54 protein-coding genes (1 of these 54 running past the window's edge) are annotated in these 56534 nt (G+C 68.8%); 12 read left to right on the forward strand and 42 right to left on the reverse strand.

Annotated elements, in window-relative coordinates; all coding sequences use genetic code 11:
• Positions 1 to 100 precede the first annotated feature (100 nt).
• From pyrE to ACWEPG_RS21875, 4 genes are all read right to left on the reverse strand, one after another.
• A complete protein-coding gene (gene pyrE, locus ACWEPG_RS21860; RefSeq protein ID WP_450117157.1) occupies positions 101 to 631 on the reverse strand; it encodes an orotate phosphoribosyltransferase in 531 nt (176 codons plus the stop codon).
• A gap of 82 nt (positions 632 to 713) precedes the next feature.
• Positions 714 to 1247, reverse strand: a complete 534-nt coding sequence (locus tag ACWEPG_RS21865) for a LemA family protein (RefSeq protein ID WP_450117156.1) — start codon at positions 1245 to 1247, stop codon at positions 714 to 716.
• A gap of 129 nt (positions 1248 to 1376) precedes the next feature.
• The gene (locus tag ACWEPG_RS21870) at positions 1377 to 2069 is read right to left on the reverse strand and encodes a hypothetical protein (RefSeq protein WP_450117155.1); all 693 of its coding nucleotides are present in this window, start codon (positions 2067 to 2069) and stop codon (positions 1377 to 1379) included.
• Between the two features lie 60 nt (positions 2070 to 2129).
• A complete protein-coding gene (locus ACWEPG_RS21875; protein WP_452595300.1) occupies positions 2130 to 3164 on the reverse strand; it encodes a DUF5666 domain-containing protein in 1035 nt (344 codons plus the stop codon).
• A 208-nt stretch (positions 3165 to 3372) separates the two neighbouring features.
• Between ACWEPG_RS21875 and ACWEPG_RS21880 the strand changes: the two genes are divergently transcribed.
• Both ACWEPG_RS21880 and ACWEPG_RS21885 read left to right on the forward strand, forming a co-directional pair.
• Positions 3373 to 4110, forward strand: coding sequence for a FadR/GntR family transcriptional regulator (locus tag ACWEPG_RS21880; protein ID WP_450117153.1), 738 nt, complete (start codon positions 3373 to 3375; stop codon positions 4108 to 4110).
• Positions 4111 to 4289: 179 nt separating this feature from the next.
• Positions 4290 to 5051, forward strand: a complete 762-nt coding sequence (locus ACWEPG_RS21885; RefSeq protein ID WP_450117152.1) for a crotonase/enoyl-CoA hydratase family protein — start codon at positions 4290 to 4292, stop codon at positions 5049 to 5051.
• 66 nt (positions 5052 to 5117) lie between these two features.
• On the opposite strand, the gene ACWEPG_RS21890 is transcribed toward ACWEPG_RS21885, so the two are convergent.
• Genes ACWEPG_RS21890 through ACWEPG_RS21905 form a run of 4 tightly spaced genes read right to left on the reverse strand, consistent with a single transcriptional unit; the run spans position 5118 to position 8731 of the window.
• The gene (locus ACWEPG_RS21890) at positions 5118 to 6314 is read right to left on the reverse strand and encodes an acetyl-CoA C-acetyltransferase (protein ID WP_452595301.1); all 1197 of its coding nucleotides are present in this window, start codon (positions 6312 to 6314) and stop codon (positions 5118 to 5120) included.
• 13 nt (positions 6315 to 6327) lie between these two features.
• Entirely contained in the window at positions 6328 to 6780 is a 453-nt protein-coding gene (locus ACWEPG_RS21895) for a MaoC family dehydratase (RefSeq protein WP_450117150.1), read from the reverse strand.
• A gap of 3 nt (positions 6781 to 6783) precedes the next feature.
• Positions 6784 to 7548 carry a GntR family transcriptional regulator gene (locus tag ACWEPG_RS21900; protein ID WP_450117149.1) on the reverse strand — a complete coding sequence of 255 codons (765 nt, stop codon included), beginning with the start codon at positions 7546 to 7548 and terminating at the stop codon, positions 6784 to 6786.
• Positions 7549 to 7576: 28 nt separating this feature from the next.
• Positions 7577 to 8731 (reverse strand): acyl-CoA dehydrogenase family protein, encoded by a 1155-nt coding sequence (locus ACWEPG_RS21905; RefSeq protein WP_450117148.1) that lies wholly within the window; start codon positions 8729 to 8731, stop codon positions 7577 to 7579.
• Positions 8732 to 8939: 208 nt separating this feature from the next.
• Between ACWEPG_RS21905 and ACWEPG_RS21910 the strand changes: the two genes are divergently transcribed.
• From ACWEPG_RS21910 to ACWEPG_RS21920, 3 genes are read left to right on the forward strand one after another with little or no spacing between them, the layout of a single operon-like run.
• Positions 8940 to 9821, forward strand: a complete 882-nt coding sequence (locus ACWEPG_RS21910) for an HpcH/HpaI aldolase/citrate lyase family protein (RefSeq protein ID WP_452595302.1) — start codon at positions 8940 to 8942, stop codon at positions 9819 to 9821.
• Between the two features lies 1 nt (position 9822).
• On the forward strand, positions 9823 to 10845 hold the full coding sequence (locus ACWEPG_RS21915) for a MaoC family dehydratase (protein WP_450117146.1): 1023 nt from the start codon (positions 9823 to 9825) through the stop codon (positions 10843 to 10845).
• Between the two features lie 28 nt (positions 10846 to 10873).
• A complete protein-coding gene (locus tag ACWEPG_RS21920) occupies positions 10874 to 11665 on the forward strand; it encodes an SDR family NAD(P)-dependent oxidoreductase (protein ID WP_450136404.1) in 792 nt (263 codons plus the stop codon).
• Positions 11666 to 11743: 78 nt separating this feature from the next.
• Here ACWEPG_RS21920 and ACWEPG_RS21925 read toward each other — a convergent pair whose 3' ends face one another.
• The 13 genes from ACWEPG_RS21925 to ACWEPG_RS21985 all read right to left on the reverse strand — a co-directional run bounded on the left by ACWEPG_RS21925 (position 11744) and on the right by ACWEPG_RS21985 (position 25303).
• Positions 11744 to 12505 (reverse strand): SDR family NAD(P)-dependent oxidoreductase, encoded by a 762-nt coding sequence (locus ACWEPG_RS21925; protein WP_450117144.1) that lies wholly within the window; start codon positions 12503 to 12505, stop codon positions 11744 to 11746.
• Positions 12506 to 12532: 27 nt separating this feature from the next.
• Complete coding sequence (locus tag ACWEPG_RS21930; protein WP_452595303.1) at positions 12533 to 13372, reverse strand: mycofactocin-coupled SDR family oxidoreductase; 840 nt, start codon at positions 13370 to 13372, stop codon at positions 12533 to 12535.
• 32 nt (positions 13373 to 13404) lie between these two features.
• The gene (locus tag ACWEPG_RS21935; RefSeq protein ID WP_450117142.1) at positions 13405 to 14289 is read right to left on the reverse strand and encodes a DUF6282 family protein; all 885 of its coding nucleotides are present in this window, start codon (positions 14287 to 14289) and stop codon (positions 13405 to 13407) included.
• Between the two features lie 110 nt (positions 14290 to 14399).
• Positions 14400 to 15686, reverse strand: a complete 1287-nt coding sequence (gene dctP, locus ACWEPG_RS21940) for a TRAP transporter substrate-binding protein DctP (RefSeq protein WP_452595304.1) — start codon at positions 15684 to 15686, stop codon at positions 14400 to 14402.
• 188 nt (positions 15687 to 15874) lie between these two features.
• On the reverse strand, positions 15875 to 16648 hold the full coding sequence (locus tag ACWEPG_RS21945) for an SDR family NAD(P)-dependent oxidoreductase (protein WP_450136406.1): 774 nt from the start codon (positions 16646 to 16648) through the stop codon (positions 15875 to 15877).
• A gap of 104 nt (positions 16649 to 16752) precedes the next feature.
• Positions 16753 to 17856, reverse strand: coding sequence for an acyl-CoA dehydrogenase family protein (locus tag ACWEPG_RS21950; RefSeq protein ID WP_452595305.1), 1104 nt, complete (start codon positions 17854 to 17856; stop codon positions 16753 to 16755).
• A gap of 51 nt (positions 17857 to 17907) precedes the next feature.
• On the reverse strand, positions 17908 to 19167 hold the full coding sequence (locus tag ACWEPG_RS21955) for an acyl-CoA dehydrogenase family protein (protein ID WP_452595306.1): 1260 nt from the start codon (positions 19165 to 19167) through the stop codon (positions 17908 to 17910).
• A gap of 4 nt (positions 19168 to 19171) precedes the next feature.
• On the reverse strand, positions 19172 to 21535 hold the full coding sequence (locus tag ACWEPG_RS21960; protein ID WP_452595307.1) for a CaiB/BaiF CoA transferase family protein: 2364 nt from the start codon (positions 21533 to 21535) through the stop codon (positions 19172 to 19174).
• 88 nt (positions 21536 to 21623) lie between these two features.
• Positions 21624 to 21764: a hypothetical protein gene (locus ACWEPG_RS21965; RefSeq protein WP_450116789.1), complete on the reverse strand. Its 141-nt coding sequence runs from the start codon at positions 21762 to 21764 to the stop codon at positions 21624 to 21626.
• A gap of 47 nt (positions 21765 to 21811) precedes the next feature.
• Positions 21812 to 21961, reverse strand: coding sequence for a hypothetical protein (locus ACWEPG_RS21970; protein WP_450116788.1), 150 nt, complete (start codon positions 21959 to 21961; stop codon positions 21812 to 21814).
• 156 nt (positions 21962 to 22117) lie between these two features.
• Positions 22118 to 22858: a 3-oxoacyl-ACP reductase FabG gene (gene fabG, locus ACWEPG_RS21975; protein ID WP_452595308.1), complete on the reverse strand. Its 741-nt coding sequence runs from the start codon at positions 22856 to 22858 to the stop codon at positions 22118 to 22120.
• A gap of 47 nt (positions 22859 to 22905) precedes the next feature.
• Complete coding sequence (locus ACWEPG_RS21980) at positions 22906 to 24114, reverse strand: CaiB/BaiF CoA transferase family protein (protein ID WP_450116786.1); 1209 nt, start codon at positions 24112 to 24114, stop codon at positions 22906 to 22908.
• 1 nt (position 24115) lies between these two features.
• The gene (locus ACWEPG_RS21985) at positions 24116 to 25303 is read right to left on the reverse strand and encodes an acyl-CoA dehydrogenase family protein (protein WP_450136413.1); all 1188 of its coding nucleotides are present in this window, start codon (positions 25301 to 25303) and stop codon (positions 24116 to 24118) included.
• A 111-nt stretch (positions 25304 to 25414) separates the two neighbouring features.
• On the opposite strand from ACWEPG_RS21985, the gene ACWEPG_RS21990 reads away from it, so the two are divergent.
• Complete coding sequence (locus tag ACWEPG_RS21990) at positions 25415 to 26629, forward strand: CoA transferase (protein ID WP_450116784.1); 1215 nt, start codon at positions 25415 to 25417, stop codon at positions 26627 to 26629.
• Positions 26630 to 26703: 74 nt separating this feature from the next.
• Here the strand turns inward: ACWEPG_RS21990 and ACWEPG_RS21995 are convergent, their stop codons facing one another.
• Positions 26704 to 28215, reverse strand: coding sequence for a TRAP transporter large permease (locus ACWEPG_RS21995; RefSeq protein ID WP_450116783.1), 1512 nt, complete (start codon positions 28213 to 28215; stop codon positions 26704 to 26706).
• Positions 28212 to 28814, reverse strand: coding sequence for a TRAP transporter small permease (locus ACWEPG_RS22000; RefSeq protein ID WP_450136415.1), 603 nt, complete (start codon positions 28812 to 28814; stop codon positions 28212 to 28214). The genes ACWEPG_RS21995 and ACWEPG_RS22000 overlap by 4 nt, the downstream gene beginning before the upstream one ends.
• Before the next feature lie 341 nt (positions 28815 to 29155).
• On the opposite strand from ACWEPG_RS22000, the gene ACWEPG_RS22005 reads away from it, so the two are divergent.
• Positions 29156 to 29602, forward strand: coding sequence for a Zn-ribbon domain-containing OB-fold protein (locus ACWEPG_RS22005; protein ID WP_452595309.1), 447 nt, complete (start codon positions 29156 to 29158; stop codon positions 29600 to 29602).
• Complete coding sequence (locus ACWEPG_RS22010) at positions 29586 to 30773, forward strand: thiolase C-terminal domain-containing protein (protein ID WP_452595310.1); 1188 nt, start codon at positions 29586 to 29588, stop codon at positions 30771 to 30773. The genes ACWEPG_RS22005 and ACWEPG_RS22010 overlap by 17 nt, the downstream gene beginning before the upstream one ends.
• A gap of 165 nt (positions 30774 to 30938) precedes the next feature.
• Here the strand turns inward: ACWEPG_RS22010 and ACWEPG_RS22015 are convergent, their stop codons facing one another.
• From ACWEPG_RS22015 to ACWEPG_RS22040, 6 genes are all read right to left on the reverse strand, one after another.
• Positions 30939 to 32231, reverse strand: coding sequence for an acyl-CoA dehydrogenase family protein (locus tag ACWEPG_RS22015; RefSeq protein ID WP_452595311.1), 1293 nt, complete (start codon positions 32229 to 32231; stop codon positions 30939 to 30941).
• Positions 32232 to 32303: 72 nt separating this feature from the next.
• Positions 32304 to 33068 carry an SDR family NAD(P)-dependent oxidoreductase gene (locus tag ACWEPG_RS22020; protein ID WP_452595312.1) on the reverse strand — a complete coding sequence of 255 codons (765 nt, stop codon included), beginning with the start codon at positions 33066 to 33068 and terminating at the stop codon, positions 32304 to 32306.
• Positions 33065 to 34153, reverse strand: coding sequence for an NADP-dependent oxidoreductase (locus tag ACWEPG_RS22025; RefSeq protein ID WP_452595313.1), 1089 nt, complete (start codon positions 34151 to 34153; stop codon positions 33065 to 33067). Before ACWEPG_RS22025 ends, ACWEPG_RS22020 begins: the two co-directional genes overlap by 4 nt.
• The gene (locus ACWEPG_RS22030; protein WP_452595314.1) at positions 34153 to 34914 is read right to left on the reverse strand and encodes an SDR family NAD(P)-dependent oxidoreductase; all 762 of its coding nucleotides are present in this window, start codon (positions 34912 to 34914) and stop codon (positions 34153 to 34155) included. Before ACWEPG_RS22030 ends, ACWEPG_RS22025 begins: the two co-directional genes overlap by 1 nt.
• A gap of 46 nt (positions 34915 to 34960) precedes the next feature.
• Positions 34961 to 36139 carry a thiolase family protein gene (locus ACWEPG_RS22035; protein ID WP_452595315.1) on the reverse strand — a complete coding sequence of 393 codons (1179 nt, stop codon included), beginning with the start codon at positions 36137 to 36139 and terminating at the stop codon, positions 34961 to 34963.
• Positions 36140 to 36187: 48 nt separating this feature from the next.
• Positions 36188 to 37678: an AMP-binding protein gene (locus tag ACWEPG_RS22040; RefSeq protein WP_452595316.1), complete on the reverse strand. Its 1491-nt coding sequence runs from the start codon at positions 37676 to 37678 to the stop codon at positions 36188 to 36190.
• 221 nt (positions 37679 to 37899) lie between these two features.
• Here ACWEPG_RS22040 and ACWEPG_RS22045 point away from each other — a divergent pair, with 221 nt between their 5' ends.
• A complete protein-coding gene (locus tag ACWEPG_RS22045) occupies positions 37900 to 38940 on the forward strand; it encodes a phosphotransferase family protein (protein ID WP_450116773.1) in 1041 nt (346 codons plus the stop codon).
• Positions 38941 to 38958: 18 nt separating this feature from the next.
• Entirely contained in the window at positions 38959 to 39885 is a 927-nt protein-coding gene (locus ACWEPG_RS22050) for an enoyl-CoA hydratase (RefSeq protein WP_450116772.1), read from the forward strand.
• A 100-nt stretch (positions 39886 to 39985) separates the two neighbouring features.
• Here the strand turns inward: ACWEPG_RS22050 and ACWEPG_RS22055 are convergent, their stop codons facing one another.
• From ACWEPG_RS22055 to ACWEPG_RS22075, 5 genes are all read right to left on the reverse strand, one after another.
• The gene (locus tag ACWEPG_RS22055; RefSeq protein ID WP_452595317.1) at positions 39986 to 40999 is read right to left on the reverse strand and encodes an LLM class flavin-dependent oxidoreductase; all 1014 of its coding nucleotides are present in this window, start codon (positions 40997 to 40999) and stop codon (positions 39986 to 39988) included.
• On the reverse strand, positions 40996 to 41472 hold the full coding sequence (locus ACWEPG_RS22060) for a Zn-ribbon domain-containing OB-fold protein (protein WP_452595318.1): 477 nt from the start codon (positions 41470 to 41472) through the stop codon (positions 40996 to 40998). Before ACWEPG_RS22060 ends, ACWEPG_RS22055 begins: the two co-directional genes overlap by 4 nt.
• Positions 41472 to 42614: a thiolase family protein gene (locus tag ACWEPG_RS22065; protein WP_452595319.1), complete on the reverse strand. Its 1143-nt coding sequence runs from the start codon at positions 42612 to 42614 to the stop codon at positions 41472 to 41474. Before ACWEPG_RS22065 ends, ACWEPG_RS22060 begins: the two co-directional genes overlap by 1 nt.
• Positions 42611 to 43408: an SDR family NAD(P)-dependent oxidoreductase gene (locus tag ACWEPG_RS22070; protein ID WP_452595320.1), complete on the reverse strand. Its 798-nt coding sequence runs from the start codon at positions 43406 to 43408 to the stop codon at positions 42611 to 42613. The genes ACWEPG_RS22065 and ACWEPG_RS22070 overlap by 4 nt, the downstream gene beginning before the upstream one ends.
• Positions 43409 to 43473: 65 nt before the next feature.
• A complete protein-coding gene (locus tag ACWEPG_RS22075; RefSeq protein WP_452595321.1) occupies positions 43474 to 44304 on the reverse strand; it encodes an SDR family oxidoreductase in 831 nt (276 codons plus the stop codon).
• A gap of 114 nt (positions 44305 to 44418) precedes the next feature.
• On the opposite strand from ACWEPG_RS22075, the gene ACWEPG_RS22080 reads away from it, so the two are divergent.
• A complete protein-coding gene (locus tag ACWEPG_RS22080) occupies positions 44419 to 44895 on the forward strand; it encodes a nuclear transport factor 2 family protein (protein ID WP_452595322.1) in 477 nt (158 codons plus the stop codon).
• Positions 44896 to 44938: 43 nt separating this feature from the next.
• On the opposite strand, the gene ACWEPG_RS22085 is transcribed toward ACWEPG_RS22080, so the two are convergent.
• The 7 genes from ACWEPG_RS22085 to ACWEPG_RS22115 all read right to left on the reverse strand — a co-directional run bounded on the left by ACWEPG_RS22085 (position 44939) and on the right by ACWEPG_RS22115 (position 52846).
• Positions 44939 to 45169, reverse strand: a complete 231-nt coding sequence (locus tag ACWEPG_RS22085; protein WP_450116765.1) for a ferredoxin — start codon at positions 45167 to 45169, stop codon at positions 44939 to 44941.
• A gap of 2 nt (positions 45170 to 45171) precedes the next feature.
• The gene (locus ACWEPG_RS22090) at positions 45172 to 46368 is read right to left on the reverse strand and encodes a cytochrome P450 (RefSeq protein ID WP_450116764.1); all 1197 of its coding nucleotides are present in this window, start codon (positions 46366 to 46368) and stop codon (positions 45172 to 45174) included.
• A 24-nt stretch (positions 46369 to 46392) separates the two neighbouring features.
• Positions 46393 to 47667, reverse strand: coding sequence for a C4-dicarboxylate ABC transporter substrate-binding protein (locus tag ACWEPG_RS22095; RefSeq protein WP_450116763.1), 1275 nt, complete (start codon positions 47665 to 47667; stop codon positions 46393 to 46395).
• A 235-nt stretch (positions 47668 to 47902) separates the two neighbouring features.
• Complete coding sequence (locus ACWEPG_RS22100; RefSeq protein WP_450116762.1) at positions 47903 to 48607, reverse strand: FadR/GntR family transcriptional regulator; 705 nt, start codon at positions 48605 to 48607, stop codon at positions 47903 to 47905.
• A gap of 232 nt (positions 48608 to 48839) precedes the next feature.
• Positions 48840 to 49580, reverse strand: a complete 741-nt coding sequence (locus ACWEPG_RS22105) for a FadR/GntR family transcriptional regulator (protein WP_450116761.1) — start codon at positions 49578 to 49580, stop codon at positions 48840 to 48842.
• A gap of 427 nt (positions 49581 to 50007) precedes the next feature.
• On the reverse strand, positions 50008 to 52560 hold the full coding sequence (gene clpB, locus ACWEPG_RS22110) for an ATP-dependent chaperone ClpB (RefSeq protein ID WP_452595323.1): 2553 nt from the start codon (positions 52558 to 52560) through the stop codon (positions 50008 to 50010).
• Positions 52561 to 52657: 97 nt separating this feature from the next.
• Positions 52658 to 52846: a hypothetical protein gene (locus ACWEPG_RS22115; protein ID WP_452595324.1), complete on the reverse strand. Its 189-nt coding sequence runs from the start codon at positions 52844 to 52846 to the stop codon at positions 52658 to 52660.
• A 320-nt stretch (positions 52847 to 53166) separates the two neighbouring features.
• Here ACWEPG_RS22115 and ACWEPG_RS22120 point away from each other — a divergent pair, with 320 nt between their 5' ends.
• Positions 53167 to 55404 carry an NADP-dependent isocitrate dehydrogenase gene (locus ACWEPG_RS22120; protein ID WP_450136192.1) on the forward strand — a complete coding sequence of 746 codons (2238 nt, stop codon included), beginning with the start codon at positions 53167 to 53169 and terminating at the stop codon, positions 55402 to 55404.
• 170 nt (positions 55405 to 55574) lie between these two features.
• Here ACWEPG_RS22120 and ACWEPG_RS22125 read toward each other — a convergent pair whose 3' ends face one another.
• Positions 55575 to 56534, reverse strand: partial view of a hypothetical protein gene (locus tag ACWEPG_RS22125; protein WP_452595377.1) — the 3' portion only. The gene runs 810 nt beyond the window's last position; only the last 960 of its 1770 coding nucleotides appear in the window; its start codon lies off the right edge, out of view — the gene reads right to left on this strand; its stop codon occupies positions 55575 to 55577.

Raw genomic sequence — 56534 nt, forward strand, 5'->3', positions numbered from 1 at the left:
TTCTTCCGGATCGGCACCGGCCCACGATAGGCGCCTCCGGCGCTCGTGCGTGGTTTGCGGGTCCCGGGACCCGCAAACCACGCACGAGCAGCGGAGCTGCCTAGAGCCCCAGGTCCGAAAGTCCGAGCAGGGAGCGGTACTCGACGCCCTCGGCGGCGATCACGTCGTCGGCGCCGGTGGCCCGGTCGACGACGGTCGCGACACCGACGACGATCGCGCCGGCCTCACGCAGCGCCTTGACCGCGGTCAGCGGCGAGTTGCCGGTGGTGGTGGTGTCCTCGACGACGAGCACGCGCTTGCCGGTGACATCGGGTCCCTCGATCTGCCGCTGCATGCCGTGCGCCTTGGCGGCCTTGCGCACCACGAACGCGTCGATCGGCCGGCCGGGGGCGTGCATCACGGCGAGCGCGACCGGGTCGGCGCCCATGGTCAGGCCGCCGACGGCGTCGAACTCCCAGTCCGCGACCATCTCGCGCAGCAGCTTGCCGATCAGCGGTCCGGCGCGGTGGTGCAGCGTCGCGCGGCGAAGGTCCACGTAGTAGTCGGCCTCCTTGCCGGATGACAGGGTGACCTTTCCGTGGACCACAGCCAGCTCCCGTACGAGCCCGGCGAGCTCAGCTTTCTCCGTCATCGACCGCTCCTTCTCACGTGCGTTGTCGGCATGCCAGCCTAGTCGGCTGCGCGGCACGGACGAGGGGCGGGACCGCCGGGTTCTAAACGCCGGCGCCCTCCCCCAGCGGCACCGGCTCGCCGGTGGGGACGTGGAGTTGCATGGCCTCGAACAGCGGAACCGCGCGAGCACCGATGAGCCGGGCGATCGGTCCGGTCGCGATCCCGCGCACCAGCGCGTTAGTCGCGGCAGCGTGATCGTTGTAGACGCGGGCGGCCCCGGCGAGGCGTTGCTCGGTGACCTGCAGGTCCAGGACTGGCCGCTGGACGGTCCAGTCGTTCTTGATCCGCGGGTCGCGGGCGGCCTCGGTCATCACCTGGTGCAGCGCGGCCGACAGTGCGTTCTCCGAACCGGCCTGCTCGCCGAGTGTGAGCCCCTGGGTGCGGACGCCCATCGCGAGCGACCGTGCGCCGGCCAGCGGTGCGACGGTGGCGGAGTCCATTCCTGCCGTGCGGGCGGCGGCGACGAGGAGGTCGGTCTGCTCGTACCGGCGGCTGAGTTCGGCGTCGAGCAGGTTCCTGCTCGCGGTCAGGTTCGCCTCGCAGCGACGCGTCCTACGGACAACCGTCAGCGCCAAGCAGCACAGCACAACGGCAACTACAGCCACTATCGCCACAACAGTCACGAGCGGGAAATCTACTCACTTTGGACATCTCACGCCACACCAGTAACACGCCCTCGTTCCGAGCCCGGCAGACCGGGGAGATCAGTCGTCGGCGCGCAGGTCCAGCGGATGCGGCAACGGCCGCCCCGGGTCGTGGATGGTCTCCGAGGGAAGGCTCGCCGGCTGCGACACCGGGGGCAGCACGTGCAGGATCCCGGACAGACGGGAGACGGCCTCGATGGCGGCGTCCCAGTCCCGGCCGCTGCTCGTGACCGGCAGCGATCCGAGGGTCCACTCCCCCTCGCTCCACAGCATCTGCACCTGCGGCGGCACCGTCTCCGCAAAGGTGACCATCCGCTGGTCGCAGACCCGTCGCGCGATCTCGAGGTCGGTGGCGAACACCACCCGCGGACCGATCGCGCCGAGCAGGTTCAGGTCGGCGTCCTTCGGCGGCGGCGTGGACTTCAACCGGAGGTCGATGTCGACGTCGGAGCCGACCGTCCGCCGCACCGCGACGATGGTCACCGCCTCCGGCAGGTCGAACAGCACGAAGTCCTCGCCGCGTCGGGTGCCCTGGACGACGTCGACCGCGCCGAGGTACTCCTGACGGGCCAGCGCGGCCCGGTGCCAATTGGACGGCAGTTGGTCGTCGGACTCGTTGTAGATGTACCCCTGGGCCTTCGCCCAGATCTGCCGGACGCGTCCGTACTGCTCGCGGCGGCTGCGATCGACGTACAACAACACGATCGCGCCTGCGAGCGCGATCGCCGAGAGTCCGAACCAGATGAGCGTCATCGCTCGTCACCATATCCAGCCGAAGCGCCGTGCGCGTCACTCGGCTCGAAGTCGGTGTCGTCAGTTGCCACCGAAGTCCCCCAGATCCGGGATCGAGGTGCTGATGATGACCCGGGCCGCCACCGTGCCGTCGGCACCGCGATCGCCCTGCACCAGAACGGTCTCACCGACCTTGAGGTCGGCCACGGAACTCGCACCGAGCGCAATCACCCTGGTTGACGCGTCCGTGGTGACGGTGACCTGCGAGCCGCCGATGCCGTCGAGGATCAGGGTGCCTCCGGCGTTCGACTTGACGCTGCCGACCGCCGCGCCCGCCGCGCCGATCGCCTCACCGACACCACCGGGGATCCGCGAGAGGTCCGGGGGCTCGATTTCCGGTTCCGTGGTGCGCGGCGGTGTCGTCGGGCGCGGGGTGACCGGCGGCTGGGTGCGCGTGGTCGTGGGCGCGGACGCAGTGTCGGCGGTGTCGCCGCCGGAGCTCAGCAGCATCGCACCGAGGCCGACGACCGCGGCCAGCAGCAGTCCGGCGACCGCGACCGCGGCGATCACGACACCCTTGCCCGGCCCCTTCTTCTCGTCGTCGGGTCCACCGGCCCCGTCCGGCGCCGGGAAGGACTGCGGCGGGATCGGTGGCTGACCCTGGTACCCGTCGTACGTCGGGTACGCCTGCGTCGCGTTCGGCGGCTGCCCCTGATACGCGTCGTACGTCGGGTACGCCTGCGTCGCGTTCGGCGGCTGCCCCTGATACGCGTCGTACGTCGGGTACGCCTGCGTGGGGTTGGACGCAGCCTGCGCCGGATACCCCGGCGTGGGGTAGGCCTGCGTCGGGTGTGCCTGGGTCGGGTGCACCTGCGTCGGGTACGCCTGGGTCGGGTGCACCTCGGTCGGGTACGCCTGCGTCGGGTACGCCTGGGTGGGACTCTCACCCGCCGCGCCGCCGTACGCCTGATGGGGGTCCGCGGTGAACCCGATCTGTTCGGTCGGCTGGTCGGGGGTCGCCGGCACGGGGCGCTGCGCCCATTCCGACGTCGGGTCGGGATCTACGGGCAAAGCCTCGGTGCCGTCTGGTGTGCGCTGATCGTCCGGGTTGCTCATGATTCGGGCCTGCTCTTTCCGCCGGTTCTGGCCGACCCTCCAGGATAGGAACGCATTCTGAAAGCATCCTGAGATCCCCACCCCGGGCGGGCCGCGCTCGTTCTCGCCGACGCCTGCCCGCCACCCGGCGGGGCATCCCCGACCCCGGGGGGCAGACGCTGTAAGTTCACCACTCGAGTCGAGCGTACGGGGCGCGGAGGTGGTGAGGGTGGCGGGTAGATCCGATCGACCGGAGAAGACCGCGATGATCGTGGCCCGGCGGATCGTGGCCGAGATCGCCCGGAAGAACCTGCGGCCCGGCGATCGCCTGCCCCCCGAGCGGGTGATGCTCGAGGAGTACGAGGTCGGCCGCGGCACGCTGCGGGAGTCCCTCCGATACCTGGAGTTGTCGGGGGCGTTGTCGCTCAAGCCGGGCCCCGGCGGGGGGCCCACCGTCGAGAAGCCGGATGCGTCGAATCTGCTCGACAGCATCGCACTGCTGTTGCAGTTCGAGAAGGCGTCGCTCGACACCCTCCTCGAGGTGCGCATGAGCCTCGAGCCGATGAATGCCCGGCTGGCCGCCGAGCGCATCACCGACGAGCAGCTCACCGCGCTCGACGAGTCGGTGACCCGCATGGGCGAGAGCCTCAAGGACCTGTCGCTTTTCCACGAGACCAGCAAGGACTTCCACGACATCCTGGCGTGGGCGTCGGGCAATGCCCTGTTCGGCTACCTGATCGACGCCCTCGACGGCATCTTCGAGGGCCCGATGTTCGCCGGCTATCCGCTGCAGTACCGGAAGAAGGACCTGGCCGCGCACGAAAAGGTTGTCGCGGCGCTGCGTGCGCGCGATGCGGATCTGGCCGAGGAAGCGATGCTTGCGCACATGAACGAGATGGCGAGGATTCTTCGCAAGCTCGGACCCGAGGTGCTCGCTCGGCCGGTAACCTGGGAGACCGCCCAATAGCGTTGCGCGGGAACACGGCCCCTCCGTAGCAGCCGTCTCCGCATTCGCCGCACCCGGATCTCGACGCCACCGGCACCACGGAACGGCCGATTCGTCACGCACCCGCCGCGACAGACGCCTTCACCTCGCCATGCTTATTATTATCATCATTACTATTCTTCCGGCGAGAGGTGCCCACGATGACGGATGCAGTGCTGCTCGAACGACGTGACCGGACCCTGCTGATCACGATCAACAGACCCGACTCCCGCAACGCCATCAACGCCGAGGTGAGCCGCGGGCTCGCGGCGGCGGTCGACGAACTCGACGGGGATCCCGGACTGTCCGTCGCCGTCCTGACGGGATCGGGCGGAAACTTCTGCGCCGGAATGGATCTCAAGGCATTCCTCGCGGGCGAGACGATCCTGGTGGAGGGGCGTGGCCTCGGCTTCACCCATCGTCCCCCGGCCAAGCCCATCATCTCCGCGGTCGAGGGTTACGCACTCGCGGGCGGAACCGAACTGACCCTCGCGACCGATCTCGTGGTGGCGGCGACGAACGCCCGGTTCGGCCTCCCCGAGGTCAAGCGCGGCCTCGCCGCCGGCGCGGGCGGACTGCTCCGCCTGCCGACCCGGATGCCGTACGCGAAGGCGATGGAACTCGCACTCACGGGTGACACCTTCACCGCCGAGGACGGCTACGAGTACGGGCTGATCAATCGGCTGACCGAGCCGGGCGAGGCCCTCGGGGCCGCACTCGAACTCGCGGACCGGATCACCGCGAACGGGCCGCTCGGAGTCGCCGCGACCAAGAAGATCATCGTCGAGGCGGCCGCGTGGGCCCCCGACGAGGCATTCGACCGTCAGCGCGAGGTCCTGCTGCCGGTGTTCGCGTCGGAGGACGCGAAGGAAGGCGCCAGCGCTTTCGCGGAGAAGCGGGCCCCGGTCTGGCGGGGACGCTGACCACCCGGCCGAGACGTTCGTGGGCCCGGACCGGTGACCGGTCCGGGCCCACGTGCGGGTGGGAGCTCAGGCCGACGTGACGGACGCGGCCATGCCCTGACCACCACCGATGCACATGGTCAGCAGCGCCCGCCCGCCACCGCGGCGCTGCAGTTCGTGCAGCGCGGTGGTCAGCATGCGAACCCCGGTGGCGCCGATCGGGTGCCCGAGCGAGATGCCGGAACCGTTGACGTTCAGCCGTTCCCGGTCGTCCCACCCCCAGCCCTCGAGGACGCCGAGGACCTGGCAGGCGAACGCCTCGTTGAGTTCGACGAGGTCGAAGTCCTCGAAGCGACGTCCGGTGCGCGCGAACAGCTTCTCCACCGCCGCGACCGGGCCGAGGCCCATGAGCGCGGGATCGCATCCCGCAGCCGTCCAGCCTTCCAGGAACCCGATCGGCTCGAGCCCCAGCTCCTCGAGGCGATCCTCGGAGACGACGAGAACCGATGCCGCGGCATCGTTCTGCTGGCTCGCGTTGCCAGCGGTGACCACCCCGCCGGGCGTGACCGCCCGCAGCTTCCCGAGGGACTCCACGGTCGAGTCGGGACGGATCCCCTCGTCGCGCGCGAAAGTCGTCACGTTCCCCTTGCGGTCGGTGATCTCCACCGGAACCACCTCGGCATCGAATCGCCCTGCCTCCCATGCCTCGTGGGCACGGCGATGACTCTCAGCGGCGAGCGCGTCGGAATCCTCCCGGGTGATCCCGTACTTGCCGGCCACGTTCTCGGCGGTTTCGATCATTCCGCTGATCCGCCCGAAGCGCCATTCCGGCTGAGACCGTTCCCGACCTCGGTCGAGCCGGTCGAACAACTGCAGACCGCCGGAGCGGGCACCCCAGCGCGCGCCGGTGGTGTAGTGCTCGATGTTGCTCATCGACTCGACGCCGCCGGCCAGGACGACGTCCGCAGCGCCGGTCTGCACCATCATCGCCGCGGTCACGAGCGCTTGGAGTCCGGTGCCGCAACGACGGTCCGTCTGCAGGCCGGCGACCGAGATCGGCAGGCCCGCATCGAGTGCGGCCCAGCGGCCGATGCACGGGGCCTCGGAACTCGCGTACGACTGCCCCATCGCGACATCGTCGATGAGCTCCGGGTCGATCCCCGACCGCGCCACGGTCTCCTTGATCACCGTGGTGGCCAGGGTGACGGCCTGCACGTCCCTGAGTGCGCCGCCGAATCGTCCGACCGCAGTCCGGACGGGGGCAACCAAAGCTGCGCGTGTCATGTGAAGTTCCCTCTCAGTCGACGAGGACGCGGATGGTCTCGGCGACCAGCGCCGGACGCTCCGCGCCCTCGATCTCGATGGTGTACACGGTGATCAGGTTGGCGCCCTTGGGTGTGCGCTCGAGAGATTCGATGCGGGCACCGCACCGGATCCTCGAACCCACCGGCACGGGTGCCGGGAAGCGGACCTTGTTGGCGCCGTAGTTGATCTTCATGCGGACGCCGTCGACGTCGAAGATCCGGTTCCCGAGTGCCGGGAGGAGCGACAGCGTCAGATAGCCGTGCGCGATCGTTCCGCCGTACGGTCCCGCCGCCGCCCGCTCGGGATCGACGTGAATCCACTGGTGGTCGTCGGTCGCGTCGGCGAAGGCGTCCACGCGTTCCTGGGTGACCTCGATCCAGTCGCTGTAGCCGACGTGATCTCCCACGGCGGCCTCGACCTCGTCGATTCCCCGGAATACCTTCATGATTCACAACTCCTGTCGTCGTTGCGGGGGTCTGTGCCGATCGGACCGCCGCAGGGTCACGCGATACGTGTAGTGCTCCGGCAGAAAGAAGCTCACGGACAACTCGGTCGCCTCGCCGAGTCCGTTCGTGTACAGCCGGTCGACCCGGAGCAACGGATGGCCTACCGCACAGCACAATTCGCCGGCCACGACCTCGGTGGCCGGCGCGACCGTGATCGACTGGGCGGCTTCGGCGATCGGACTCGTCAGATGGGGTTCGAGCAGGCCCATCACGGTGTTGCGACTCCTCGCGCCGACGGCCAGCTCCGGGGCCTCCAGGAGGTGGGCGGCCACCGCGTCGGGCAGGTACACGGTGGTGTACGCGAACGGGACCGTGTCGTGCAACCGGCGCAACACCACCGAATACAGCAGATCGGTGTCCAGCCGGAGCCGGCTGGCGGCGTCGATGTCGACCCCGCGCCGCGGCGGCACGAGGATCTCCATGGTGGTGTCCGAAGCGAGTTCGAGCAGGTCCTCGATCGACCCGAGCTGTCGACGGTAGCGGTGGCCCGTCTCGTCGACGAAGGTCCCGCGCCCCGGTACGCGATAGACGACACCGTCCGCGACGAGGTCGGCGAACGCACGCCGGACGGTCTGCCGGCTGACCCCGTGCTGCCGAACGAGTTCCGCCTCGGTCGGCAGCCGGACACCGTCGGCGTAGGCGCCCGACGCCACCTCGTCGCGAATCCGGCGGACGAGCTGCGCGTAGGCCGGCCCCGTACCGTTCATGTCACAGCGCTGTTCATGTCACAGCCGGTCACAGACCGCCGCGGGCGACGAGCTGCCCGGCAATGACGTTGCGCTGGATCTCGTTGGTGCCCTCGCCGACGATCATCAGCGGCGCGTCCCGGAAGTAGCGCTCCACGTCGTACTCGGTGGAGTAGCCGTAGCCGCCGTGGATGCGCACCGCGTTCAGGGCGATCTCCATCGCCACCTCCGACGCATACAACTTGGCCATGCCCGCCTCCATGTCGCAGCGGTCCCCGGCGTCGTACTTCTCGGCGGCGTGCCGGGTGAGCTGGCGGGCGGCGGTCAGCTTGGTCGCCATGTCCGCGAGGTAGTTGCCGATCGACTGGTGCTTCCAGATCGGCTGCCCGAAGCTCTCCCGCTGCTGCGCGTACGCCAGCGAATCCTCCAGCGCCGCGGCGGCGACACCCAGCGCGCGCGAGGCAACCTGGATGCGGCCCGTCTCGAGACCCTTCATCATCTGCCCGAAGCCCTTGCCCTCGATGCCGCCGAGGATCGCCGTCGCCGGGATCCGGTAGTTGTCGAACGACAACTCGCAGCTCTCCACCCCCTTGTAGCCGAGCTTGGGCAGGTCCCGCGAGACCGTCAGTCCCGGACCGTGTTCGACGAGGACGATCGAGATCCCCCGGTGCCGCGGAGTCGCGGCCGGATCCGTCTTGCACAGCAGCGCGATGACACCCGAGCGTCGTGCGTTGGTGATCCACGTCTTGGCGCCGGTGATCACCAGGTCGTCCCCGTCACGCTTGGCGTTCGTGGTCATCGCCTGCAGGTCCGAGCCGCCACCCGGCTCGGTGAGCGCCATGGTCGCGCGGATCTCTCCGGTCGCCATCTTCGGCAGGTACGTGCGCTTCTGCTCCTCGGTACCGAACAGACCGATCAGCTTCGCGACGACGGTGTGCCCACCCATCGCCCCGGACAACGACATCCAGCCGCGCGCCAACTCCTCGGTGACCTGCACGTAGCACGGCATCGACACCGGCGCACCGCCGTACTCCTCCGAGATCGCCAGACCGTAGATGCCGATCTGCTTCATCTGCTCGATCCACTGCTCGGGGTACTCGTTGGCGTGCTCGACCTCCTGCACCGTCGGCTTCACCTCACGGTCGACGAACTCTCGCACCGTCTTCACCAGGAAGGCTTCTTCGTCGTTCAGGTAGTAGCTCACGCGGGACGTCCTCACCGTGTAGCGGGCTCGCCGAGCCCGGAAAGAATTTGTACGGCCATGGTCGAGCAGCCGGAAGAAAATGTCAATCATGATAAGCATTGACATGGTCTTGTCGTGGCTGGAAGACTCCCGAAAGGGCCCGCCGGACCGCCCCCGACCCGCGCCGGCGGGGAGTCTCCGCCGCATCGCCATGGCCGTACATTTGTGCATGTCACGCACACGATCGAGAAGGAACCGCCACGTGAGAGAAGTACGTCGACGAGCGGCCCTCGTCGCCCCTGGATCCGACGAGCGCAAGGCACGCAAGGCGCTCGGGGCGGCCGCGGACGAGGTGGTTCTCGACCTCGAGGACGCCGTCACCACCGCGCTGAAGGACTCCGCGCGCACGCTCGTGTCGGACCTGATCCGCGAACACGGCGGGCAGCGCACCGTCTCGATCCGCATCAACGGCCCCGACACCCGATGGTTCGCCGACGACCTGCGGGCGTGCGCCGCACTCGGCGACGCACTCACCTCGGTCGTGATCCCGAAGGTGGAGCGCCGCGCCGCATTGGTCGAGGCCGACGCGATCCTCACCAGCGCCGGCGCCGCGGACCTTCCGGTGCAGGCACTCATCGAGACACCGACGGGAATCGGCGCGATCGACGAGATCGTCACCGGCCCCCGCCTGACCGCCGTCATCATCGGATACGCCGACCTGGGCGCCGTCCTCGGCCGTTCCCGCACCGCGACACCGCAGCAGTGGCTGTTCGTCCAGGACCGCGTGCTGCACGCCGCGCGCGCCGCCGGCATCCAGGCCGTCGACGGCCCGTTCCTCGGCATCGCCGACGACGCGACCTTCCGCGAGTCCGCCCGGTGGGTCGCCGACCTCGGATTCGACGGCAAATGGGTCATCCACCCCGCCCAGATCGCCACCGCCCAGGAGACTTTCACCCCGACCGACGATCAGGCCGACCAGGCCCGGCGCGTCCTGGCCGCACTCGAGGAGGCGGAGGCCCGCGGCGCCGGCGCCGCACAGCTCGACGGCCAGATGCTCGACGAGGCCGTCGCCGTCGCCGCCCGCCGCACCCTCTCGCTGATCGGAGCCTGATTTGACCACCACCACCCGCGCGGTCGGCGGACCGTACTTCGACGAACTGGCGGTGGGGCAGGTGTTCGACACCGCCCCCGGCGTGACGCTCACCGACGGGATCGCGGCCACCCACCAGGCGATCCTCGGGGACCGCCTGCGCCTGCCGCTCGACGCACATCTGTCCGCCGTCGTCGCGGGCGGACCGGTGGCGCACGCGGGCCTCGTTGCGGACGTCGCGATCGGCCAGTCCACGCTGGCCACCCACCACGTCAAGGCCAACCTGTTCTACCGCGGCCTGCGCTTCCACCGGCTTCCCCACATCGGTGACACCCTCTACACCACAACCGAAGTCGTCGGTCTGAAGCAGAACTCCGCCAGGCCCGGGCGCCCGGCCACCGGTCTGGCCGCGCTGCGCATCGGCACCACCGATCAGCACGGAGAGGTCGTCCTCGACTTCTACCGCTGCGCCATGTTGCCGCTGCGGCCCGGCATCGATCCCGGGCTCCCCGGACCGGCCGACGACCTGTCCTCGATCGGACCGCAGGACGCGCCGACGTGGACGGTTCCGGCCGGCCTGGATCTGGACGCGTACCGCGCACGGGTGGCCGGCACGCACTTCGATCCGGCACTGGTCGGCACCGTCTTCACCTCGAGCGGCGACGTCGTCACCGGCGCACCGGAACTCGCGCGGCTGACCCTCAACATCGCCGCGACCCACCACGACGAACGGGTCGGCGCCGCAGGTCGGCTCGTGTACGGCGGCCACACCATCGGGCTCGCCCTCGCCCAGGCCTGCCGGGCACTCCCCAACCTCGTGACCGTCCTCGGCTGGCAGTCGTGCGACCACACCGGCCCCGTCCACGAGGGCGACACCCTCACCAGCGAACTGCACGTCGAATCCGCCGAGGCGCTGGCCACCGGCGGTGTGCTGCACCTGCGTTCCCTTGTTCACGCCCACCGCGGTGGCGAGCCACCCAATGCACGCGGCGACGAGGCTCCGGTGCCGGTGCTCGACTGGCGGTTCACCGCCCTGTTCGCGTGATCCACAACCACTCCCGAAAGGCATCTTCATGAGCAGCACCGGACGTCTGGCCGGCAAGATCGCGCTCGTCACCGGCGCGGGTTCGGGCCTCGGCCGCGCCTCGGCCCTCCGATTCGGCGCCGAGGGCGCCGCCGTCGCCGTCGTCGACCTGGATCCGGCTGCGGCCGCCTCGGTTTCCGACGAAATCGCCGCCGCGGGAGGACGCGCACTGCCGGTCACCGCGAACGTGACCTCGGACGCCGATTCGCAGCGCATGGTGGCCGAGACCCTCGCCGAGTTCGGTCAGCTCGACGTGGTGTTCGCGAACGCCGGCGTCAACGGCGCGGGCAATGCGGCCGACACCACCGAGGACGAGTGGGACAAGGTGATCGCGGTCAACCTCAAGGGTGTGTGGCTCACCTCGAAGTACGCGCTACCCCACATGATCGAGCGCCGCACGGGGTCGATCATCAACCAGGCCAGCATGGGTGGACTGATCGGCCTGCCCGGGATCTTCCCGTACACCGCGGCCAAGGGTGGCGTTGTGGCGATGACGAAGCAGATGGCCGTCACGTACGGACCGGACAATGTCCGCGTGAACGCCATCTGCCCCGGCACCATCCCGACGCCGCTGGTCTACCAGTCTCGGGTGGACCGCGGTGCGGCGGCGCCGGACGCGGATCAGATCGCGCTCGACGCCGACGCCGCGTCACGCTTCCCGCTGCGCCGGCTGGGCACCCCCGACGACCTGGCCTCGATCGCTCTGTTCCTGGCCAGCGACGAGGCCGACTGGGTGACCGGCGGCATCTACACGGTCGACGGTGGACGTAGCGCGTTCTGACGATCAGCACAAAGGCTCGGGGAGGGAACGGAATTCCGTTCCCTCCCCGAGCCTTTGTGTCTGATGTTCGAGTGTGCGCTACTGCGTCGTCAGCCCTCCGTCCGCCGTGACCGTCGAGCCGGTCATGTACGAGGACTCGTCGGAGATCAGGAAGGCGATCACCGCGGCCATCTCGTCGACCTCGGCGCGCCGGCCCAGCGGGGTGCGATCCAGCGCGGAGCTGGTGACGCCACCGCTCTCGCGGGCCTTGCGGGCCAGCGGGGTGTCCACGACACCGGGGCACAGGGCGTTGGCGCGCACGCCGCGGTCCGCGTACCCGATCGCGATGGACCGGGTCAGGCCGAGGACACCGGCCTTGGAGGCGTCGTAGCTGCAGGTGTTGGTGTTCGCGGAGATCAGCGAGGCCACCGACCCGATGGTCACCACCGACGACCGAGGCGCCTCGAGCATGTGTGGCAGCGCGGCCCGCACGGCGAGGAAGGAGCCGGTCAGGTTGATCCCGACGACGTCGTTCCAGTCCTCGAGGCTCATCTCGTGCACGAGCGAGGACCGGGCGATACCCGCGCAGGTGACGATGCCGTCGAGGCCACCGAGCTGAGCGGCCGCGTGTTCGACGGCAGGCCCGACGGACTCCGCGTCGGAGACGTCGGCGGCCACGGCCACGGCCGTGCCGCCGGCTGCGACCAGCTCGTCCGCCAGTGCCTGTGCCGCGTCACCATCTCGGTCGAGGATCGCGACCGCGGCGCCCTCGGCCGCGAGCCGCCGGGCCGCCGCGGCGCCGATGCCGCCGGCGCCGCCGGTCAGCAGGACCTTGCGTCCGTCGTTGCGTGCTGAACTCATGCTGTGCTCCTTCAGGTTTCGCGGGTGTCAGCTGATCCGCAGACCGCAGTCGACGGGAATCGAGACGCCGGTGACGTAGCGGGACTCCTCGGATGCCAACCACAGCACCGCGTTGGTGATGTCCTCGGGCTCGACCCAGGCGAGGTCCATGACGTTGCGTCCGCGGGCACGCTCGCGCAGGTCCTCGATCGTCGGGTTCTCGAGGTCCGGGCAGAAGACGCGGAGAGTCGACTCGCTGAAGAGCATGTCGGTGCCGACATTGCCGGGATGCACGGCGTTGACGCGGATTCCCTGCCCGCCGTACTCGGCGGCGAGGGTCTGCATGAGACCGATCACACCGTGCTTCGAGGCGTTGTAGTGCGCGACGTTGCGGGACCCGCTGTACGTGACCACCGAGCTGGTGAGGACCATCGATCCCCCGCCGGTCGCGAGCATCTGTGGAATCGTGGCCTTCGCCGTCTTCCACACCCCGGTGAGGTTGACGTCGATCATGTCCTGCCACTCGTCCTCGGTGAGCTCGACGGTGGGACGGCAGCCGCAGATGCCCGCGTTCGCGCTGACGATGTCGAGGCTGCCGAACTGCTCGACGGCGTCGGCCGCGGCCGCGTCGAGTCCGGCCTGGTCACGGACGTCGACCTTGCGGGTGATGATCCGGCGGCCGGTCTCGGCGACCAGGCGGGCCGTCTCCACGAGATCCTCCTCGGACGCCATCCCGTAGCTGAGCGACTTGATGTCCTCACACGCGTCCGTCGCGTAGATGTCGGCGCCCTCGCGAGCGAGCCGCAGCGCATGCGAACGCCCCTGTCCGCGTGCGGCGCCCGTGATGAAGGCAACCTTGCCTGCGACCCGTCCCTGACCCTGATTCATGACAATTCCTTTCCCGCTGATATCAATTCGAACTACTTCATCCCGAGCAGAAGTGCCGGGTTGTCGCATGCCATCACCCGGAGATCGGCCTCGGTCATGCCCTCGTCCCAGAGGGCGTTGACGTACGTGCCCAGTCCCGCTGCGGGGTGGGGAACCTTCGTGGTCCAGCCGTAGTCCGTTGCGAGGACCGACCTCTCCGGTCCGATACGCCGGATCGCCGCCACCACGGACTCGAACGTCGACGGCTCACCCATGCAGGTGTGCGCGGCAAACTCGATGTAGGCCCCGAGTTCGGCGAGTTCAGCGACCTCCTGCAGGGTCAGACGCGGTCCGGTGGTCGCATGCAACGCATGCGTCACGATCACCCGTCCGCGCCGAGCGTATTCGCGGGCCACCGCGAAGTGTTCGGCCGTGGAGACGTGGCCGGTGGCCAGGACGGCGTCGTATTCGCTGATGAGGTCGAGGATCTGGCGCACCTCGGGCAGCAACTCATCGTTTGCGTCGATGACGCGGATTCCCTCGTCGACACCGAAGAACGTGCGGACCTTCGCCGGGGCGTCGGACACCGCGGACAGTGTCGGCAGCCACACCACCTGCGCGCCGCCCCGGAGGGCGCACTCGACGGCGTGCGGGTTCAGCCCGCCGACGGGGTGGTCGAGGCAGATGCCGGCGATCGACGTCACCTCGGGCACAGCCTGGTTCGCGAAGTACGCGGCGATGGTGGACGGAAACTCGTGCGCCTTGAGCACGATGGCCCGCATGCCGTGCTCGGCGGCCTCCCGGGCGGCCTGGATCGGGTCGACACTGTGCGGCGTCTTGACCACGTGCTCGACGAGGTGCTCCGGGCCGAAGTGGGTGTGCATGTCGATCGCACCGTCGAGTGCTATCTCCACCAACCCCGAGTTGCGCTGTGTCATCGAACTGTTCTCCCGATCGGGACGGAACGCCGGGCGCTCCACCCATGTGAAACGCCCCGGGGCGAGGGGAGCCCTCGCCCCGGGGCGACTTGCCTTGCCCGCCCGGACCGTCAGGCCGGGCGCTTGTCGAGGAGGATCTCCTCGTAGACCCGCTTGACGTACGGGTCGATGTCGATCTTGCCGGGCGTGTACCAGTCGGCGAAGCCGTTGTAGTCGGTCTCGTTCTTGTAGCCGAGCTCCGAGATGATGCTGCTCCACTTCTCGGAGGTCTCACGCACCGAGCTCACGAAGCCCTCGCCGTCGGTCAGCGCCGGCTTGTCGGCGATCGCGTCGACGATCTTGTTGTTCGCGTTCTGCAGTGCCGTGCGCGCGTCCGCCGCGAACGGCACCACCGATCCACCGTACTGCTTGATCTTCTGCACGGATTCGACTGTCACGGGCCAGATCTTGCCCTCGATGCTCCCGGCGATGAACACGTCGAGGCGGTCCCACAGCAGCTGCTGGGCGACGAGCGGCAGGCCCGCCCAGACGTCCTCGTTGATGACCATGTTGCCGGTCGGGACGGCGAGTCCCGCCTCGGGATCGATGACGGTGTTCGGTGCGACCTCGACCAGGCCGCCGATCGCCGCGGCGGCGGGGCTGACCATCGAGCAGTCGATGACCCCACGCTGCAGCGCCTCGTATGCCTCGGTGTATGCCACCGACGTCGGGGTACCGCCGAGCGCGGTGACCTGCTCGTTGCCCGCGGTGCTGCCCACCGAGACGCTCTTGCCCGCGAGTTCGGGCAGGCTGGTCCGCGGCTGCGCGCAGAACAGGGCGTTCATGCCCGCGTTGTATGCCGGCATCAGCAGCTTGAGGCCCTTGTCCTCGAACTCGGACACGATCTCCGGGGTCGAGAATGCGACCTCTGCAGGCCACGCATTGGACTGCAGGACGCCGGTGACCACACTCTGGTCGGACAGCACGCTGGCATCGAGCAGGGCGGAGGACGCGGGGAACTCCTTGGGCTCGTACACGGTGAGCACCTGGCCGATGTCGAGTCGGCCGTCCTGGACCGCGTTGTCGATCTCGGTCGCCTTCGCGATCGCGTCGGAGTACGCGACGTCGAAGGTGATCTTCCCGCCCGACCAGTCCTCGACCGCCGCGATGTACGACTCGATGAACGCGCCGCTGACAGAGCCCTTGGTGCTCGGGGACTGCGTGTGCAGGACGATCGGGTCGACGTCGGCGAAAGCGGCCTGGTAGTCGGCCTTGCTCGCCCCGTACTCGACACCCTCGCCGCCTCCGTTGGCGCCGCCGGAACCGGACTCGGCACAGCCCGCGAGCAGGAGCGCTCCGGCCGCAGCGAATGCACCGACACGGGCGAAAGCGCCTGTGCGGGCGAAGAACTTGGTCACTGGATCTCCCTAAACTGAACCTCGAGCCGAACCGTGGCGTGCGCACGCCATCGGCGTGACTTGGGCCTCAACTGGCGCACCCGGGTGATTCGGCTCACTTGATGATGCTAATCATGCGGCTAGATTGTGGGCTTGTCAAGATCCATGATCCTGAATTCGTGCCGCAGCGGCCGGCCTCGCCCACACCGCTACTCCGCGGTGACACCGCCGTCGACGAGAATCGCCTGACCGGTCACGTATGAGGCGTCCGGAGAGGCGAGAAAGGCGACAACGGAGGCGATTTCGTCGGCCTCCCCGTAGCGGCCCATCGGAACGGACAGCGGCTTCGAGGGGTTGCGCACGGTGCCATCGGTCGGCACGATCGCGGCGGTGTTCGCCGTCAGGTTCGTCCGGACCGCCCCCGGGCACACGCTGTTGACCCGGATTCCCTTGGGCGCGTATTCGACCGCGAGGGTCTGGGTCAGCATCTTCACGCCGCCCTTCGATGCGCGGTACGGCGCCAGGCCGCCCTGGGTGGCCACGAACGACGACGTCGATCCGCATGTGACGACCGAACCGCTGCCGCGCCGCAGCATCGACGGCAGCACCGCCTGGATGGTGAAGAAGGTGCCACTCAGGTTGATGTCGAGCACACCGCGCCAGTCGGTCTCCGTCAACTCGTGACTGTCGAGCCTGGCTCCGCTGACTCCGGCGGCCGTGAACACCACGCCGATCTCGCCGAGGTCCGCCACGACTTCGTCCGCGATCCTCTTCAGTGCGTCCGCGTCCCGGACGTCCGCGGCGAACGAGCGCGCCGTCCCGCCCGCCTCTTCGATCGCGCGGGCGGTCGCCGCCGCCGCGTCGGCGTGGACGTCGACCACCGCCACCGCGGCACCTTCGGCCGCGAGGCGAAGTGCGGAAGCGGCCCCGATGCCGGAACCCCCACCGGTCACCAGCGCGACCTCGCCGTCCATTCTCCGCATGGGAATCATCCGTTTCTCCGTTCGTTGATCAGGTCGCCGCACCGTCGACACGCGGTGCGGCGCACCGTCATCGGCGGCGGACGAGTGGCGCTCGGGCCGGTCGGTCAGATTCCGACCAGGTCCGCGAGCAGTCCGGTGTGGTGAGCGTTGTTGCCGAGAATCGGTTCGATCGCCTTGGCCCGGCGGAAGTACAGGTGCGGGTCCGCCTCCCAGGTGAACCCGATGCCGCCGTGCACCTGGATGTTCTGGGAAGCACAGAACGTCAGGCACTCGGATCCCTGCGCCTTGGCCATCACCGCGACCCGGGGGAACTCGTCATTGTCCTCGTCCGCGCACATCGACGCGTACATGACCGTGGCCTGCGCCGCGTCGATCGAGATGGCCATGTCGGCGCACTTGTGCTTGATCGCCTGGAACGACCCGATCGGCCGGTTGAACTGCACGCGCGCTTTGGCGTACTCGACCGCCATGTCGAGTGCGGCCTCGGCCGCGCCGAGCGCCTCGTTCGCGAGCAAGGTCCGAACGATGTTGGTCACCCGCCCGATGGCGGCCCGGTCGGCCCCCAGGAAGCGGGACGGGGCGGCGGAGAGTTCGACGGTGGCCAGCGGACGCGTCAGGTCCAGGGATGCCTGGCCGTGCACGCTGACGCCGGCGGCGTGCGCGTCGACGACGTACAGGGCCACGTTGTCCTCGCTGGGCACGAGCGCCGGGACCACCAGCAGGTCGGCCACGTGCCCGAACGCGACGTACTCGAGGCGACCGGTGAGCTCGGGTGCGGCCGGGTCACCGGTTGCCCGCACGGTCGCCGAGCCCACCACGGTGTCCCGGGATCCGCTCAGGGCCAGAGCGCCGATCGCGCTGCCGTCGAGAAGGCTCGGCAGGAGCTCGCGCTTCTGCACCTCGCTCCCGAGTCGCAGGACGGCCTCGATGACACCGGTCGTGGCGATCATCGGGACGGGAGTCAGGGCGCGCCCGAGTTCCTGTGCCACGATGGCGGTTTCCAGGAAGCTGAATCCACCGCCTCCGAACTCCTCGGAAACGTGCAGCCCAGGCACTCCCATGTTCGAGGCGAGCAGCTGCCAGGTGTCGGCATCGTGAGTGCCGCGCTCGGCGATCTCGCGGACGCGGGCGATCGGGGCACGTTCGGTCAGGAGCCGGCGCAGCGAGGCGCGGAACTCCTCCTGATCCTCGTCGAATGCGAAGTACACGATGTTCTTCCGTTCTTTCGTTCCGCCGCCACGGCGACGAAAAGCGTTGGGTCAGGCGCTCTTGCGGCGCCCGATCTCCTGGAATGGGCCGCCGTCCAGGCGAGGCTCCTTCGGCAGTCCCAGCAGTTGCTCGCCGATGATGTTGCGCTGGATCTGCGAGCTGCCGCCGTAGATCGTGGCGGCGCGGGCGTACAGCGCGATCTCCGTCCAGCAGCGGGAAGAGTTGTCGGCGCCGGGATTCGGGGTCACCAGCATGCCGTCGTTGCCACCGCCGGTCGGAGTGAGCGCCTCCAGGCCGAGGATGTCCATGCCGACCTCGGTGAGGCGCTGGAAGAACTCGCTCCAGATCACCTTCGAGAACGAGCCGTCGACGCCGTACGACCCGCCGTTGAGCAGCTTGGTCAGTGCACGGTACCCGCGGAATCGCATCGTCTGCACGCGCGACCAGCACCAGGCCAGTTCGCCGCGGATGCGCGGATCCGCCGTCAGCCCACGCTCACGGGCCAGTTCGATCAACCGCTCCACCTCGCGGCCGAAGCGGACGGCGTCGGTGGTGGCCCGGACGCCGCGCTCGAAACCGAGCAGCGTGTTGGCGGTGTTCCAGCCGCCGTTCACGCCGCCGAGGACGTGGGACTTCGGAGTGCGCGCGTCGGTGAAGAACACTTCGCTGAACGCGACGTAGCCGGCCGCGTTGAGGATCGGCCGCACCTCGACACCGGGCTGGTCCATCGGGACCAGCAGGAAGGACAGTCCCTTGTGCTTCGCCACCGTCGGATCCGTTCGCGCGATCACGAAGATCCAGTTGGCCTTGTGCCCCTGCGACGTCCACGTCTTCTGGCCGTTGATGACCCACTCGTCGCCGTCGAGGACGGCACGGGTTCGCATGCCGGCGAGGTCGGAGCCGGCCTCGGGCTCCGAGTAGCCCTGGCACCACACGTGCTCACCGGAGAGCACCCGGGGCAGGAAGTACTCCTTCTGCTCGTCGGTGCCGAGGACCGCGACGGTGTTGCCGAGCAACTTGATGCCGAGGGTGTCGTTCTCGGTGCCGTCCGGCACCCCGAGCCGCATGAGCTCCTCGTTGAGCACCACCTGCTCGATGCTCGACAGTCCGCCGCCGCCGAACTCCTTCGGCCATGACACGGCGAGCAGGTCGTTGTCGGAGAGCACCTTTCGCCAGCTCGTCAGGAACGCGTCCTGTTCGGTCTCGGGGAGGGCACCGATGCCGCGCCAGCCCTCGGGCAGCTTCGATTCGAGCAGCGCGCGAATCTCGGCGCGATACGCCTCCGCTTCTGCGGGATACGTGATGTCCATGGTTCTACGATTCCTTTGCTGCGACCGTGGGCAGCTTGCACACGGTCGCCATCAGTGCGGCGACCTCGTCGGTGCTGTAGCCCAGTCCCTCGAGGATCTCGGCCGAGTGCTGACCGAGCCGAGGACTGCCACCCTTGAAGCTCCCCGGGGTGTCGGACAGATGGATCACCATGCCGACCTCGCGCGACCAGCCGTACTCGGGATGGTGGTGTTCGACGACGCGCTGCGACTCGAGCGCCCACTCCTCCCACAGCAGTTCCGGCATGATCGGGTAGTCGAGCGGGATCTCCGCCGGGACACGGTTGTCGTCGAGCAGTTTGAATGCGTCGGAGCTGTCGAGTTCGGCGAATCGGGCCGCGAGGAGACCGGCGAGCGCATCGGCGTTCGCCGTCCGTCCCGCGGTGGTCACGAAGCGGCTGTCGGCCGCGAGATCGGTCAGGCCGAGGGCCGAGACCAGGCGCCCGAAGGCCGCGTCGCCGAACACCGCGATGGCGATCCAGCCGTCGGACGTGCAGTACAGGCGGTAGAGGGGCGAGAGCCCCATCTGCTCCGAGTCGAGCTGGTGTGCGGGCACCGCGGTGCCGTCGAGCGTGGCCGAGTGCTCGCTGATCACGAACAGGCTCGAATGCAGCTGCGGGCTCTCGACGTACTGTGCCGTACCGGTGTTCAGTCGGTGGTGCAGCGCCAGCAGGACGGTGACGGCGCCGAGGAATCCGTTGTAGAGGTCCTCGTTGCCGATGACACGACGGATGGGGGCGTTGCCCTTGCCTGCCCCCTCGAAGTTCAGGCCGACCAGTCCCGACACCAGCGGAGCGAACGACTTGAGCGTCGACTTCGGCCCGGCGGAGCCGAACCCCGGCAGGTAGGCGTAGATCAGGTCCGGGTTGATGGCCTTGAGCTGCTCGTAACCGAGGCCGATCTTCTCGGCCTTGCCGGGGCGGTAGTTCTGCATCACGACGTCGGCCTCCGCGACCAGCCGGTGCGCGATCTCCTGGCCTTCGGGGGTCCGCATGTCGAGCGCGATGTTCCGCTTGCCTCGGTTGGCGCCCTCGAACAGGTCGCCGAGGGGCCGCATCTGGTCGCCGACGAGCGGCTCCACCTTCACCACGTCCGCACCGAGGTCGGACAGCAGCCGGGCACCGAAACCCGTTGCGAAGTAGGAACTGAAGTCGACGATCTTCACTCCCTGCAACGGAGCCGTCACCGATCCACCGGGGGCGGCCGGCGCCCACACCGCGGAGCGGGCCACCTCGCCGATCCGCTCGTTGTGTTCACCGATGCGGGGAGCCGGCGCGGGGGTCGCGGGTGACGACTTCTCGAAACGGATCACCGGACCGACCTGGCGGAGGGTGCCGTGATCGGCGTCCGGGAGTTCGATGGCGACCTCGGCGAACTTCACCTGATCGTCCTCGAACGTCTCCTCGGGATGCAGCACCGGCAGCGCGGCGATGTCCGCGGCGTGGAACAGCTCCAGCCATTCGTCGCGGGGCCGGGACCGGAAGGCCTCGGGGACCTTGTTCCGGGCGATGTCGAGTTCGACCTCGTCGAGCGGCACCGCCATCTCGGGGCCGTCGATCGTCTGGGTCTGCTCACCGAAGCCGAGGATGTCCATCATCCGCTTGTACGAGCCGGGGCCGCCGGTGTGCGGAATCAGCCACTTGCCGTCCGCGCACTGGAAGGGATCGGTGATCAGTCGTTTGTTGCCGAATCCGGTCTGGGTGCCGCTGCGCGCCAGGTAGGAGATGTCCTTCTCGTTCCACCACCAGTTCATCGACGAGATCGCCAGCATGCCGTCGAGCAGGGAGGTGTCGACCTTCTGCCCGGCCCCGTTGATCTTCCGCGCCCGCAGGGCGGCAAGGATTCCGATCGTGGTGATGAACGCGGTGCCGTACGAGACGGTCGGGTGCCCCATGAAGATCGGGCCGTCGCGGTGGCCACGCTGCTCGGCCATCTGGCCGAGCCGGGCGTTGAGCAGTGCCTCGTAGCCGGGGCGGGACGCGAGCGGGCCCGTGTTGCCGTATCCGGTGACCGAGCAGTACACCAACTCGGGGAACATCTCGTGCAGCCGGTCGTAGCCGAGCCCGAGGGCGTCCGCCTTGCCGGCGCCGAAGGATTCGACGAAGACGTCCGCACCGGCGAGGAGTTGCTCGGCGATCGCACGACCCTCGGCGGTGCCCAGATCGGCCTCGACACTCCACTTTCCGCGGTCGGTGGACTTACGCACCGCCGTGTCCGCGTCGATCGCGCCACCGGGACGTTCGAGCTTGACGACGCGGGCGCCGTAGTCGGCCAGCATCATCGTCGAGATGGCTGCCGGCATACCCCAGCTCGCATCGATCACGACGAGTCCGTCGAGTGAACCAGCCATCTGAGCACTCCTTCTGTTACGCGACGGCCACAGCGACCGTCACGTGTCGGACGGCATTGCGGCACATAGATTTTGGTTGATGCCCTACTCAGTCGGACGACGGCAGGGGCTTGGCGGTGAGCAGTTCCATCGGCGCTCCGTGGCAGGTGAAGGTGCCCGCACCCTTCTTGACGCAGATGACCTGGGTCTCACACGTTGCGCACGTGTAGCGCTTGCCGATCTCGTTCATGTGGATTCTCCTCGATGTGGTGACAGACCAGGGCCGACCGTGGGCGGTCAGCTGCCGGCGAAGGTGACCTCGAGGGCCGCGCCGCAGCAGGTCAGCGCGGAGCCGCCTGCCGTCGTGACGATCGCTTCGGAACCGCACTCGTTGCAGCGCAGCCGGCTTCCGTTGGTGGCCTCCGTGCCGGGGGTGGTGTCGGACATGTCCGCTCCTTTGCCGTTGGGTGCACCGGGCCGACCAGGTGTGGTCCACCTCTCACGTCCGGCGCGAACGTTACCTAGTTCACTATAATGATAGTCATGGATTGAGGCAAGGGGTCCGACCGGTGTGGACGACGCCGCCTCGGGACACTGCGACCGTCACATGAGACGGCCGCCGGTCACCTCGAGCACGGTGCCCGTCATGTAACTCGACATGTCGCTGGCCAGGAACAACACCACCGAGGCGATCTCGCTGGGCTCACCCGCGCGGCCGAGCGGGATCTCCGCCATCTTCTGTTCCCAGATGCGTTCGGGCATGGCCTCGGTCATCGGAGTCCGGACCAGGCCGGGCTGCACCGCGTTGACACGGACGTTCTTGAACGCGACCTCTTTCGCGGCGGCCTTCGTCAGACCCACGATGCCGGCCTTGGCGGCCGAGTAGTTCGTCTGCCCGACCAGCCCGACCTTTCCGGACAGCGAGGAGATGTTGACGATCGCGCCCGCGCCGTACTCGCGCATCCGGTTCGAGGCCGCCCGGGTGCCGTTCCAGGCACCCTTGAGATGGACCGCGATGATGTCGTCGAAGTCCTGCTCGGTCATCTTGCGCATGGTCGCGTCCCGCGTCATGCCCGCGTTGTTGACGAACACCCCGAGCGGCCCGAAGGCGCTCTCGGCTGTGTCGATCACGGCCTCCACCGCAGCGCCGTCACGGACATCGCATCGGACGAAGCGCGCCACCTCGGCGCCGCCGAGCTCGGCCTCCGCCTTCGCGCCCGCCTCGTCGTTGATGTCGGCGATGACGACCTTCGCGCCCTCGGCGATGAAGGTCCGCGCGATCTCCAGACCGATACCCTGCGCGGCCCCCGTGACGACGGCGACCTTTCCTTCCAACAAGCCCATTACCCGCTCCACATTCGTGTCTGTCCGACCCGGCGACCGGGTCCGAACTACTGGACGATTCCGGCGGTCCGCAGTGCGGCCACCTGCTCGGTGCTCAGCCCGAGTTCGGCGAGCACGAGGTCGGTCTGCTCCCCCAGCGCCGGGACCGCGCCCATGCGCATCTCGACGTCCCGGAAGGTCATCGGTGGCAGCACGGCCCGGATCGGACCGGCCTCGGTCTGCACGTCACGCCAGCGATCGCGCGCCTCGAGCTGCGGGTGCGCGATCAGGTCCTTCATGTCGCCGAGCTGCGCCGCCGGGATGCCGGCCTTGGCGAGTCGGTCGTCGAGTTCCCCGGTACCGAATGCGGAGGTCAGCTCGCCGACGAGCGCGTCCACCTCGGCGCGGTTCTGCACGCGCAGGATGTTCGTTGCGAATCGCGGATGGTCCGCGAGATCCGGGCGCTCGAACACGTCCGTGACGAGAGTGCGCCAGCCCCGGTCGTTCTGGACGCCGATGAGAATCTGTCCGTCCCGGGTCGGGTACGCGTCGTAGGGCGCGATGGACGCGTGCGAGAGCCCCATCCGCCTGATCTGCACGTCCTGGTACATCTGCATGTACATCGGGTGGCCGAGCCATTCGACGGTCGCGTCGAACATCGCCACGTCGATGGTGGCGCCCTTGCCGGTCCGTTCCCGGCGGAACAGTGCCGCCTGGATCGCGGTGAGCGCGTACATCCCGGCCGCGATGTCGGACGTGGGAATCCCGGTCTTGGTCGCGGTCTCCGGCGTGCCCGTGATGGAGATCAGTCCGGTCTCGGCCTGGACCAGCATGTCGTAGGCCTTGCGGTCGACGAACGGGCCGGACGTGCCGTACCCGGACATGTTGACCACGATCAGTTCCGGGTGGTCCGCGCGCAGGTCCTCGGCACCGAGCCCGAGCCGGTCGGCGGCGCCGGGCGCGGAGTTCTGGATGAACACGTCGGCCTCTGCCACCAGGGCCTTGACTGCGGCGAGACCCTCCGGGGCCTTGAGGTCGACGCAGATCGACTCCTTGCCGCGGTTGAGCCACACGAAGTGCGACGCGAGGCCGTGCACGGCCGTGTCGTAGTTCCGGGCGAAGTCGCCCTCGCCGATGCGTTCGACCTTGATCACCCGGGCGCCGAGATCGGCGAGGTGCCGGCTGGCGATCGGGGCCGCGACGGCCTGTTCGAGGCTGACGACCGTGATGCCCGCGAGCGGGAGGTCGGTGTCGACGGTGACTGCGTCGGGATCCATCTCAGCGCCCCCCGCCCGCAGCGGCCTTCTTGGCGGCGTTCACCAGGCCGCCACCGATGATCAGGCGCTGGATCTCGCTGGTGCCCTCGTACAGGCGCAGCAGCCGCACGTCGCGGTAGATCCGCTCGACGGGCACCTCCCGCATGTAACCGGTACCGCCGTGGATCTGGACGCCGAGATCGGCTGCCCGACCCGCCATCTCGGTGCAGTAGAGCTTCACGGCGGACGGCCCGATCCGTCGGTCCTCACCCGAGACGTAGCGTTCGGCGACCTCACGCACCATTGCGCGCCCGGCCATGACGCCGGCCGCGATGTCGGCGATCATCGCCTGCACGAGTTGGAAGTCGCCGATCGGCGTGCCGCCCTGGGTTGCGGTGGCGGCGTACGCCACCGACTCGTCCAGCACCCGCTGCGCCGTACCCACCGCGAGCGCCGCGATGTGGACGCGTCCGCGGGCCAGCGAGGTCATCGCGGCGCGGTATCCGACGTCCTCGTTGCCGCCGACCAGCGCTCCGTGCGGAACCCGGACGTCGGAGAAGTGCACGTCGGCCGTCCATGCGCCCTCCTGCCCCATCTTCCGGTCCTTGGGCGAGACCACGACACCCGGCGTGTCGGCGGGCACGAGGAAGACGGCGATTCCGGTGCCGTTCTCGTCGGCGGGCCGGGTGCGGGCGAACACCACGAACAGATCGGCCAGTGGCGCGTTGGTGATGAACCGCTTCTCGCCGTTGATGATCCAGTCGTCGCCCTCCCGGACCGCCTTGGTCCGCAGCCCGGCCGGGTTGGATCCTGCGCCGGGCTCGGTCAGGGCGAACGAGGCGACGATGTCACCGGAGGCGATGCCCTCGAGCCACTGCGCCTTCTGCTCGTCGGTGCCGAAGCCCACGAGCACCTGCCCCGCGATGCCGTTGTTGGTGCCGAACATCGACCGCAGGGACAGGGCCGTGTAGCCGAATTCCATTGCCAGCTGGACATCCTGGGTCAGGTCCAGCCCGAGACCACCCCATTCCTGCGGGATCGCGTAGCCGAACAGCCCCATCGCCGCCGCGTTCTTGCGGACGTCGTCGGGAATGCTGTCGGTGTCTGCGATCTCCTGCTCACGCGGCACGACTTCCTTGCGAATGAACTCGCGGGTCTGCGCCAGGATGTCAGCGAAATCTTCCGGACCTACTGCCGAAACGGATGCCATGGTGGAAGTATTGCGTCCAAGAATCCTGCGTGTCAATACTATGGTGTGAATTATTATCATTGTTTCTGAAATGCCTGATCAGAAGCCATTCAGACCGGAGGATCCACCACAATGACCACACCGACCACCCGGCCCCTCGACGGCCTCCGGATCATCGAGATCTCGAGCTTCGTCGCCTCCCCACTGTGCGGCCTCACGCTGTGCCAACTGGGCGCCGAGGTCATCCGAATCGATCCGATCGGGGGCGCCGCGGACGTCGACCGCTGGCCGCTCACCGCCGAGGGCGAGTCCATCTACTGGACCGGACTCAACCGGGGCAAGAGATCCCTGGCGCTGGACCTGCGCAGCCCCGAGGGCCAGGACATCGTCCGACGCCTCGTGACCGCACCCGGCACCGGCGGCGGGATCCTGGTGACCAATGCCGGCGGTCGACGCTGGATGAGTCACGAGACCCTGTCCGCGCTGCGCCCGGACGTCATCACCCTCGAACTGCTCGGCCGCCACGACGGCCGCCCCGGCGTGGACTACACCGTCAACGCCGCGCTGGGATTCCCCCAGATCACCGGACCCGTGAATCACGCAGGCGCGGTGAACCACGCACTGCCCGCATGGGACGTCGCGGCCGGGCTGCACGCGGCCCTCGCCGTCGCGGCAGCCGTCCACCGGCGCGAGGCCACCGGGGAGGGCTCCCGGATCGTGCTCCCCCTCGAGGACGTTGCCCTCGCGACCGCGGGCGCTCTGGGGTACCTCACCGAGGTGCAGGTCAACGGCACCGGCCGGACCGGCACCGGCAACGACGTGTACGGCACGTACGGCACGGATTTCGTCACCGCCGACAACGAGCGGTTCATGATCGTCGCGCTGACGCCCCGCCACTTCCGGGACCTGGTCGCGGTCACCGGGACCGAGAAGCCCGTCGCGGCACTCGAATCCGCACTCGGGGCAGACTTCGGCCGCGAGAGCGACCGATACGAGCATCGAGAGGTCCTCACCGCGCTGTTCGCCAAGTGGTTCCGGTCGCATCACGCCGACGAGGTCGGGCGGGCACTGGGCGCGTCTTCGGTCCTGCACGAGCGGTACCGCACCTTCGAGCAGGTGGTCCGGTCCGGATCACTCGAGAGCAACCCACTCTTCGCCCCGCTGGCACAGCCACGCATCGGCGACTACCTCGCCGCCGCGATGCCCGCGTCCTTCGACGGCACCCACCTGCACACCGGCCCGGCCGCCCGACTGGGCGAGGACGGCCCGGACATCCTGCGCGAGGTCCTGTCCCTCGACGAGGGCGAGGTCGCTGCTCTCACGAACGCGGGCGTGCTCGCGGTGTAGCCGGCCTGCCCAACCAACGACGTTCGGCCGGAAGGGAACACCCTTCCGGCCGAACGTTTCCGTGGACCCGTCGACTAGCCGCCCGACCGGTCGGGCAGGAAGGTCGAGATCTCCGGGAAGAAGATCAGCACCAGGACCACCACGAGCGCCATCGGCAGGAACCACAGCGACGCGACGAACACGTCCTTGAGCGGAATGTTCTTACCCAGGTTGACCTGGGGGTCCTTCGCGATCGAATGGATGACCATCGCCAGGATTCCGACCGGCGGCGACAGGATCGCAAGCTCACCCATGAAGACGGTGAAGGCGCCGAACCACAGCAGCGAGATGTCGAGCGACTCGAGCGTGGGGATCAGGATCGGGACGGTCAGCACCATCATCGGCAGCGGTTCCATGAACGCGCCGAGGAGCAGGTAAATCAGCGTCATCAGCAGCAGGAACTCGACACGGCCGAGATCCATCTTGGTGATCACGTCGGCGAACCCGTTGCTGATGCCCGTCAGGGTCATCATCCGGGACAGCGCCTCCACACCGATGAGCAGCAGGAACACCGCGCCCACCGTGGAGACGGTGCCGATGGCGCCGTCCGTGATCGCGCGCAGCGCACCACCGGTCTTGCGCTTCCAGATGAACACCACGCCCACCGAGCACAGCGCCGCGACCGCACCGGCCTCCGTCGCGGTGAAGACCCCGGAGAACATGCCGCCGATGATGACGAAGATCAGCACCGGAACCGGCCACGCCGCAACAAGGCTCGCGAAGCGTTCCTTCCAGGACACCTGGGCGGCGGCGACGCGATTCTCCTTCGGGCCGGCCAGATCCTTGCCGAAGATCGCGAACAGGATGATCGCGACGCTGAACAGGATGGCCACAAGGACACCGGGGCCGATGCCGGCGAGGAGCTGCTTGCCGACCGGGACCTCGGCGATGCCCGCGTACAGCACGAGCAGGATGCTCGGCGGAATCAGCTGGCCGGGAAGCCCGGCGACGATGACCGCGCCGATCGCGAGGCGGCGGTCGTAACCGGCCTTGAGCATCTCGGGGATGCCGATGCGCCCGAGGGCATAGGCGGTGCCGGTGGTCGAACCGCTGACCGCGGCGAGGCCGGCGCCGGCGACGTTGGTGCCGACCGCGAGACCACCGGGCATCCAGCCGAGCCAGTGCCGGGCCGCCGTGTAGAGGTTGGCGGTCAGGCCCGACTTCCACATCAGCAGGCCCATCAGGACGAACATCGGCACGACACTGAGGGTCCAGCTGGCGACCTGGTCGTAGGGCAGCGACGACAACGCCGTCACGACGGTCTTCTCACCACGGATCGCATAGAGGCCCGCGAAGGACGGGATGATCATCGTCAGCGCAACCGGCACCCGCAGGAACAGCAGCACCAGCATCATCACCAGTGCTGCGCACCCGATGGCTCCGGGCTTGAGCGGCATGAAGATCGCCGCCGTCGATGCGACGAGCAGCACGACGAGGGTGCCGAAGACCGCCCACGAGCGAACGGTGTGCTTGTTGCTCGGACCGACTGGTGGTGGCTCGATCGGACGGGGGTCCGCATTCTCTGCGGGAGCGGCAGCGGTGGTCATTTCTTCTCCGAATCCGATGTGGTGAGGGCCGGGGCCTCGAGCGCGCGCTCGGCCTCGATCTCGGCGTTGATGCGTTCGACCTCGGCGTCGGTCGCGTCCTCGTCCTCGTAGCCGCGCAGGGCGCGCACGGCGGCGTAGCCGATCTGGACGGTGAGCACACCGAAGGACAGCGGCACGAGGAACTGAACCGGCCACGAGACGACCGTCGACACGCCGGCCGTCTTGCCGATCTCGCGAGCGTGCAACGCATCTTCGAGTCCGTACCAAGCGAATCCGAGCATCACGACGGCGGTCAGGACGTAGCCGACGAAAAGCACCCACCGCCGGACACGGAGCGGGAAGTAGTGGGTCACCAGGTCCGCGACGATGTGCTCGCCCCGGGCCTGCGCGGCCATGAATCCGAGCAGCGCGATGATCGGCAGGTAGATGTACTGGGTGATCTCCAGTGTGTTCTGGATCGGACTCGAGGCGAACGCCCGCAGCAAGGCGTTGGCGGTCACGTGAAGCATCATGACGAACAGCACGATGACGGCCGGGACCTCGATGAAGAGCAGCAGCCGGTTGGGCCGCGTACTCGAAGCGCTCGATGATGCGCTCATGTGAACTCCGCAGGATTGAGGGGATGGGACGCGGTGACACTCGGCGGGGAATCGGGCTCGCGGGCCGACTGCCAGGGGCGGGTTTCGCTGTGCGGCACGGCGATCTCGCACCACCTTCCGTCGTGATCCACGTCACCGTCGATGCGGATATCATTCGCCTGAATTAGATCCAAAGTCAAGCTTTCATGCGAATGATTTGCATTGAACTCGCACGGACCGCATGTCCCGGCCTTCGCCGTGGGCAACTTGACGAAACAGAGACCGGCGTCACAGAATGCCTAATAGATGAATACCATTATCTACATTTGCGGACAACCCGCACGCACCCCCGAGGAGGTCGGATGAGTCGACCGATTCCGCCGCTCAAGCCCCTGCCCCTCGCCGACGAAACCTCGGCACCGTACTGGGCCGCGGCCGGTGAGCACCGGCTGTCACTGCAGTTCTGCGGTGCGTGCGACCGTTTCGTGCACCTGCCGGCCACGTTCTGCCCGCGGTGCACCGGGGACGACCTGACCTGGCGCGACGTCTCCGGCCGCGCGACGCTGTACTCGTACACGGTGATGCACGACTCGCCCGGTCCCGGCTTCGCCGACTCGCTCCCCTATGTCGTGGGCGTCGCGGAAATCGACGAGCAGCCCGGTCTCCTGGTCACGACCAACCTGCTCGACGTCTCCCCCACCGAGCTACGCATCGGCATGCCACTGGAAGTGGCGTTCGAGGAGCTCGCGGCGGACACCGTCGTACCCCACTTCCGCACGAGGAGGGATGACCATGTGGGACTTTCGTGACAAGGTGGCGATCGCCGGGATCGGCTACACCGAACTGGTCCGGCGCAATCCGCGGTCGCTGGCCGACCTGACCGTCGAGGCGACCGACCTGGCCCTGGCCGACGCCGGCCTCGGCCGCAGCGACATCGACGGCCTCGCCACCACGCCGACCATGCCGGTGTACGGCGGCGAGAAGGGCAACCAGGACGGCGTCGACGTCGTGACTCCGGGATTCCTGGCGCAGGCGCTGGGCATTCGCGACGCGATCACCTGGCTGGGCAACACCACCCCGATGGTCACGCACGCCGCGATCGACGCGATCAACGCGCTCGTCGCCGGCGCGTGCACCCATGTCGTTCTCTACCGCGCTCTCCACATGCCCGTGGGCCGCTACTCGAACTACACGGCCACGCACGCCGCGGGCAAGGACCAGTTCTTCGCGCCGTACGGGTTCTCCATGCCTGCCGGATGGGCGGCGACGGTGGCGCGACGGTATCTGGACCTGTCCGGCGCGACCCGGGAATCGCTGGCCAACTTCATCGTCGACAACCGGGAGAACGCACACCGCAACCCGAACGCCTTCTTCCGGGGCAAGACGCTGACCAAGGACGAGTACCTGGCATCGCGGATGATCGCGGACCCGATCACGATGCTGGACTGCGACCTTCCGGTCGACGGGGCGGTCGCGATCGTCCTCACCCGCACCGAACGGGCGCGGGAGCTGCGGAACCCTCCGGCACTGATCACCGGGTACGCAGCGAGCAACCACGTCGGCGCCACCGGCGTGCCGATGGCGTTGGAGGACATCCTCGACGGGTCCGCGCGCACCGGTGAACGTCTCTGGGCCGCAGCCGGAATCGATCGCACGGAGATCGACGTGGCACAGCTCTACGACGGCTTCTCGATCTTCACCTACACGTGGCTCGAGGGCCTCGGATTCGTCAACCGTGGTGAGGCCGCCGGTTTCATCGACGACGGGCACGCCCGGCTCGGCGGATCACTGCCGATCAACACCGGCGGTGGTTGCCTCGCCGAGGGCCGCCTGCACGGCATGACCCAGCTGACCGAGGCCGCCTACCAGGTGACCGACCGCGCGGGCGACCGCCAGGTGCCCGGTGCGTCCCGCTCCGTGGTCACGGTGTCCAACGGGCTCGCAGGCTCCACCGCGTTCGTCGTCAGCCGCGACCGCTGACTCCCAAGTACCCCACCCCCACCCCACCCCCCACCCTCCATTGACCGAATGTGGGATCCGGTCAGTTGAAGTGAACGAATCCCACATTCGGTCAGGGGGTGGCGGGGGCGAGTGGCAGACGAGAAGGGCCCCGGAGCATCGCTCCGGGGCTCTTCTCGTGCGTGCCTAGCCGTCCAGGGCGCTCAGCTCGGCCGCGAACTTGGCGCGGGCCTGATCCTCGAGAGCGGGCAGGTGGTAGCTCGGGAACAGCCCCTCGTGCGGGGTCGCGTCGCGCAGCAGCTGACGGGCGAGGCTGACCTTGTGGATCTCGGTCGCGCCGTCGGCGAGGCCCATGTGGTAGGACTCGAACAGCCACTTGCCCAGGGGCAGTTCCTTGGACACACCGAGCGAACCGTGCAGCTGCACCGCCCGCGAGGACACGTCGAGGAGCACCTTCGGCATCGCAGCCTTGACCGCCGCGATGTCCTTGATGACCTTGCGGTAGTCGTTCTCCTGGTCGATCCGCCACGCGGTGCGCAGCACCAGCAGCCGGAACTGCTCGAGCTGGAGCCACGAGTCGGCGATCATCTCCTGCACCATCTGCTGATCACCGAGACGCTTGCCGCGCGTCGTGCGGGAGACGGCGCGCTCGAGCATCATGTCGAGCGAACGCTTGACCAGGCCGACCGTACGCATCGCGTGGTGGATGCGGCCGCCACCGAGACGGGTCTGCGCCACCTCGAAGCCCTGCCCGACCCCGCCCAGGATGTGGTCCTTGGGGATCCGTACGTCGGTCCAGCGGGTGTAGGCGTGGGTGCCGACCTCGTAGTCGTGGCCCCACACCCCGGTGTTGCGCACGATCTCGACACCCGGGGTCTCGGCCGGGACGATGAACTGCGAGAGGCGCCGGTGCGGCTCCGCCTCCGGGTCGGTCACGGCCATGATGATGTAGAACGATGCGAAGCGGGCGTTCGACCCGAACCACTTCTCGCCGTTGATCACCCACTCGTCACCGTCGAGGACCGCGGTGGTCTCGAACTCGACCGGGTTGGACCCGCCCTGCGGCTCCGTCATCGCGTAGCAGGAGACGATCTCGTTCTCGATCAGCGGCTTGAGGTACCGCTCCTTGAGTTCCGGGGTGCCGTAATGGGCGAGGATCTCGGTGTTGCCCGAGTCCGGCGCCTGGGCGCCGAAGACGATCGGACCGGAGTGGGTACGGCCGACGATCTCGTTGAGCAGGGCGAGCTTCAGCTGGCCGTAGCCCTGCCCGCCCAGTTCGGGACCGAGGTGCGTGGCCCACAGGCCCTTCTCCCGAACCTTGTCCTGCAGCGGCGGGATCAGCTTCTGCCGCAGCGGATCCTTCAGGTCCCACGCGTGGGTGATGACCTGGTCGATCGGCTCGACCTCGGTGGTGACGAACTCGTCGGCCCAGTCGAGCACCTTCTGGTACTCGGGGTCGGTGTCGAATCCCCAGCTCATGTCCTGGTTCCTTTCGTGAGAGTGAGCCGTGAGTCCTTGGCGTCCCGTGGCGGGCCGAAAGGACTCACGGGGTCAGCGCATTGCGGTGCGGCCACCGTCGACGGGGAGGATCGCGCCGGAGGTGTAGGTGGACGAGGGGCCGGCGAGATACAGTGCCGCGCCGATGATCTCGTCCGGGCTTCCGGCCCGGCCCAGCGGCAGCGCGGCCATCTTCTCCGCGACCACGTCCATGTCCCACGCCTTGCTGATGTCGGTGAGGAACGGCCCCGCCATGATGGCGTTCACCCGCACGTTCGGTCCGTACGCCTGCGCGAACCCCTTGGTGAGGATGTTCAGGCCGGCCTTCGCCGCGGCGTAGGGCAGGTCGCCCGGAGTGGGCCGCTCCGACGCGATCGAGCTGATGTTGATGATCGACCCGCCCTCGCCGGCGGCCATCCGCGGCGCGACCAGCGTCGTCAGCCGGAACGCGCCCTTGAGGTTGACGTCGAAGACCTTGTCGAACAGCGCCTCCGAGATCTCCTCGAGACTCGAGTAAAGCGGCGACATCCCGGCGTTGTTGACGAGGATGTCGACCTTGCCGAACGCCTCGTAGGCGCGGGCGACCAACGCGTCCTGGGCGTCCCAGTCGCCGACATGGCAGGCGACGGGCAGCGCGCGCCGGCCGGTGGTCTCGGCCACCTCGGCCGCGAGCGCCTCACAGCTGTCGATCTTGCGGCTGACGATGATCGTGTCCGCACCGGCCTTCGCGAACGCCAGCACCATCTCCCGGCCCAGCCCCCGGCTGCCGCCGGTGACGAGAGCGACCTTGCCCTCCAGGGGAAGTGCAGGTGCCGTCATCGTTGTACCTCCTTGTCGGGCGAGTACGTCCCGCCGAGAACCTGTGAATCGTCGGCACTGTCGGCGATCGGGACAATCGCCTTGCCGGTCGCGCTGCCGTCCAGCATGCCGAGGAACGCGTCCCACGCGCCGGCCACCCCGCCGCCGAACGCGGTGTGCACCGGCCGGACGCGTCCGGACTCGATCCACCCGGTCATCTGGTCCTCGAACTCGTCCCGCGCGTGAAGGTGGTCGCGGTGCAGGAAGCCCTCCATCCGGGCCCGGCGCCAGATCAGTTTGATGAGGTTGCTCGGGCCGGGTTGCGGCGTCGCCGAGTTGTAGATGCTGATCATCCCGCACAGCGCGATCCGCGCGTGGTCGTTGATCACCCGGATCGCCGCCTCGAGATGCTCGCCACCGACATTGTCGAGGTAGACGTCGAGACCGCTCGCACCCACCTCCGCCAGCGCTCCGCGCAGTTGCCCGCTGATCGGGCCGTCGTGATGGTCGAAGGCGGCGTCGGCGCCGAGTTCCCGCGCCAGCGCCACCTTCTCGGGTGATCCGGCGCTGGCGATCACGGTGGCACCGCGCAGCTTCGCGAGCTGGACCGCGGTGGAGCCGACCGCCCCGACCGCCGAGGACACGAACACCACGTCCCCGGCACGCACCCGCGCGATCCGGTCGATGCCGATCCATGCGGTCATCCCGGGGATGCCCAGCACGCCGAGGTACGCGGCCGGATCGACCCGCCCGGCCCCGAGCAGCCGGCACTCGGCGGCGGGGACCGACGAGTACTCCCGCCAGCCGAAGTCGTGCAGGACCAGCGCGCCGACCGGCACCGCCGGGTCGGCGGACTCGGTGACCCGGCCGACTGTCGGCGCGCGCAGCGGTTCGCCGATCGGGTAGGGCTCGGCGTAGGTCGACTCCCCGCCCATCCGGCCGCGCATGTACGGCTCGACGGACATCACGAGGTTGCGCACCCGCACCTCGCCCGCCGAGGGGTTGGGCAGCGTCCGGACGACCAGTTCGACATCCGAGTCGACCGGTCGCCCGGTGGGACGCGCGCGCAGGACCCACTCGTGGCTGTCCACCGGCAGGCCGGTCATCAGCGCGGCGCCATCCGGATCGCGCCGTCGAGCCGGATGACCTCACCGTTGAGCATCGGGTTGGACACGATGTGTGCTGCGAGGGAACCGAATTCGGCCGGGTCGCCGAGCCGGCTCGGGTGCGGGATCTGTGCGCCGAGCGAGGCCTTCGCCTCGTCGCCGAGGCCGCCGAGCAGCGGGGTGTCGAACAGTCCCGGCGCGATGGATACGACGCGGATCGCGAGCGAGGCCAGGTCGCGGGCGAGCGGCAGGGTCATGCCCGCGACGCCGGCCTTCGAGGCCGCGTAGGCGGCCTGCCCGATCTGCCCCTCGTAGGCGGCGACCGAGGCGGTCGTGACGATGACGCCGCGCTCCTCGCCTTCGAGTTCGAGCTTCGACATCCGCTCGGCGGCCAGCCGGATCACGTTGAAGGTGCCGATCAGGTTGATGGTGACAACCTTCGTGAACACGTCGAGCGGGAACACTCCCTTGCGGCCGACCACGCGCAGCGACCGGCCGGTGCCCGCGCAGCTCACGACGGCGCGCAGCTCGCCGAACGCCTCGGCGGCGTCGAGCGCGGCCGCGACGGCGACCTCGTAGGTGATGTCGGCCGGGGCGAAGATCGCGTTCTCCCCCAGTTCGGCGGCGACGGCCGCGCCGTTCGACGTGGGCAGGTCGAGCAGGACGACCTTAGATCCCTGCTCGATCAGCTGACGGGCCGTCGCGAGCCCGAGACCGGAGGCACCTCCGGTCACGACGGTGACCTTGCCATTGATGTTCACGAGTGCGCCTTCCTTGACTGCTGTCGGGAGATACGTTGCCGGGTCGTCAGATACGTTCGACGAGAAGAGCGTTCGCCATGCCGCCGTGCTCGCACATCGTCTGCAGGCCGTACCGGCCACCGGTGCGTTCGAGCTGGCCGACCATGGTCGCGAGCAGCCGCACACCGGAGGCGCCGATCGCGTGGCCGAGGGAGATGGCACCGCCGGCGGGGTTGAGCCGCGCCGGGTCCGCACCGAACTCGCGGGCCCAGGCCAGCGGCACCGAGGCGAAGGCCTCGTTGACCTCGTAGACGTCGATGTCGGCGATGGACAGACCGGTGCGGTCCAACAGTTTCTGCGTCGCCGGGATCGGTGCGGTGAGCATGTACAGCGGGTCGTCACCGGCGACGGTGAAGTCGACGAACCGGGCACGCGGGGTCAGACCGAGCTCGGCGGCCTTCTCCTCGGACATGATCAGCGTCGCGGCGGCCGCGTCGGTCAGCGGCGACGAGTTGCCCGGGGTGATCATCCAGCCCAGCCCCGGGAAGCGCTGCTCGGACTCGTCGGACCGGAAGGAGGCCCACAGACCGCCGAGGCTTTCCAGGGTGGTGGCGGCGCGGATCGTCTCGTCCCGGTCGTGGACGCCGGTGGGGACGGCCACCGGCACGATCTCGCGGTCGAAGTGGCCGGCCGCGGCGGCCGACGCGGCACGCCGGTGGGACTCGAATGCGTAGGCGTCGACGTCGTCCCGGGTCATGCCCCACTTCGTCGCGACCAGTTCCGCGGCCACACCCTGGCTGATCCAGCCTTCCGGGTAGCGCTGCCCGAGCCCGACACCGACCAGGTCCCGGCCCATCGGGGCGGTGCCCATCGGCACCCGGCTCATCGACTCGACACCACAGGCGATCACGACGTCGTAGGCGCCGGAGATCACGCCCTGCGCGGCGAAGTGGACGGCCTGCTGGCTCGATCCGCAGGCCCGGGTGACGGTGGTCGCCGGGGTGGACTCGGGCAGGCCCGCCGCCAGCATCGCGGAGCGGGTGATGTTGCCGGCCTGCTCGGACGCCTGGCTGACGGTGCCGCCGATGACGTCGTCGACGAGAACCGGGTCGATCTCGTTGCGCGCCATCAGGCCACGCAGCACCTCCGCGAGCAGGTCGATCGGGTGCACCTCGGAGAGCGCCCCGCCGGCCTTGCCCCGGCCGGACGCCGATCGGACGACGTCGACGATGACGGCATTACGCATTGGATCCTCCAACGGATGGTGAAAGGTGTTGTGGGGAAGGCTCCCCGGTCAGCCTGCGGCGGGCTCGGTGATCTGCGCGACGAGGTCCCGGCGGACCAGTTTGCCGGTGGCGGTCTTGGGCAGTTCGTCGACGAAGACCACCTCGTCGGGGGTGCGCGAGCCGCGCAGTCGCTCCCGGCACCACGTGCGGATCGACTCGGAGTCGGCGTGCTCGGAGCCGACCGGCACGATCACGGCGCAGATGCGCTCGCCCCACTCGTCGTCCGGCACACCGATGACCGCCAGTTCGCGGACGTCGTCGTGGTGGACGAGCACGTCCTCGATCTCGGCCGGGGCGATGTTCTCGCCGCCGCGGATGATGGTGTCGTCGGCACGGCCACCGATGTACAGGTAGCCGTGCTCGATGCGGGCGCGGTCACGGGTGGGGAACCAGCCGTCGGCGTCGAGCGCGGAGCCCTTGCCCATGTACTCGCCGCTGACCTGGGCGCCCCGCACCCACAGCAGACCGGTGTCGCCGTCGCCGAGGATCTCCTCGTTCTCGCCGCGGATCTGCGCCTCCATGCCGGGGACGATGCGCCCGACCGAGCCGAGCCGTCCGCGCAGCGCCGGATCGGCGAGCGCGTCGCGGTGATCGTCGGGCCCGAGCACCGCGATGGTGGAGCTGGTCTCGGTGAGTCCGTAGGCGTTGACGAATCCGGTGTCCGGGAAGGCGACCAGTGCGCGTTCGAGTACCGGCTGCGGCATCCGTGCGCCGCCGTAGGCGAGCGAGCCCAGCGCCGGGGTGTTCGCGGGCGCGCCGTCGAGGTGCTCGACGACCCGGGCCAGCATGGTCGGCACCACCATCGCACTGGTGATGCCCTCCTCGCGGACCAGGTCCAGCCAGGCCTGCGGGGAGAAGTCGGGCAGGTGCACCATGCGGCGCCCGGCGTAGATGTTGCTCAGGACCGCGCCCATGCCGGCCACGTGGTAGGGCGGCGTGCTGACCAGCGTCGCCTGTTCCTCACCCGCGGAACCGAATTCGACGGTGTTGAACAGGTAGGACAGCAGGTGCTGGTGGCGCAGCAACACGCCCTTCGGAGCCGACGTCGTGCCGCTGGTGAACAGGACGATGGCAGTGGCGTCGTCCGGGACGGGCACCGCGTCCACCGGGGTCGCGGCGCGCGCGAGATCGAGGAACTCCTCGCTGGTGAGCACCGTCTCCGCGGCACCGTCGAGCTTGTCCCGGTAGGCCGGGTCGGTGACGATCAACGGGCGGTCGAGCTGGGCGACCAGGTCACGCAGCTGATCGGTTGCGAGACGATAGTTCAGGGGCGCGAGGGGAACGCCGGCCCGAGCCGCGGCGAAGGTGAGGACGGGGAGCACCGGCCCGTTCACGCCGACGAACACGAGGTGCGCGGCACCGTGCTCGGTCAGGACCGCGGCACCGCCGGAGGCGATGTCGCTGAGCTGCTGGTAGGTCATTCCCGCGCCGCGGCGGCCGACGGCGAGCCTGTCGGGATTGACCGATGCGGCCATGTCCAGAACCATTTCGATACCCATTGCACCACCTGGTGAGAACGCTTGGATTGTTGATGTGCACACGAGGTGCGGGGCCACATGCGGCAGGAACATGCCGGCCATCTGACGCAAACGATAACAACTATGCGCCTGAATGTGAAGTGAATCATGACAATGGTTGCAAGCAATGTGTATGGTGCGGTGAGCGAGTGCCCCAGATCACTCGCCCAGCACGAACCAACGAGAGACACGAGGTGCTTCCGATGCGCGACCCGGTGGACATCACCGCTCTGACGGCCTGGCTGGATCACAGCGGCGTCGGCACCGGACCGGTCGAGAACGTGGTCGCCCTGACCGGCGGCACCCAGAACATCCTGGTCAAGTTCACCCGGGACGGCGTCGACTACGTCTTCCGCCGGCCCCCGCTGCACAAGCGCAGCAACAGCGACGAGACCATGCGCCGGGAGGCCCGCATCCTCGAGGCACTGGCGGACAGCGGTGTGCCCCACCCCCGCCTGGTCACCTCGTGCGAGGACCTCGACGTGATGGGCTGCTTCTTCTTCGTGATGGAGGCGATCGAGGGATTCACCGCGACGACCGAGGTGCCCGAGCCGCACGCCTCCTCCGCCGAGGCGCAGCACGCGATGGGACTGTCGATGGTCGACGCCGCGGCCGCGCTCGGCGCCCTCGACCCGGCCGTCCTCGGGCAGGCCCAGGTGGACCGCGCCGACGGCTGGATCGACCGCCAGGTCGGCCGCTGGCGCCGCCAGCTCGACTCCTACCACGAACTCGACGGCTGGCCCGGACCCGATCTCGACGGCCTCGACGAGATCGGCACCTGGCTCGAAGATCACCGCCCCACCGAGTGGCGGAAGGGAATCATCCACGGCGACTACCACTTCGGCAACGTGATGTTCCGCAGGGACGCAGCCGAGGTGGCCGCGGTGGTGGACTGGGAACTGGCCACGGTCGGCGACCCCCTCCTCGACCTCGGGCACCTGCTGGCCAGCTGGCCGAACCCGGACGAGCCGCGCACCGCGGGCCTGGCCCGCCGGCTCGACGGCCTGCCCCGCCGCGACGAGGTGATCGCCCGCTACGGCGCCGTCAGCGGCCGGGACATGTCCGGCTTCGACTGGTACCAGGTGCTCGCCTGCTACCGGCTCGCCATCCTCCTCGAAGGCACCCACGCCCGCGCCTGCGCGGGCAAGGCCGACGCCGACCTCGGCCGGCGATTCCACGGTGTCTCCCAAGCACTTCTCGACCAGGCACGCACCCTCGTCCAGGCCTCCTCCGCGACGGTCTGACCCGAAAGGACCACCGGCATGAGCACAGTCGGCACCGACCCCACCACCGAGGTGGACTACAAGTACCTCCGCTACGAGACCCACGACGAGGGCACCATCGCCCGGATCGTGCTGAGCCGGCCCAAGTACCGCAACGCGCAGAACCGCGGGCTGCTCGTCGAACTCACCGAGGCGTTCCTGCGGGCCGAGGCCGACGACACCGTCCGCGTGGTGATCCTCGCCGGCGACGGGCCCGTCTTCTCCTCCGGACACGACCTCGGCAGCCCGGACTACAAGGCCGAACGGGATCCGGGACCGGACCAGCACTGGTCGTACGGCTGCACCGGCGGCACGAAGGACGCCGTCGAGTCGCGGCACCACCAGGAGTGGCACTACTTCTTCGAGAACACCCGCCGCTGGCGCAACCTGCGCAAGATCACCATCGCGCAGGTGCACGGCAACGTCTTCTCCGCGGCGCTGATGCTGACCTGGGCGTGCGACCTCATCGTCGCCGCAGAGGGCACCCAGTTCGCCGACGTCGTCGCCACCCGCCTCGGCATGTGCGGCGTCGAATACTTCGGCCACCCCTGGGAGTTCGGTCCGCGCAAGGCCAAGGAGCTCCTCCTCACCGGCGACTGCCTCGACGCCGAGGACGCCCGCGCACTCGGCATGGTGAGCAAGATCTTCCCGGCCGACGACCTCGGCGAGCGCACCCTCGAGTTCGCCCGTCGCATCGCCCAGGTGCCCACCATGGCGGCGCTGCTGGTCAAGGAGTCGGTGAACCAGAGCCAGGACGCGATGGGATTCTCCAACGCGCTCGACGCCTGCTTCACGATCCATCAGCTCAGTCACGCGCAGTGGACGCACCTCTCCGGCGGCAAGAGCCCGGTCGGGACGCCCGAACTCGGCCTGCCGGACTGGAAGACGGCACCGCCGGTGCAGCGGGCGGACCCGTACCGTCCCTAGCCCGCGCCCTGCGAGAACGGCGCCCCCACACGGGTGGGGGCGCCGTTCTCGTGCTCCGGGTTGCCTTGCTCCGGGTTGCCGTCGTACCGGATCGCGCGACCTAGGACACCGCTGCCTGCCGCAGACCGTCCGACTCCAGCCGCGGGAGCACCTTGGATGCGAACAGTTCCAGGCTTTCCCAACCGATCTCGGGAGGCGTGCCACCCATGAGCGGCTGGAACATCAGCTCGGACCGGTCACCGCGGGCAGTGGCGAACTCGACGCACTCGTCCGGGGTGAGCACCTGGAACTCCGGCAGCAGCTTGAGATCCTCGACCGTCTCCGCGAACTTGTAGCCGGTGGTCCCGGTCCCCCGCTCCTTCGCCCACTGCGCATTCATGTTGGTGGTGTACATCAGGTGCGGGGCCAGTCGCTGCCAGTCCCGCTCCGGGTCGTCGGTGACGTGCAGGAACAGCGGTCCGGCCGGGTAGGGCCGCGCCGGGACGGGGCGCCCGAGCCGTTCGCACTCCGCCTCGAAGAGCGAGTACAGCCGATCCTTGTCCGACCCGGCCGGGTAGTAGTTGTCACCCAACCGGGCCGCGCGTGCCGCGGACGGATCCGCCGAGCCACCGATGTAGATCGGCGGCCGTGGCGTGGTGACCGGCGTCGGCCGCACCCGCACGGTCCGGCCTCGGAACTCGAAAGATTCACCGGTCCAGGCCTTGTCGAGCGTCTCGATGATCTCCTCGAGGATCTTCACCCGGCGCTTCATCGGGATGTCGAACATCTCGAACTCGTCGGGCCGGTACCCGATCCCCATCGTCATCTCGACCCGGCCGCGCCCGATCAGGTCCAGCGTCGCCAGGTCCTCGGCCAGTCGCAGCGGGTCGTGCAGGACCGCGACCAGCGCGGAGAAGTGCACCCCGATCCGCTGGGTGCGACCGAGCATCGCCCCGGCAAGGATCATCGGCGAGGCGCAGTAGCCGTCCTCGGCGCCGTGGTGTTCGGCGATGTACACCGTCTCGAAGCCGGCCGAGTCGGCCCAGGCGGCCTGTTCGACGGCGGCCCGGTAGAGATCGGCGGCGGGCGCTCCGACGGCGGGCGCCCGCATGTCGTACCGGAGTGAGAGTTTCATCGCGGGGTCTCCTTCTCGTCGGAATCCACCAGTCGGAAGGTGGGCAGGGTGTGGGTGTCGAAGACCGTGGGGGACAACTCGACCCGGTCACCGATGTGGAGCGTGTCCGCTCCGGGGCCGACCAGGTTCGTCACCAACCGCACGCCGGGTGCGTCGTCGATGTCGACGAGCGCGACGGTGTACGGCGGGGTGGACCCGGACGGCAGGAAGGCCCGTTCGACGCGGGTGAAGGTGTGGATCACGCCGGTGCCGCGGACCGGCACCCACTCGGGGCCGTCGGGGTACCCGCACCGGCATCCCGATGCCGGATACCATTGCCATCGACCGCATCCCGGGCACCGGGGCAGGGCGAGACCACCGGCGGCCGCCGCGTCCCAGAACGGTTCGAGCTCGGGCAGGTCCCGCGGCGGCGGGAACTGCGGGACGTGGTCGGCCTCGGTCACCGCGGTGCCGGCCGGCGCCGAATCGGTCATCAGCGGTCCTCCGTCAGGATCAGGGTGGTGTGCTCGCCACCGGCGAGTGCCGCGACCAGCGCGGTGCGGGCACCGGGTACCTGCGCCGCGCCGCGCCGCCCTCGCAGCTGGCGCACCGCCTCGATCACGTGCACGATCCCCGGGATGTAGGCGTAGGCGAGGTGGCCGCCGTGGGTGTTGACCGGCAGCGACCCCCCGGGAGAGGTGTGCCCGTCCGCGGTGAACGCGAACGCCTCTCCCCTGCCGCAGAATCCGAGATCCTCCAGCTGGATCGCCTGCGAGATGCTGAAGCAGTCGTAGATCTCGGCGACGTCGATGTCGGAGGGCCGCAGACCGGCCTCGGCGAATGCCCGCGGACCGGACCGCGCCGACCCGAAGCTGCACATGTCGTCGGCCTGGGTGAAGAAGGAGGTCATGGCCGGCCCCACCGCGACCGTCGAGGCACCGGCCACCCGAACCGCGGCGACGTCCAGGTCCCGGGCCCGGTCGGCGGTGGTGACCACGACCGCCCCGGCCCCGTCGGTGATCAGGCAGCAGTCGGCGGCACGCAACGGGGACGCGATCATCGGGCTGTCCAGGTAGTCCGCCAGGGTCAGCTCGCGGCTGCGCTGGGCACCCGGGGTCAGCCCCGCCCAGGTGCGGTTCGCGATCGCGATCGCGCCGAGCTGGTCCGGAGCGACCCCGTAGGTGTGCAGGTACCGCTGCGCCCACGCGGCGAAGTAGACCGGCTGCCCGTACCAGCCGAAGGGCATCTCGAGGCCGGCCTTGACCGGGTCGTGGGCGTGGAAGGCGTACGGTCCGCCCGGTTTCGACCCCGCGTACCCGTAGTACACGAGAACCACTGCCGCCCGGCCCGATTCGACGGCGGTGCGGGCGAGGTCGATCGCGGCGAGCGGGCCGGCCCCGGCGGGGATGCCGGGGGCGGCCGTGTAGTCACGCGCGATGCCGAGCGCCTCGGCGACGTCGTCCGGCCCCGGCCACGACCCGGCCGAGATCACCCCGTCCACGTCGGCGGCGGTCAGGCCGGCGTCGTCGAGCGCGGCGCGGCACGCGTCGATCACCAGCCGGTCGATCCGGCGGTCGACCGACCGGCCGAACTCCGACTCGCCGACCCCGGCGAGGACAGCGGATCCGGCGATCACTTGGACCGGTGCCCGCGCCAGGCCGTGGTGCCGCCGTCGACCGGGACGACGATGCCGGTCAGGAACGACGCGTCGTCCGAGGCCAGGAAGGCGACCACCTTGGCGATCTCACCGCTGGTGCCGAAGCGCGGGATCAGGTGCGCACCGGTCATGCCGAGCAGGCGGGCGTCGCGGTCCTCCGGCGCGGCCGCGGCGAGGAAGCCCGCACTCATCGGCGTCTCGATCGAGCCGGGTGCGAACGCGTTGACGCGAACCTCCGGAGCGAGCGCGATCGCGGTGGTGCGGGTCAGCTGGATGACGGCCGCCTTGCTCGCCGGGTACGCGGTGCTGACATAGCCGACCATGCCTGCGACGGAGGCGGCGTTGATGATCGACGGCCCACGCCCGGATGCGCGCAGGTGCGGCGCGGCGAACTTCGAGGCCAGCCACACCGCCTTGACGTTGATGTCGAACACCTTGTCCCACACATCTTCCGGCAGACCCTCGAACGAGGCGTCCTCCGCGAAGGCGCCTTCCATGATGCCGGCGTTGTTGATCAAGGTGTCCAGGCCGCCCGCGGCGGCGACGGTGGAATCGATCATCGTCCGGACCTGCTCGCTGTCGGCGAGGTCCACCTCGATGGCGAGGGCCGCGACACCGAGTGCCTCGACCTGCCCGACGGTCTCCTTGGCGCCGTCCATGTTCCGATCCGCGACGGCGACGAACTCGGCGCCCTGACGGGCCGCTTCCACCGCGATCTCCCGGCCCATACCCTGGGCACCTCCGGTCACCAGGATTCGCTTGCCGGTCAACATGGGACCACCTCTTCCGTTCCGTTGTTCGATGTTGGTTCTGACTGTCTGTGCGGCGATCTCGGCCGTCAGCCGCGCCGCCCGGCCTCGAGCAGGGTGACCGGATCGGCGTACCGGCCGCTGGTGTAGGGCGAGACGCCGATGATCCCGGTCATCCCGGCATCGACCGGCAGCGTGACTCCGGTGACGTAGGCGGCGTCGTCGCCGGCCAGGTAGAGCACGCCCGCGGCGACGTCCTCGGGCACCAGCGCCCGGTCCATCAGTGCGGATCCGTCCAGTGCGGTCGCGGCGCCACCGAGGTCGCCGTCCGCGACGACGGCCGCGGTCATCGGGGACACCACCGCTCCGGGGACGATGGTGTTGACCCGGATCCCGTACGGACGAAGCTCGGCCGCCACGGAATTCGACAGGCCGATCACGGCGGCCTTGGCTGCGCTGTAGACGTGCGGACCGACGCCGCCGAGCAGGCCGCCGGGGCTCGAGGTCGAGATGATCACCCCGGACCGCTGCGCCTTCATCACCCGCGCGGCGTGCTTGCAGCCGCAGATCACCGCACGCAGGTTGATCGCGATCGTGGTGTCCGCCTCGGCCATCGGTGTGCGGTCGATGGGGCCGAGGACGCCCATCACCCCGGCGTTGTTGAACATGATGTCGAGCCGTCCGAAGGTCGTGACCGCGAGGTCGACGGCGGCGGCGACGTCGTCCTCGACGGTGACGTCGGTGGGCACGAACAGCGCCCGGGGACCGAGCTCGGCGGCGAGGGCGGCGCCCGCTTCGTGCTGCAGGTCCGCGATCACCACGGCCGCACCCTCGCGATGCAGGCCCCGCACCACCGCAGCGCCGATGCCGCCCGCTGCGCCGGTGACCACTGCCACCCGACCGTCGAATCTGTTCACCATGGGCACTCCCGCGACGACCATTTACCTGATAACAATATGCATGAAATCTAGATCACATTCCGGCTGTCGGCAATGCCCGCCTCTGGTCGGACCGCCCGCCACCGGAGGACCCCCGTGACACCAGACGAGATGACCATCGCGCTGACCGCCCTCACCGAACGGGTGGCCGGACTGGAGGCCGAGCGCGCCGCACTGAGCCTGATGCACCGCTACGCGGCCGCGCTCGACGATCCGGACCCCGCGGCGCTCTCCCGGCTGTTCACCCCCGACGGAACGCTCGCCACGCCGCGGGCCGAGCACCGCGGCCGCGCCGCGATCGTGGACTTCTTCACGCAGGCCCGACAGCGGGACGCGAGTACCAAGCGGCACTTCGTCTGCCAGCCCGAGGTGACCACGACGGGGCCGGACAGGGCGGCGCTGCAGTGCTACTTCCTCTACACCGCACTGCCCGGAGCCTCGGAGCCTCCATCAGTGCTCGGATGGGGTGCCTACCGCGCCGAGTGCCGAATCGATTCGGGCACGGCACTGTTCGAGTCACTCCGAATCGCGGTGCACGCCACCTCGGAACTCGCTGCCGCACACGCGCTCTGACCAGAAACCGGCGCGGACCCGTGTCGGGTCCGCGCCGGCTCGCTCAGCTCGCCCGGTAGGCGATGGCGCGCTCCGGGCAGGCGTCGGCGGCGTCGCGCGCCTGCGCCAGCAGGTCCGGGCCGATCGGCAGATCCTGACCGGCCTGCGCGACGAAGCCCGCCTCGTCATCGGTGAGCAGGTCCGGCGCCACGGCGTAGCAACGGCCGTGCCCCATGCACTTCCCCTCGGCAACACTCAGCGTGCCGACGGTGTCCTGTGCGGTGTCTCCGGCCATGATCAGACGTCCCATTCCAGTTCGAGGTTCTCCAGGGTCAGCTGCGAGCCCCGCTCCACGAGCGGCGCCTCACCGCGAATCCGGTAGTTCGGAATCCGCTTGTGCCACTCCTCCAGCACCACGGCCAGTTCCAGCCGCGCCAGGTGCATGCCCAGGCAGCGGTGCGGTCCGGCGCCGAACCCGAGGTGGCGGTTGAGTCCGGGCCGGTCGAGCACGAACTCGTCGGGCTCGGGATACATGCGCGGATCCCGGTTCGCGGAGCCGACACCGAGCCAGATCACATCCCCGGTCTTCATGTCGAGGCCGTGGAATTCGGTGTCCTCCTGCACCTCTCGTCCGGCCTGGATGACCAGGGGGTAGAGCCGGATGAACTCCTCGACGGCCTTCTTCGTCAGGTCCGGGTCGTCGATCAGCATCTGCCGGTCCGCGTCGTGCTGCGCGAGGTGCGCGAAGATGTACCCGAGCGCGGAGCGGGTGGTGTCGAGCCCGGCGAGCATGATCGACAGGCAGGTGGTGAGGATGTCGTCCTTGCTCAGCGGCTCGCCGTCGATCTCCGCCTCGAGGAGCCGGGTCACCATGTCCTCGGCGGGGTCGAGCGGGTTGGCACGGCGATCCTCGACGGCCTTGTCGAAGTACTCCAGAATCTTGCCCTGCCACAACTGGGCGTCGTCGACGTCGCCGCGGAGCATCGCCCGGAACATGTTCTCGCTCCACGGCAGGAAGAAGTCACCGTCGGAGACGGGCAGTCCGAGGAGTGCGAGGAACAGGTCCGTCGGGTACCGGATCGCGAACTCCTGCACGAAGTTGCAGTGACCCCGGTCCTTGATCTCCTCGATCAGCTCGATGCAGCGGGAGTAGGCCAGCTCTTCCATCCGCCCGATCGCGGCGGGCGCGAAGAACGGGTTCAGGACGCGACGGAAACGCTGATGGGTGTCACCGTTGAGATCCTGTGGCAGCAGCGGAATCCCGCTCTTGGGGTACAGCGCGGTCCGGACGTCGGTGGTCCAGGTGCGCCAGTTCTGGAAGCCCTCGAGCACGTCGTCGTAACGGGTGAGCATCCAGAAGCCGCGTTCGGTCGTGTCGTTGAAGTGGAAGCGATCCTGCTCCCGCTCGGCGTCGAGCAACGCGTAGTGACCGTAGATTTCGCTCTCGCGCGTGTAGTCGGTGTGGCTGACGGGGCATTTGAGTGGCTGAGCCATGTCTTCTCCTGCTTGATCGATCGGTCAGGACGGGCGATGGGGAAGGAAGATCTGCTCGTAGACCTTGTCCGCGTAGTCGGTGAGATCGACCTTGCCGGGCGCGTACCAGTTGGCGAATCCGTCGTAGTCGACTTCGTCGGTGTAGCCGAGGTCGGCGAGGGTCGCGAGCCACTCTTCGGCCGCGCTCTGCATCCGCGAGACGAACGCGTCGCCGTCGTCGAAGGCCTTGCCCGTGCGAACGCCGTCGAGGAGCTTGTCCTGCTCCGCCTTGATCGCGGCAGCGGCATCGGGAGCGAAGGTGCCGACTCCACCTCCGGCGGCGAGGATCTCGGCCGTGCCCGCGACCGTGTTGGCGAAGACCTTGTCCTCGACGTTCGACTTCATGAAGACCGTCACGCGGTCCCAGATCAACTGCTGCGCAACGAGCGGAAGGGAGTCCCATGCCTGCTGGCTCATGGCGATGCCGCCCCACCCGTTGGCGAAGCTCGCCGAGGAGTCGATGACGGCGTGCGGCGCGGCGCCGAGGAAGCCGCCGATCGTGCCGACGGTGAACGTCGTGACCGAGCAGTCCGCGACCTTGCGCTGCAGCGCCTCGTACAGCTCGGTGTACGGCATGGTCACCGGGCTCGCGCCGAGTGCGGTGACCTCGGCACTGATCGAGCGCCCGCTGGCGGTGACCTGCGCGCCGTGCAGCGACGGCAGGTCGCGCCGCGCGCTGGAACAGAACAATCCGTTCGATCCCGAATTGTATTCGGGAAGAAGGAGCTTCATGCCCTTGTTCTCGTACTCCGCCATGATCTCCGGCGTGTCGAAGGCGACGTCGTTGGCCCAGGCATTGGACTGCAGGACGCCGACCACGGGCGTCTGCTTCGCGAGATAGGCCGAGTCGGTGAGCGCGGCGCTCGCGGGATACTCGGACGGGTCGTACTGGGGGATGATGTGCGCGAGGTCGAGCCGGCCGTCGAGCAACGCATCGTCGATATCCGCCGGTGCGGCAATCGCATTCGCGTACGCGATGTCGAACGTGATCTTGCCGCCCGACCACTCCGTGATCGACTCCAGATACTTCTCGACCGGCTGGCCGGTGGTCGACCCCTTCGAGGACGGGGACTGCGTGTGGAGGACGATGGGTTCGACGTCCTCGAACGCGGCGATGTAGTCCTCCTTCGACGCCCCGTACTCCAGGCCCGAGCCGCCACCGGTGCCGGCCGATGCCGATTCCGCGCATCCCGCGACGGCGGCTGCGGCGAGGCAGGCCGCAATCCCGGCGCCGACCGCCCTGATTCGCACTCTTGTCATGTCCGCTCTCCACCCTTCGTGGCCGCATGCGACAACACACTGTTCCAAGTGACTCAAATCACCACATATGATGCGCATCATATGTGTGGTTGTCAACACATTGCCGCGAAACACGGCGACCTGCCCGCTCGCGAAAGCTGAGTGAAAGTGGCATTGCCTCTTGCCATTACAAAAGAGAGGCGGAGGCAACCACAGGTTGCCTCCGCCTCTCGGGGAGCGTGTGAACGGGCGCGAATCAGCCCCGCACACCCCAGGCGATCGGGGTGTCGAGGACCTGCGGGTAGTGCTTCTCCTCGTAGCGCCAGATACCGGCGATGTGCTCCTCCATGGCCGCCAGCGCGGCCTCGGGATCACCCGCCGCCACAGCGAGATAGATCTTCTCGTGGATGTCACAGGTGGCAACGCGGTGCCGCTCCGGATACTCCATGCCCATCGCCGAACCGTCCAGCATGTCCAGGAGCGCGTGGATGAGATACCCGAAAAGCGCGTTGCCGGACCCCTTCGCGATGGTGTCGTGGAACAGGCGGCTCATCTCGATGAAGATCTCGTCGTCGTCGAGGTTCTCGCGCATGTGGTCGACGGAGTGCTTGAGCGCGGCCAGCTGGTCCTCGTTCATCCGCTCGGCCGCCAGCCTCGCCATCATCGGCTCGAGGGCGGTCCGCGCCTCCACGATCGACCGGAACGGCGCGTTCTCGAACTGCATCAGCAGCGTGATCGCGGTCTCGAGACCGGCACTGTCCGGCTGCTGGACGATCGGGCCGCCACCCGGGCCGGGCTTGAGCGCGATGACGCCCTGCAGTTCGAGGAACCGGAGCGACTCCCGGAGGGTGCCGCGGCCGATGTCGTAGTCCTCGAGCATCACGCGCTCCGGCGGAAGCCGGTCACCGACCTTGTTTCCACGCTTGTTGATGTCCTCGACGATGCGCTGAGCCACCAACATCGCAGTCTTCTGAGGACGAAGGTTTGCCCTTCCCACTGCACGCACCTCCACACGGTAAGGCCTTTCCCCCGCCCACCGGAGTTATAGCCACAGTAATCTATGATTATGTTTACAGCATTGCGTGCGTGGACACCAGAAGGTTCGGTGGACAAATACCGGACGGTCGAGATTCTCGCCGCAGCCGGTCGTGGAATCGGGCGAATCCCCCCTCGAGGCGGAGCCGAACCGCCAACTACTGCATGGCGTCCCAGGTGATGGGCTTGCCCATTGCACCGGAGAACTTCTTCTGCAGGTAGGTCGTCAGCTCGGTCACATGAGCGCGCATCTCGACTTCCGCGGCGGCCGGATCGCCGGCGTCGATCGCGGCGAGGATGCGGACGTGAGCGTCATAGACCTTGGTTCGCCGGGCGGCGGGATACTCGACGCCGAGGGCCACGCCCTCGAATATGCCGTCGACCGCGTCGATGAGGTAGCCGAACAGTACGTTGCCCGACGCCCACGCGATCACCTCGTGGAACGCCTTGTTCGTCTCCAGGAACACGTCGAGATCCTTGAGGTTCTCCCCCATCTTGACCACCGACTCGGCGAGCAGGTCCCGCTGTGCGTCGGTGATGCGTTCGGCCGCGAGCCGTGCCATCAGCGGCTCGAGGCCTGCCCGGGCCTCGACGATCGTGGAGAAGGGCGCGCCGTCGAACTGCAGGACCAGCCCGAGACTGTTCTTCAGGTGCCCGGAGTCGGGCTTCTCGACGGTGGGACCGCCGCCGGGGCCGGGTTTGAGGGAGATGGCGCCCGAGAGTTCGAGGTAGCGCAGCGCCTCGCGCAGGGTTCCGCGGCCGACCTGGTACTCCTCGAGCATCAGCTTCTCGGACGGCAGCCGGTCGCCGCTCGTCAGGCCCCGCCGGTCGATCTCCGAAACTATCCGCCGCGCGATGATCATCGCCGTCTTCTGCGGACGGCCGGACCTACTGCTCACCACCACTGTATTTCCCCCTGGAGTACCCCTCGTTCCGCTACTTACGCGGCGGTAAGGCACTGTACCGTCGCGATCGCGAAATCCGAGTTCAATCCCGAGCATTTGTGGCGCCCGCCTCATCGGCGGAGCACATCCTGGACGATTTGTCCCGTTGGGAAAGCGTGAGATGTGTCTCACGCAAACATCCACCGTTTCGTTGATCCAACCGAATGATGCCGATAGTTTCGGATCGGTGCCCTCGTGGCGCCCGAACGCACCCGGCCGCCAGGCATCGCCCCTCACGAGCCATGGCCGGGCTGCCGAAGAACACAGGCGCACGGTCCGCGACCCCCCTCCCGGACCGTGCGCCTGTGCTGTCTTCTCTTGTCGGGCACGACGTCTCGAACGCGTCGTGGTGCGCGACCGAATGGTCGCGCACCACGATCGATCAGCCGAGCACCAGCCCTTCACCGTCCTCCGAGGCGTTGACCGCGACGGTGTCGCCGTCGTGCACCTCCCCCGCGAGCAGCTTCTTCGCGAGCTGGTCGCCGATCGCCTGCTGGATCAGCCGGCGCAGCGGCCGCGCCCCGTAGAGCGGGTCGTAGCCACGCACCGCCAGCCACATCCGCGCCGCAGGCGACACGTCCATCGTGAGCCGGCGTGCCTGCAGCCGCGTGGACAGCTGGGCCAGCTGGATGTCGACGATCGACTCGAGCTGCTCCTCCGACAGCGGCTCGAAGATCACGACGTCGTCGAGTCGGTTGATGAACTCCGGCTTGAACTTCGACCGCACCGCCGCCATCACCTGGTCCCGGTCACCGCCCGCCCCGAGATTCGAGGTCAGGATCAGGATGGTGTTGCGGAAGTCGACGGTACGGCCCTGCCCGTCGGTCAACCGGCCGTCGTCGAGCACCTGCAGCAGGATGTCGAACACATCCGGGTGCGCCTTCTCGACCTCGTCGAACAGCACGACCGTGTACGGCCGTCGCCGCACCGCCTCGGTCAGCTGGCCACCGGTCTCGTAGCCGACGTACCCGGGAGGCGCGCCGACGAGGCGAGCAACCGAGTGCTTCTCGCTGTACTCGGACATGTCGATCCGGACCATGGCGCGCTCGTCGTCGAACAGGAAGTCCGCCAACGCCTTCGCGAGCTCGGTCTTGCCGACGCCGGTGGGGCCGAGAAACATGAACGAGCCGGTCGGCCGGTTCGGGTCGGCGACCCCGGCCCGCGCCCGGCGCACCGCGTCGGACACGGCCTGCACGGCCTCGGCCTGGCCGACGACGCGCTTGCCGAGTTCGGTCTCCATCCGGAGCAGCTTGGCGGTCTCGCCCTCCATCATCCGGCCGGCCGGGATGCCGGTCCAGGCCGCGACCACGTCCGCGACGTCGTCCGGTCCGACCTCCTCCTTGAGCATCACGTCGCCGTCGGATGCGCCGCCGGATGCCTCGACCGCGGCGTCGAGTTCCTTCTCCAGCGCCGGGATCCGGCCGTACCGCAGCTCGGCGGCCTTGCCGAGATCGCCGTCGCGCTCGGCACGCTCGGACTCGCCGCGCAGCACCTCGAGCTGTTCCTTGATCTCGCGGACGGAGTCGATGGCCTGCTTCTCGTTCTGCCAGCGCGCGTTGAGCTGGCTGAGCTTCTCCCGGTCGTCGGCCAGTTCCTCGCGGAGCTTGGCCAGACGGTCCTGGGAGGCGGCGTCGGTCTCCTTGGTCAGCGCCATCTCCTCGATCTCGAGTTGGCGCACCTTCCGCTCGACCTCGTCGATCTCGACCGGACGGGAGTCGATCTCCATCCGCAGCCGCGACGCGGCCTCGTCGACCAGGTCGATCGCCTTGTCCGGCAGGAACCGGGAGGTGATGTAGCGATCCGAAAGGGTCGCCGCCGCAACGAGAGCCGAGTCGGTGATGCGCACACCGTGGTGCACCTCGTACCGTTCCTTGAGGCCGCGCAGGATGCCGACGGTGTCCTCGACGGACGGCTCGCCGACGAGAACCTGCTGGAAGCGGCGCTCGAGAGCGGCGTCCTTCTCGATGTACTGGCGGTACTCGTCCAGGGTGGTGGCGCCGACCAGCCGCAGCTCACCACGGGCGAGCATCGGCTTGATCATGTTGCCGGCGTCCATCGCCGACTCCCCGGTCGCGCCGGCACCGACAATGGTGTGCAGCTCGTCGATGAACGTGATCACCTGACCGGCCGAGTTCTTGATGTCGTCGAGGACGGCCTTGAGCCGTTCCTCGAACTCACCGCGGTACTTGGCGCCCGCGACCATCGAACCGAGGTCGAGGGAGATGACGGACTTACCGCGCAAAGACTCCGGGACGTCGCCCGCGACGATGCGCTGCGCGAGGCCCTCGACGATGGCGGTCTTGCCGACACCGGGCTCACCGATGAGCACCGGGTTGTTCTTGGTGCGACGGCTCAGCACCTGCACGACACGGCGAATCTCGGTGTCGCGGCCGATGACCGGGTCGAGCTTGCCTGCCCGCGCGGCGGCGGTCAGGTCGGTCGAGTACTTCTCCAGCGCCTGGTAGCTGCCCTCCGGGTCGGGACTCGTCACCCGCGCGCTGCCGCGGACCGCGGTGAACGCCTCCCGCAGTGCCTGCGGGGTGGCGCCGTGACCGACGAGCAGTTTCGCGACGTCGGAGTCACCGGACGCGAGTCCGAACAGGACGTGCTCGGTGGAGACGTACTCGTCGTCCATCTCGGTGGCGAGGTGCTGGGCGGCGGTGATCGCCGCGATGGCCTCCCGACCGAGCTGGGGCTGCGTGGTTGCGCCGGTGGCGCGCGGCATCCGGTCGACGAGCGTCTGCGCCTCGCGGTGCACGACGGTCGGGTCGACGCCGACGGCCTTGAGCAGCGGCGCGGCGATGCCGTCGGTCTGATCGAGCAGTGCCACCAACAGGTGCGCCGGACGGATGTCCGGGTTCCCGGCGGCGGATGCCGACTGGAGCGCTGCTGTCAGGGCAGCCTGAGTCTTGGTGGTCGGAGAGAACGAGTCCACTGGTCACCCCTTCGGGAAAACGTAGGTCGTGCCTCGAGCCTAGGCCGTCGAGGCGCTGTCACAGAGACCAACGCACGAAAGGTTGAGTCTGTTCCGCTCAATTTACCTGACGAGGACTGGTGAGCCCCTGACCGACCGAGATCGACGCCTCGTCCGAGTCCACACCGAGGCCCCGGGTCCCCCGGTCGCACGCCGCATCGTCGGTTGGGGTGATCTCGCCCTCCGTGGTGAAGTCCGGGACCGCGACGGCGTCCCCGGCCGCGAGCAGGTGCCTCCTCGGCAGCACCCATCCCTCCCGCGGATAATGGCAGATGTATCCGGTGGGGTATCGGGCCAGGCAGTCCTGGTGCTCACGTGTTCGGTGAAAACCTCCCCTGTCGGCTCCGCCGGCTGCGTCACCACGGGCTGCAACGACGGCACCCCGCGATCCGGCCCCGAGACGTAGCCGCTCGAGCGGGCCCGTCGACCTGGAAACCGGGCAAACCCGGACGGCGCCGACACCACCGAGACCCCGATGCTCGATACTGGCAACGGCCATCACCCCGTGGCCTGACCTGAGCCGTGGACACCGACACGTGTCCGGCCGAGACGGGAGCAGAACAGAACATGAGCGTGGAACAACCAACCATCATCTACACGCTGACAGACGAAGCGCCGATGCTCGCCACCCACGCCTTCCTGCCGGTGATTCGCACCTTCGCCGAGGCAGCCGGGATCAATGTCGAAACCAGCGACATCTCCGTGGCCGCCCGCATCCTCGCGGAGTTCGGCGACCACCTGACCGAAGAGCAGCGGGTGCCGGACAACCTGGCCGAGCTGGGCCGGCTGACGCAGCTGCCCGAGACGAACATCATCAAGCTGCCGAACATCAGCGCCTCCGTCCCGCAGCTTCTCGCTGCGATCAAGGAGCTCCAGGCGCACGGCTACGCGCTGCCCGACTACCCCGAGAACCCGAAGACCGCCGAGGAAAGCGAGATCAGGGACCGGTACACCCGGTGCCTGGGAAGCGCGGTGAACCCCGTTCTCCGCGAAGGCAACTCGGACCGCCGCGCACCGAAGGCCGTCAAGGAGTACGCCCGCAAGCATCCCCACAGCATGGGCGAGTGGTCCCCGGCGTCGCGCACGCACGTTGCGCACATGCGGCACGGCGACTTCTACCACGGCGAGAAGTCGATGACCGTCGACGGCGACCGTGAGGTGAAGATGGAGCTGCTGACCACCAGCGGCGAGGCCATCGTCCTCAAGCCGAAGGTGTCGCTCACCGACGGCGACGTGATCGACAGCATGTTCATGAGCAAGAAGGCGCTCATCGAGTTCTACGAGGAGCAGATGGAGGACGCCTACAAGACGGGCATGATGTTCTCCCTGCACGTCAAGGCGACGATGATGCGCGTGTCCCATCCGATCGTCTTCGGCCACGCCGTGAAGGTCTTCTACAAGGACGCCTTCGCCAAGCACGGTGCGCTGTTCGACACGCTGGGTGTGAACGTCAACAACGGCCTGTCCGATCTGTACAGCAAGATCGAGTCTCTCCCGAGCGCGCAGCGCGAGGAGATCATCGACGACCTCCACAAGTGCCACGAGAAGCGTCCCGAGCTGGCGATGGTCGACTCGGCGCGCGGCATCTCGAACTTCCACTCCCCCAGCGACGTCATCGTCGACGCCTCCATGCCCGCGATGATCCGGGCCGGCGGCAAGATGTACGGCGCCGACGGCCGGCCGAAGGACACCAAGGCGGTGAGCCCCGAGTCCACCTTCTTCCGGATCTACCAGGAGATGATCAACTTCTGCAAGACCAACGGCGCGTTCGACCCGACCACCATGGGTACCGTGCCGAACGTCGGCCTGATGGCGCAGAAGGCCGAGGAGTACGGCTCTCACGACAAGACGTTCGAGGTCCCCGAGGCGGGCGTCGCGAACATCACGGACCTCGCGACGGGTGAGGTCCTGCTGACCCAGAACGTCGAAGAGGGCGACATCTGGCGCCTGTGCATCGTCAAGGACGAGCCGATCCAGGACTGGGTCAAGCTCGCCGTCACCCGCGCCCGCAACTCCGGGATGCCGGTCGTGTTCTGGCTGGACCCGTACCGCCCCCACGAGAACGAGCTGATCGCGAAGGTGCGGAAGTACCTGCCCGACCACGACACCGAGGGCCTCGACATCCAGATCATGTCGCAGGTCCGCGCGATCCGGTACACGATGGAACGGCTCATCCGCGGGCTCGACACCATCTCGGCCACCGGCAACATCCTGCGTGACTACCTCACCGACCTGTTCCCGATCCTGGAACTGGGCACGAGCGCGAAGATGCTGTCCGTCGTGCCGCTGATGGCCGGTGGCGGCCTGTACGAGACGGGTGCGGGTGGCTCGGCCCCCAAGCACGTCAAGCAGTTGACGGAGGAGAACCACCTGCGCTGGGATTCGCTCGGCGAGTTCCTCGCTCTCGCCGTCAGCCTCGAGGATCTCGGCATCAAGACCGGCAGCAAGAAGGCGGTGTTGCTCTCCAAGACCCTCGACGCCGCGACCGGCAAGCTGCTCGAGAACGACAAGAGCCCGTCCCGCAGCACCGGTGAGCTCGACAACCGCGGCAGCCAGTTCTACCTCGCCATGTACTGGGCCCAGGAACTCGCCGCTCAGACCGAGGACGAGGAACTGCGCGCACACTTCGCGCCGCTGGCGGAGGCGCTCGCGAAGAACGAGAACACCATCGTCGGCGAGCTGGGCGACGCGCAGGGCAACCCGGTGGACATCGGGGGCTACTACCAGCCCGACGCCGAGAAGACCGCGGCCGTGATGCGCCCGAGCCACACGTTCAACGACGCCCTGGCGGCCGCGCGAGGCTGAGTCGCACCGCCCCCACACGATAGGCCCGCACCCGCTCCGGGTTGCGGGCCTTTCGCGTGGGGACGCTCACGACCCGGCGCCTTGCCGGTCACCCGGCGTGGTGCCGACGACGAGCAGCGCGGCGAACGCCCGCCGGTCGGTCGGTGCTCGGTCCCGGGTCCCGGGCGCGGTCACCGGATCACCTCGGTGCCCGGCACCACCACACCGACCGGGCCCACCCCGAGGCACAGGTCCAGGCCCGGCGTCAGGGGCCGCACCGACAGCCGGGAGCCGGTCCCGTACAGCCGCACGTACACCCGGTTCAGGCCGTCCCGCACCGGCACCACGACCGGCTCGCCTGCGCCGAGGCCGACGGCGACGGTCCCGTCCCCGGACGCCCAGTAGTTCAGCTGGGCGGTCCACTGCCAGATCATCAGCGGCCCACCCAGCGGCACGTCCCCACCGGACGACCCGATTCGGGTGCCGCAGCCCGGTTCCGGCCCCTGGACCGTCCACCGCACCGCCTCCACCGTCGCGTGCACGAGCCTGCCGGACTCGTCGAGTGCCCGCAGTTCCGGTGTGGTGTCGGCGAACTCGGGGCGGTCGGACAACGGGGCGAAGACGTGCGCGGCACCGTTCCACGGCGCGGCGACCGGCAGCAGCGTCATCAGTGACACCGGCTGGTCGAGCAGCGGCACGTCCCGGTGCGCGGCCAGCGACGCGCGGGCGGTGTCCAGGTAGTCGGCGCCGGGATTGTCCCGCCAGGTGCGCGTGAAGGTGACGGTCGACCACAGGCTCGACGCCACCAGCCCCGCGACGACGGCGGTCACCACTGCGGGTGTCGCCAGGTACCGGGCGGCGGCGCCGGTGCGCCCGGTGTCCGGCCGGCTCGGCGCGCGGGCCAGCAGGGCGAGCCCGAGCGCCAGCACGACGGCACTGTCACTGGTGTATCGCAGGGTCTGCGCGATCTCGTAGGTCGTGTCCGGGCCGGACCGGGCGAGCATCATCGCGACCTCGGACGCCGCCACGTACGCCACCATCGCCGTCCACACCCAGCCGGTGCGCTGCTTGCACCGCACGGTGACGACCACCGCGGCCAGAACGACGATCCAACTCGCCACGACCAGGCCGGTCGGTGGCGTTGCCCACGG

It is taken from the genome of Rhodococcus sp. NPDC004095 (assembly GCF_053604015.1).

Bases quoted from the DNA above. Each gene is read 5' to 3' on its own strand.
- pyrE (WP_450117157.1), bottom strand. From the start codon at position 631: ATGACGGAGAAAGCTGAGCTCGCCGGGCTCGTACGGGAGCTGGCTGTG.
- ACWEPG_RS21870 (WP_450117155.1), bottom strand. From the start codon at position 2,069: ATGACGCTCATCTGGTTCGGACTCTCGGCGATCGCGCTCGCAGGCGCG.
- ACWEPG_RS21875 (WP_452595300.1), bottom strand. From the start codon at position 3,164: ATGAGCAACCCGGACGATCAGCGCACACCAGACGGCACCGAGGCTTTG.
- ACWEPG_RS21885 (WP_450117152.1), top strand. From the start codon at position 4,290: ATGACGGATGCAGTGCTGCTCGAACGACGTGACCGGACCCTGCTGATC.
- ACWEPG_RS21890 (WP_452595301.1), bottom strand. From the start codon at position 6,314: ATGACACGCGCAGCTTTGGTTGCCCCCGTCCGGACTGCGGTCGGACGA.
- ACWEPG_RS21895 (WP_450117150.1), bottom strand. From the start codon at position 6,780: ATGAAGGTATTCCGGGGAATCGACGAGGTCGAGGCCGCCGTGGGAGAT.
- ACWEPG_RS21900 (WP_450117149.1), bottom strand. From the start codon at position 7,548: ATGAACGGTACGGGGCCGGCCTACGCGCAGCTCGTCCGCCGGATTCGC.
- ACWEPG_RS21910 (WP_452595302.1), top strand. From the start codon at position 8,940: ATGTCACGCACACGATCGAGAAGGAACCGCCACGTGAGAGAAGTACGT.
- ACWEPG_RS21920 (WP_450136404.1), top strand. From the start codon at position 10,874: ATGAGCAGCACCGGACGTCTGGCCGGCAAGATCGCGCTCGTCACCGGC.
- ACWEPG_RS21925 (WP_450117144.1), bottom strand. From the start codon at position 12,505: ATGAGTTCAGCACGCAACGACGGACGCAAGGTCCTGCTGACCGGCGGC.
- ACWEPG_RS21930 (WP_452595303.1), bottom strand. From the start codon at position 13,372: ATGAATCAGGGTCAGGGACGGGTCGCAGGCAAGGTTGCCTTCATCACG.
- ACWEPG_RS21935 (WP_450117142.1), bottom strand. From the start codon at position 14,289: ATGACACAGCGCAACTCGGGGTTGGTGGAGATAGCACTCGACGGTGCG.
- ACWEPG_RS21945 (WP_450136406.1), bottom strand. From the start codon at position 16,648: ATGCGGAGAATGGACGGCGAGGTCGCGCTGGTGACCGGTGGGGGTTCC.
- ACWEPG_RS21955 (WP_452595306.1), bottom strand. From the start codon at position 19,167: ATGGACATCACGTATCCCGCAGAAGCGGAGGCGTATCGCGCCGAGATT.
- ACWEPG_RS21960 (WP_452595307.1), bottom strand. From the start codon at position 21,535: ATGGCTGGTTCACTCGACGGACTCGTCGTGATCGATGCGAGCTGGGGT.
- ACWEPG_RS21965 (WP_450116789.1), bottom strand. From the start codon at position 21,764: ATGAACGAGATCGGCAAGCGCTACACGTGCGCAACGTGTGAGACCCAG.
- ACWEPG_RS21970 (WP_450116788.1), bottom strand. From the start codon at position 21,961: ATGTCCGACACCACCCCCGGCACGGAGGCCACCAACGGAAGCCGGCTG.
- fabG (WP_452595308.1), bottom strand. From the start codon at position 22,858: ATGGGCTTGTTGGAAGGAAAGGTCGCCGTCGTCACGGGGGCCGCGCAG.
- ACWEPG_RS21980 (WP_450116786.1), bottom strand. From the start codon at position 24,114: ATGGATCCCGACGCAGTCACCGTCGACACCGACCTCCCGCTCGCGGGC.
- ACWEPG_RS21985 (WP_450136413.1), bottom strand. From the start codon at position 25,303: ATGGCATCCGTTTCGGCAGTAGGTCCGGAAGATTTCGCTGACATCCTG.
- ACWEPG_RS21990 (WP_450116784.1), top strand. From the start codon at position 25,415: ATGACCACACCGACCACCCGGCCCCTCGACGGCCTCCGGATCATCGAG.
- ACWEPG_RS21995 (WP_450116783.1), bottom strand. From the start codon at position 28,215: ATGACCACCGCTGCCGCTCCCGCAGAGAATGCGGACCCCCGTCCGATC.
- ACWEPG_RS22000 (WP_450136415.1), bottom strand. From the start codon at position 28,814: ATGAGCGCATCATCGAGCGCTTCGAGTACGCGGCCCAACCGGCTGCTG.
- ACWEPG_RS22005 (WP_452595309.1), top strand. From the start codon at position 29,156: ATGAGTCGACCGATTCCGCCGCTCAAGCCCCTGCCCCTCGCCGACGAA.
- ACWEPG_RS22010 (WP_452595310.1), top strand. From the start codon at position 29,586: ATGTGGGACTTTCGTGACAAGGTGGCGATCGCCGGGATCGGCTACACC.
- ACWEPG_RS22015 (WP_452595311.1), bottom strand. From the start codon at position 32,231: ATGAGCTGGGGATTCGACACCGACCCCGAGTACCAGAAGGTGCTCGAC.
- ACWEPG_RS22020 (WP_452595312.1), bottom strand. From the start codon at position 33,068: ATGACGGCACCTGCACTTCCCCTGGAGGGCAAGGTCGCTCTCGTCACC.
- ACWEPG_RS22025 (WP_452595313.1), bottom strand. From the start codon at position 34,153: ATGACCGGCCTGCCGGTGGACAGCCACGAGTGGGTCCTGCGCGCGCGT.
- ACWEPG_RS22035 (WP_452595315.1), bottom strand. From the start codon at position 36,139: ATGCGTAATGCCGTCATCGTCGACGTCGTCCGATCGGCGTCCGGCCGG.
- ACWEPG_RS22040 (WP_452595316.1), bottom strand. From the start codon at position 37,678: ATGGGTATCGAAATGGTTCTGGACATGGCCGCATCGGTCAATCCCGAC.
- ACWEPG_RS22045 (WP_450116773.1), top strand. From the start codon at position 37,900: ATGCGCGACCCGGTGGACATCACCGCTCTGACGGCCTGGCTGGATCAC.
- ACWEPG_RS22050 (WP_450116772.1), top strand. From the start codon at position 38,959: ATGAGCACAGTCGGCACCGACCCCACCACCGAGGTGGACTACAAGTAC.
- ACWEPG_RS22055 (WP_452595317.1), bottom strand. From the start codon at position 40,999: ATGAAACTCTCACTCCGGTACGACATGCGGGCGCCCGCCGTCGGAGCG.
- ACWEPG_RS22060 (WP_452595318.1), bottom strand. From the start codon at position 41,472: ATGACCGATTCGGCGCCGGCCGGCACCGCGGTGACCGAGGCCGACCAC.
- ACWEPG_RS22070 (WP_452595320.1), bottom strand. From the start codon at position 43,408: ATGTTGACCGGCAAGCGAATCCTGGTGACCGGAGGTGCCCAGGGTATG.
- ACWEPG_RS22075 (WP_452595321.1), bottom strand. From the start codon at position 44,304: ATGGTGAACAGATTCGACGGTCGGGTGGCAGTGGTCACCGGCGCAGCG.
- ACWEPG_RS22085 (WP_450116765.1), bottom strand. From the start codon at position 45,169: ATGGCCGGAGACACCGCACAGGACACCGTCGGCACGCTGAGTGTTGCC.
- ACWEPG_RS22090 (WP_450116764.1), bottom strand. From the start codon at position 46,368: ATGGCTCAGCCACTCAAATGCCCCGTCAGCCACACCGACTACACGCGC.
- ACWEPG_RS22095 (WP_450116763.1), bottom strand. From the start codon at position 47,667: ATGACAAGAGTGCGAATCAGGGCGGTCGGCGCCGGGATTGCGGCCTGC.
- ACWEPG_RS22100 (WP_450116762.1), bottom strand. From the start codon at position 48,607: ATGTTGGTGGCTCAGCGCATCGTCGAGGACATCAACAAGCGTGGAAAC.
- ACWEPG_RS22120 (WP_450136192.1), top strand. From the start codon at position 53,167: ATGAGCGTGGAACAACCAACCATCATCTACACGCTGACAGACGAAGCG.